Raw genomic sequence first — 57671 nt, forward strand, 5'->3', positions numbered from 1 at the left:
CTGATGGCACGAAGCTGTCCAGTGGCTCATACGTCGGCCACAACGCGGATCTCGCCGAGGGCCTGAGGTTGGTCAAGGTGGATGCCGGGGTGTACGAGATCACCGTGCCCACCGCCATGCTCGAGGGCTTCCGCAGCACCCAGCTGTCGCAGCCGTCCTGGCCCGACTGACGTGACCGCGCCGCAGTCGGCTCTGACGCATCCGCTGGGTCTGGAAGACCTGGAGGCGCACGAGACAGCGCGCGGCCGGGTCGCCGTGACTGGTCATGCAACCTATCGAGGGGTTCGCGTGGGGGTGAAGGGTGTGAGCCCCAGAGGTCCGCACGTCGAGATCTACGGTCCGGTCGATCTGCCCGACATCCTCTGGCGCCAAGACGACGTGCAGGCGGGCTTCACGTCCGGTGACGTTGAATTCTCCGCCTTGGACCGGTTCCGGCTGACCCGAACAACAACCCACGACGCTGTCGACGAGCACACCCCGCGGCCCGGTGTGTTCGTCGACATCGCCGGGGTCGAATTCGGGGTGGCGGATACGTGTGGCACGGTCGGTCCGGACGGGGTCCCGCTGCTTCAGGTGATGTGGGTGGGCGAGGGCTCCCCGGTGGGCGACGGGTGGGTGCTGGACGGCTACGGGCAGTGGACCCAATTCGTGGAGCGTGCCCGTGTCGCGTCTGTGCGCCACGTGGAGTGGACGGCCGTGTGGCGGGACCTGACGGTCTTCGTCGACTCGATATCCGGCGATACGGCGCTGGTCTTCGCGGCCAGGGGCGGAATTCCCGAGTTCGACGTGCCGGAGATCGTGCACGGCCCCAACACTCGAAGCGGCTGGTCCGCGGTTGTCCCTCTGAATCAGCTGAACCTGCGGTCGTGGACATCGGTGGAACGACCTGTTGGCGTCGGCTGTGTTGCCGGGGACGTCGGGTTGGTCGGCGGGCGCACGGTTCGGGTTGCCCGAGCTGAGAACAGCACGACCGACCGTGCCGGTTTCGTGGCGCAGAAGCTTCGGGGGGAGACAGTCACCGAGGAGTATGTCGTGCACCCGCGAACGGGCCGTGTCGACTCGATGTGGGAATGGCGTGCCACCCTGGACGGGACCGACCTTCACGACATTCGCCACATCACCACGACCGCAACCTGGAAGGGTCAGACGCGACCGGTTGTGGGCGTTTTCGAGGCCAAAGACCTGGTGTTCTTCGAGAAGGAGACGGCCGACCTGAGTGAAGTTTCTGAGCTGGACTATACAGCCACCCCGGTGCGACCGAGCGAGCTGCCTCTGGCGGACGTTCTGTGGTGATGGCGCGGGCGGGCCGGTGGTATCGCACACAGCGGCACAGTCGGCCGCACCGACATCCGGCAAAGTTCCCCTTCACGGGCGTTGAAGGGGCGTTTTGCGGCAAGTCGGATGCGGCCGGCTGGCGTCTCGGGAACGTCGGGCGCTGTGGGCCGAAGGCTCAATCGCACACAGCCCGCTCCCGACCGGCTTGGGTAGGGTTGCCCCATGGATGACGACGACTACGACAGCCGCCCGGTCGGTTTCCTGGGCAAGATGCGCGGCGGCATCAAGGGACTCACCTGGGTGCTGATCCTGTGCCTGATCGCCATCACGGTCGGCGCCACGTCGCTGCTTTTCCTCTTTCAATAGGTCGGATGCGCGCTGCCCCCCGGTAGCCTGATCACGGGGGTGCAAGGCCTCCGTCGGCCTGCGCCGACTCACCAGAGCCGACGAAAGAGACCCCCATGTTGACACCCACCCAGGCGATCAAGTCCGTTTTCCGTAAGTATGTCGACTTCACCGGGCGGGCTCCCCGCAGCGAGTACTGGTGGTTCGGCCTGCTGCTCTGGGTTGTCATCGCGCTGATCAGCGCGCTGCCGTTGATCCCCACCGGAACCAACATGTACGGCGACCCCGCCCACAACCTCGAGATCGTCCCGATGGCGCTCGGCCCCATCCTCGTCATCGGTCTGCTGCTGCCCAGCGTCGCCGTGCTCGTACGCCGGCTGCACGACGCGAACTTCTCCGGCTGGTTCGTGCTGTTGGGCTTCATCCCGGTCGTGGGCGGCATCATCATCTTTGTCTTCACGCTGCTGCCGAGCAATGCAGCGGGCGCCCGGTTCGACGTGGCCCGCCTGCCGAAGGCGGACGGGCTCTCCTTCCAGGGGTCTGGCCTGCGCTAACCCCCTGAGGGAGTGCGCCGGAGCGGGCGGATGCGCCATGATCGCGGTATGGCGGTCGACACGGAAAGCGGTGCGGGCATGATCAACGGGGACGTCTCCTTCTGGTGGAACCAGGTGGGCCGGCCGGCCCCGCGCCCGCCGCTGCCCGGCTCCACCCGCGCCGACGTGTGCATCGTGGGCGCCGGCTACACCGGCCTGTGGGCGGCGTACTACCTCAAGAAGGCCGCGCCCGAGCTGCGCGTCGTCATCCTCGAGCAACGCTTCGCCGGCTACGGCGCCTCCGGACGCAACGGCGGCTGGCTCACCAACTCGGTCACCGGCGGGCGCGAGCAGTACGTCCGCAGCCACGGCCGGCAAGCCGCATCCGCGTTTCAGGCCGCCATGAATCACACCGTCGACGAGGTCATCCGGGTCGCCGCGCTCGAGGGCATCGATGCCGACATCGTCAAGGGCGGCGAGTTCACGGTGGCCTACGACCGGCCGCAGCAGCACCGACTCGAGGCCGCGGTGCGCGCCGAGCAGTCCTGGCCGCACACGGATGTCGAGCTCCTCTCCGCCGCACACGCCGCGGCGCAGATCAACGTGGCCGGCTCGACCGGGGCCATGTGGCACCCGCACTGCGCGCGCATCCAGCCCGCCAGACTCGTGGCCGGGCTCACCCGGGCGGTGCTCGCTCTCGGTGTGGAGATCTACGACGACACCCGGGTGACCGAGATCACCCCGCACGCCGCGCTCACCGCTCGCGGCACGGTCGAGGCGGAGTTCATCGTGCGCGCCACCGAGGGTTTCACCGCGGGCCTGGCCGGCCTGCACCGGGCCTGGCTGCCGATGAACTCGTCGCTGATCGTCACCGAGCCGCTGCCCGCGGACGTGTGGGCCGGCATCGGCTGGGCGAATCGGGCCACCCTCGGCGACATGGCGCACGCCTACATGTACGCGCAGCGCACGGCCGATGGCCGCATCGCGATCGGCGGCCGCGGGGTGCCGTACCGGTTCGGCTCGGCCACCGACTCCGACGGCCACACCCCGGCCAGCACCGTCGAGGCGCTCGCCGGCATCCTGCACAGGTTCTTCCCCGGCACGACGGATGCGCAGCTTGCCCACGCCTGGAGCGGTGTGCTGGGCGTGCCCCGCGACTGGGCCGCCACCGTGGGCCTCGACCGGCAGACCGGCCTGGCTTGGGCCGGCGGCTACGTGGGCACCGGGGTGGCCACCACGAACCTGGCAGGCCGCACCCTCACCGACCTGATCCTGGGCCGGCAGAGTGCGCTCACCGAGCTGCCCTGGGTGAACCACCGGGTGCGCAACTGGGAGCCCGAGCCGCTGCGCTGGCTGGCCGTGACCGCCCTGTACCAGGCATACACGCGCGCGGACCGGGCCGAGCTCACCCGCCGCAGCACCACCTCGCCCCTGGCCGCCCTCGCCGACCGCGTCTCCGGCCGCGGCCACTAGCGCCCGATCCCGTCGCTTTTACCTGCTCCGCCCCACCCTGTGGTTCACTCGTCCCATGAACGTTGAACCTGAGGTGGTGGCCGCGGCGTACCGGAGGTACGACCAGGCCGCGGCGGCGGCCGGCGTCAGTGTGCGGATGGCCGAACCGCGCGACCTGGCCAGTATCATCGGCCTGTTCGAACGCACCTGGGGCGTCGGCCGCAGCCCGGACCGGGCGATGCTGCTCGCCCTCGACTACGCGGGCAACACGGTGCTGCTGGCCACCGAGCAGGGCAAGCCCGTCGGCGCCACGCTCGGGTTCCTGGGCTGGACCGATGGGCTGCACCTGCACTCGCACATGGCCGCGGTGGTGCCCTGGCACCGGAGCGGCGGCGTCGGCTTCGCGCTCAAGCTCTTCCAGCGGGCGCTCTGCCTGGAGCAGGGCATCACCGAGATGCGCTGGACCTTCGACCCGCTCATCCGCCGGAACGCGCACTTCAACCTGGTCAAGCTCGGCGCCGAGGTCACGAAGTTCCTGCCCGACTTCTACGGCCGCCTCGATGACGTGGTCTCCGGCAGCGACCGCAGCGACCGGTTCGAGGTGCGCTGGGCGCTGGATTCGGCCCGGGTGCGACGGGCGCTCGCGGGGGAGACCCCGCCGGTGTGGCCGGCCGAGGCCGGCTGGCCGCTCGACGTGGACTTCGAGCAGCTGCGGGCCGACGACCCCACCGCGGCCGCGCTCCGCCGCGAGGAGTCGCGCGTGATCTTCGCCGAGGCGCTCGCCCAGGGCCTCCGCCCCGAGCTGACCGCATCCAACGACTACGTCTTCACCGCCCGCGAGCCGTGAGAAAAACCCCGAAAACCTAGGGTTTTCGGGGCTCAGGTCACGGCTCGGCGTAGCTCAGGCGCCGAGGTCGGTGCCGGGTTCGGGCTCGCGCGGGGGCCGGCCGGTGAGGCGGCGTTCGAACCAGTACAGCAGCTCGGGGCGCAACCGGTTCAGCTCGGTGAGGGTCATCGGGTCGGGCACGCGCACCACGGGCACACCCAGCTCGTCCGCCACGGTCTCCATGGCGCCCCTGGAATAGAACTGGCCGCGCATCCGCACTAGCAGCTGGCCGTCTTCGCCGGTCACGAACAGTTGCGGATGCGTGTCGATAGCGCCGCTCTGGTACAGCTCGAGCACCACCACACTGGCGACCTGCGCGCTGGGGAAGCTGCTCAGCTGGCCGAGGAAGCCGCGTTCGGAGATGCCGGTGTCGTCGACCCAGATGCAGGTGCGCAGGAACCCGACGATGCCGATGCCGGCGGCGAGCATCACGACCACCTGGGCGATGGCCACGGGGACCCACTCCCCGAGCGGGATGGTCAACCAGTAGAGCACCGCGAAAACCGGGGCGAAGAAGGCGAGAATTGACAGAGTCGTCTGGCGCAGCAGATGGCCATGCGGCCTCAGCACCTGCGCACGAAGATTCGCGCTCGTGACTTTCCCCACCCTCGTGTCCCCCTCGCCGGTGTACTACGAGTATGCCCCATGAACAGGCACCCCAGTAGACACCGTTCGGGGGCCAAACTTCGGCAGGGCCGGCCGGGGATTTCCCGGCCGTCACCCGCGAGGATGCGCCGTAGAGTGGCAACGTGAACTCGCGGGCGACATCCGGGCAGGGCCTGCATCGGCCCCGATTCCGCCTGCATCCGGCCCAGGCCGTTGCGCTCGGGTTCGCCGTGGCCGTTCTCGCCGGCACCGGCCTGCTGTCGCTGCCGATCGCCAAGGTCGGCCCCGGCGGCGCGTCCTTCGCCGAGGCCGTCTTCACGGCCACCTCCGCGGTCTGCGTGACGGGGCTCACCGTGGTCGACACGGCCACCTTCTGGACGCCATTCGGGCAGGCCGTGATCCTGCTGCTCATCCAGGTGGGCGGTTTCGGTGTGATGACCTTCGCGTCGGTGATCGGGCTGGCCGTGGTTCGACGGATGTCGCTGCGCTCGCGCGTCACCGCCGCATCCGAGGTGCGCAGCGTGGGCCTGGAAGACGTGAAGGGGCTCGTGGTCGGCGTTGTGACGATCTCGCTGATCGTCGAGGCGGCGGTGGCGCTGCTGCTCAGCGTGCGTTTTCTGGTCGGTTACGGCGAGCCGGTCGGCCGGGCGGTCTGGCTCGGCGTGTTCCACTCGGTGTCCTCCTTCAACAATGCCGGGTTCGCGCTGTTCAGCGACAACCTGATGGGGTACGCCGTCGACCCGTTCATCTGCCTGCCGATCGCGGCCGCCGTCATCCTCGGCGGACTCGGTTTTCCGGTGATCGTGCAGCTGCGCAAGCACCTGCGCTCGCCGCTGCTGTGGACCATGAACACCCGCATCGTGCTGGCCGGCACGATCACCCTGCTGGTGGCCGGCACCGTGTACATCACCGCCGTCGAGTGGTCGAACCCGGCCACGCTCGGCCCGCTGGACTGGCCGGCGAAGATCCTGGTCGGCTTCTTCCAGTCGGTGCAGACCCGCACCGCCGGTTTCAACAGCATCGACGTCGGGTCGATGGACTCGGCGAGCCTGCTCGGCATGGACGTGCTGATGTTCATCGGTGGCGGCCCGGCCGGCACCGCCGGCGGCATCAAGATCACCACCTTCGCCGTGCTGTTCTTCATCCTGGTCGCCGAGATCCGCGGCGACGGTGTGGTGAACGTGTTCGGCAAGCGGCTGTCCAGGGCGGTGCACCGCCAGGCGATCACCCTCGTGCTGCTGGCCGTGTTCGTGGTCACGGCATCCACCGCGGCGCTCATGCTGCTCACCGACATCGGTCTGGACGCCGTCTTGTTCGAGACGATCTCCGCCTTCGGCACCGTGGGCATGTCCACGGGCATCACCGCCAGCCTGCCGCCGGCCGGTCAGCTGATCCTGATCCTGCTGATGTTCATCGGCCGGCTCGGCCCCATCACCTTCGCCTCCGCCCTCGCCCTGCGCGAGCGGCCCGCCACGTACGAACTCCCGAAGGAGAGGCCCATCATTGGCTAAGTTCCGGTCGTCATCGTTCTCCCTATTCAGCCAGCGGCAGCCCGCGCGGCTGGCGGAGGAGGACTCCGTGGTCGTGATCGGTCTCGGCCGGTTCGGCAGCGCCCTCGCGCTCGAGCTGATGGCCAGCGGCACCGAGGTGCTCGGCATCGACGCCGACGAGGAGATCGTGCAGGCGCACAACCGGCTGCTCACCCACGTGGTGCGCGCGGACTCCACCAAGGAGGAGACCCTGCGGCAACTGTCGGTGCCGGAGTTCAGCAGTGTCGTCGTCGCGATCGGCGGCGACATCCAGGCGAACATCCTCACGGCGTCGCTGCTGCTCAAGCTGGGCATCCCCAACATCTGGGGCAAGGCCGTGAGCGAGCCGCACGGCGAGATCCTGCGCCAGCTCGGCGTGAACCACGTGATCTACCCGGAGAAGGACATGGGCAAGCGCGTTGCGCACCTGGTGCGCGGGGTGATGCAGGACTACATCGACATCGGCGAGGACTTCGCCCTGGTCAAGACCGCGCCGCCGCGGGAGATCATCGGGTTGCCGCTGAGCCAGACCAAGGTGCGCACGGTGCACGGGATCACCGTCACCGCCTTCCGCCGTGAGGGTCAGGGCTGGAGCTACGCCACAATGGAGACCGTGATCCTGGAGGGTGACATCATCCTGGTGGCCGGCGCCACCGAGCGCGTCGAGTCGTTCAGCCGGTTGCGCTGATGAACCACGCCGTCGAGTTCCTCATCGCTGCGCCGCTGGGCACCCGCGTGGTCGTGCGCACCCGCATCGAGGGCGGGTACACGGATGCCCTCGGCTACCTGCGTTCCTGCGATGCGAGTTCCTGCACGGTGGAGACCAAGCGCGGCACGGTGACCCTGGCGCTCGCCGAGGTCGTGGCCGCCAAAGAGGTGCCGCCGCCCCCCGCGCCGCGCCCCCGCCGCCCCCTCGCCCCCTAGGCGCCCGCCCGTCCCGTCCCGCAACTGTTCCCCGTGCGGACAATTGCGTCCGGCATGCCGGGACCATTTGTCCGCTTTGGCAACAGTTAGCTCTGCGGATGCGTGGCGCGGCCGCGCGGCTCAGCCGGGCGGCAGGGCCTCGGCCCGGCGCCGCAACGCCGCGCGCAGCCGCTCGTCGCCGCACAGCTCCCCGGCCCGCGCATACGCGCCGCGGGCATCCGCCACCAGCCCGGCCTCGCCCAGCAGATGCGCGCGGGTGGCCCAGAACGGCTGGAAGGCCGCCGCGTCCGTGCGGTCGCGAGCCAGCGCATCCAGTGCCGTGAGTCCTGCCCCGGGCCCGTCGACCTCGCCGACGACAGCGGCCAACGCCACCCGCGCGCCCACGGTGGGGGAGACCCGCACCAGCGCCGTGTGCAGGGTCTTCAGCGCGGCCCAGTCGGTCACGCCCGAGCGGGCGCGATCGCAGTGTGCCGACTGGATGGCCGCCTCGAGCTGGAACCGGCCGATCCGGCCCAGCCGCCGCGCACGCCGCAGATACTGCTCGCCGCGCGCGATGAGCCCGGTGTCCCAGAGCGCCGGATCCTGGTCGTCGAGGGCCACCACCTCGCCGGTGCTGCTCGTGCGGGCCGGCAGCCGGGCGATCGAGAGGGCCAGCAGGGCGGCGAGCCCGAGCACCTCCGGCTGGTCGGGCAGCAGGGCGGCGAGGGTCTCGGCCAGGTAGAGCGCCTCGCCGGCCAACGAATCCGGCGTCGTGCGCGCATCCGGATCAGCCGTCGACCAGTCGATCGCGTACGCGCCGTACACGGCCTCGAGCACGGCGGGCAGCCGCTGGGGCAGGTCGGTGAGCGACGGCAGCACGAACGGGATGCGGGTGCTGCGGATGCGCCGCTTGGCGCGCACCAGCCGCTGTGCCATGGTCTGCTCCGGCACGGCGTACGCGGCCGCGATCTCGGCCGCGGTGAGGCCGAGCACGGTGTGCAGCATCAACGGGGTGCGAATACCGGGGTCGATCGCCGGGTGCGCGCACACGCAGAGCAGCTCGATGCGCTTGTCGGGGATCGCCTGGCCGTCGATCGCCTCGAGTGCCTCGAGCCCGGCCGTCGTCGATTCCATTGTTGACCGGCCTATCCGCTCGGCCGCGGCTGCCGGTCCGTGGGCGATTGCGGTGTCGTCCAGCGGGGCCCGCAGTCGCACCGCCGCCGATTTCCACAGGTCCTTGAGCCGGTTGCGTGCCACGGTGAGCAACCATCCCTCCGGATTGTCGGGCACGCCGTCGCGCGGCCAGGTGGTGAGGGCGCGTTCGAAGGCATCGGCCAGTGCGTCCTCGGCGGCGGCGATGTCGCCGGTGGGCGCGGCCAGCACGGCGAGCAGGCGCCCATAGGAGGCGCGGGCGGCGAGTTCCGCCCGCGTCCGGGCGGTCACGCTACCTGGTGCCATTCGCCGGCGGTGAAGACGATCGCCGACGGGCGCACCTCGACGGCGCCGTACTGCGCGGCCGGGCACTTGCCAGCCCAAGCGAGGGCGGCGTCGAGGTCGGGCACGTCGATCACGAAGGTGCCGTTCAGGCGTTCCTTGGTGTCGGCGAACGGGCCGTCCTGAATCTGCAGCGCGCCATCGCGCATCGAGACCGTCGTCGACGACGCGACGGGCTGCAGGATGTCGGCCGACACGAGCACGCCGGCCGCGTCGAGGGACTTCGCATAGGCGTCGAACGCCGCCCGGCCCCATTCCAGGTCCTCTTCGGTGATCGCGGCGTCCCCGGGCTCCTGGCTGATGACGAGAAGTGAATACTGCATGATCCTGTCCTTTCACGCTTTACGGATACTGACACTCCCTTGACGACTGAACCACCCCCCAATCGACACCTAACGGACATCCGGGCCGCAACTGTTCCCCGTGCGGACATTTGCGTCCGGCGCACCGGGACCATTTGTCCGCTTCGGCAACAGTTGTGCCCGGCGTTTCCGTTGGCCCGGCCGGGGTGCCACGACCGCCGCCCGGATGCCGCCCGGCTGCACCAGGGCCGCCGCAACCGGGCCGCGGCGGGGCCCGAGCAGAGCGGATGCGCGCGCCCGGCAACGCGGGCCAGCAACTGTTCCCCGTGCGGACATTTGCGTCCGGCGCACCGGGACCATTTGTCCGCTTGGGGAACAGTTGGCGGGCGACTCGGGCGACTCGGGCGGGGCGGGCGGTGCGGGCGACTCAGGCAGCGCGGCTCAGGCAGCGGGCGGGGCGTCGTGGCCGACGCGGCCCACAAGGAGCAGCCCGCCGACGGCGAGCAGCGCCGACAGGGTGAACGAGGCCGTGTAGGTGGCGGTGCCGCCCAGCGGGGCGACGGCCACGAACACCACGGCCGTGGCCGCCAGGGCCAGGGCGGCGCCGATGGAGTCGGCGATGAGCAGAGCGGACGAGTTGAAGCCCTGCTGGTCCGGCGCCGACAACCGCAGCACTCGGCCGCTCTGCCGCGGCACCAGGGTTCCCATGCCGGCCCCGGCGACCGCCCAGCCGGCGATAGCCACAGCGGGCGAGAGCGCCAGGGCGCTGGTGGCGGCCGATGCCGCGATCGCGATCAGCAGCAGCACGCTGCCCCAGCGCATGCTGGCCTGGTCGCTCAGCACCGTGGCGTAGCGCCCCTGCAGCCCCGACGCCGTCGCCCAGGTGATGCCGGCGCAGCTGAGCGCCAGCCCGGCCAGCACGGGGGAGAGCCGGTACTCGCCGGTGAACAGCGCGGGCAGGTATACCTCGGTGGAGAGGAACGCGCCGGAGACCAGCCCGCGGATGGACATCACCACGGGCAGTCCAGGCCGCCCGCTCAGCGTGCCGGGCGGCAGCAGCGGGCGCAGCGCCACGGCCGCCAGCACGAACGCGGCGCCGGTGCCGATCCAGAGCAGCGCACCGGGCAGCTGCGCGGCCATCGACGCGCACAGCACCGCCGCGGCCGCGCCGAGCGACCACAGGGTGCGCGACAGCCGCCACGGCTCCCGCACCCCCATCGGGCGCTCGCGCTCCGCCGCCGCGATCGAGGTCAGCCCCGGCCGCAGCATCCCCACCGCCGCCAGCACCAGCACCACGACGCCGAGGAACACCCACCGCCAGCTGGTGAACTCGGCCACCACGCCCGCAATGAACGGCCCGATCAACGACGGCACCACCCACGCGCCGGCGAAGGCGCCGAAGATCGCCGGATGCATCCGCTGCGGATAGACCCGCGCAACGACCACGTACAGCGACACGCTCAGCGCCCCGCCGCCGAGGCCGTGCACCAGCCGGCCCACGATGAGCGCGGGCATGGATGCGGCGGTGCCGGCGATCACCAGGCCCACCACGAAGAGCACTACGGCGGTGAGCACCACGGGCACCGGACCCGAGCGGTCAGCCCAGTTGCCCGCGGCGACCATTCCCACCACGCCCACGGCGAGCGGACCGGAGAACGCGATGGCGTACAGGGCGTCGCCGTCCAGCGCCGAGCTGATGATGGGCATCACGGTGGTCACGGCCAGCGCTTCGAATGCGGCGAGGAATACGAGGGCGAGGATTCCGACGGTGACCCAGATGTGCTCGCGGCCGAAGATGGAGACCGGGCGGGGAGGGGCAGGGCGCGGCGATGTCGGAAGAGGCACGACAGTGATCGTAGAACCTCAACCGCCCTTGAGGTCAACCCGCTCGGCCCGCAACAACTGTTACCCGTGCGGACAATTGCGCCCGGCGTACCGGGACCAGTTGTCCGCTTCGGCACCAGTTGGACGTTAAAAGCGGAAACGCCCACTCGAAAGCGGGCGTTTCACTGGCGGAGAATGGGGGATTCGAACCCCCGAGGGCTTTCACCCAACACGCTTTCCAAGCGTGCGCCATAGGCCACTAGGCGAATTCTCCTGAGCCGATCGATTCGTGAAGACAACGACCAGGGAAAATCTTACCTGCTTCTGAGGCCGCCGCGTGACACGTCGATGGGCTGCCGGGTTTGGGCGCACGGCCGAGACGCCCTAAACTGACACTGGCTCCTCGCGTGGCGCTATCTCAGCCAACTCCCCCAGGACGGAAACGTAGCAAGGGTAACTGGGCTCTGGTGGGTGCGCGAGGAGTTTTACTTTGCCCGGATGCGCCCGCCCGGCGCCTGCCCGTGCTCGCCGCCAGTCCCACAAGAACCATTGCGCAACACATCTTGTGCATCTAGGCTCGGGGCATGTCCCCGACCGAACCGCAGCCAGAGCCCGCCATCGTCTCGCTCACCAGCGCCAAGCAGATGCGCGCCCTCGCGCATCCGCTGCGGCTGCGGATCCTCGGCGAACTCCGCATCGACGGCCCCCGCACGGTGGGTGCCCTGGCCGACCTCGTCGACGAGGCATCGGGCACCCTCAGCTACCACCTGGGTAAGCTCGCCGAATTCGGCTTCGTTGAGGAGGCCCCCGAGCTGGCCAGCGACCGGCGCGAGCACTGGTGGCGGGCCGCGCACGACGCCACCCGCATCACGCCGAGCACCGCGGATGCGCCCGCCGAGGAACGCCAGGCGTCTGCGGCGATGCTGCACCAGGTGGCCGACCTGTATGCGGCCGCCCTGCACGCCGCCGTCGACGCCCAGCAGGTGCAGCCGCGGGAGTGGGTGGACGCGGGCACCGGCGGGGACACCGTGGCGTACCTCACCGTGGCCGAGCTCGCCGAGGCGAGCGCCGAGCTCGACGCCGTGCTGCGCAAGTGGCACGCGGCGGGGGAGCGCGGCCGCCCGGGTGCCGAGGCCGTGCAGTTCATCGTGCACGCCGGCCGCCGGCCGTGAGCGCCGGCGGGCGCGACGGCAGAGAGCGTCACCAGGTCTACTTCGACAGGCTCAGCACGGCGTCGACAAGCTCGACCAGCGGGCTGGGCGCAACCGCCGGGGCCGGCTCGACCAGCCAGGTCTCGACAAGCTCGACCAGCGGGATGGGCGCGACCGCCGGGGCCGGCTCGACCAGCCAGGTCTACTTCCACAAGCTCAGCACGGCGTCGACAAGCTCGACCAGCCAGGCCGGCCCGGCCCGCGGCCTCCTCGCGCTGTTCACCCTGCTCGGCGGACACGGCCTCTCCCTCCTCGGCAACGTCATCACGGTCATCGTCGTTCCCCTCTACGTGCTGCACGACACCGGCTCGGTGCTCGCCACCGGCGTCGCGGGCGTCTTCGCCACCCTGCCCGTGATCGTCGGCGGGGCGCTCGGCGGCGTGCTCGTCGACCGCATCGGCTTCCGCACCGCGGCCATCGTCGCCGACCTCGCCAGCGGCGCCACGATCCTGCTCATCCCGGTACTCGCCGCCACCACCGGCCTGCCGTTCCCGGTGCTGCTCACCCTGGTCTTCCTCAGCGGCCTGCTCGACACCCCCGGCAACACCGCCAAATCGGCGCTCGTGCCCGACCTGGCCGAAGCCGCCGGCCTCAGCGTGACCAGGGCCACCGGCATCCACTCGGCCGTGTCGCGCAGCGCCGCCATGCTCGGTGCCTCGGTGGCCGCGATCTGCGTGGTCTGGCTGGGCCCGCTCAACGCCCTGCTCATCGACGCGGCCACCTTCGCGGCCTCTGCGCTGCTGCTCTGGCTGGGCGTGCCCAGGCACGCGGATGCCGGCCCCGCCGCCGCTGAGGCGGCCGCGAGCACCGAGCTGCCCGCCGGCTGGCGCGGCTACTGGGCCGACTTCGCCGCGGGCCTCCGGTTTCTCTGGCAGCGCCCGCTGCTGCGTTATCTCGTGCTGATGATCGTGGTCACCAACTGCTTCGACGCCGCCGGCATCACCGTGCTGATGCCCGCCTACGCCAGCACCGTCGGCGCCGACGGGGCGATCTTCGGCGTCATGGTGGCCGTGTTCTCCGGCGGCGCGCTCAGCGGAGCGGCCCTGTTCACCTGGCTCGGCCACCGGCTGCCGCGCCGGCCACTGCTGGTGCTGTCGTTCTTCCTGGCCGGCGCCCCGCCCTACCTGGCCATGGCCGCCGGGGTGCCCGTTCCGGTGCTGCTGGCCGTGCTCGCCGTGGCCGGTCTGGCGGCGGGGTCGATCAACCCGCTCATCACCACCGTGCTCTACGAGAGGGTGCCGCGGGAGTTCCGCGCCCGGGTGCTCGGCGCGATGACCACCGGCGTTTCGCTCGGCCTGCCGCTGGGCAGCGGGCTGGCCGGCGTCGTGGTGTCTGCGGCCGGCCTGGTGCCCGTGTTGCTGGTCATCGGCGTGCTCTACGCGCTGGTCACCCTCGCCCCGCTCACGGGCGGCTCCTGGCGCGGCATCGAACGAGCCGACGGCGAATCGGTAAGCGTAGCCCCCTGAACGGCCGTTTATCGGGACCAACGTCCCCCGCACATCCGCTAAGGCACTCCTAAGCTTGAACGGCGCAACTGCCGCCCTCAAACCCTGGAGATGGTCATGGCTGACTTGTCCGACACCACCGCATTCACCTGGCCCAGCCGCCTCCCGCACGCCCTGAGCGCTGAAGCTCTGGCGAGCGTGGACGCCTGGTGGCGGGCCGCGAACTACCTCTCCGTCGGGCAGATCTACCTGCTCGACAACCCGTTGCTGCGCGAGCCGCTCACGAAAGAGCACATCAAGCCGCGCCTGCTCGGCCACTGGGGCACCACCCCGGGCCTCAACTTCCTCTACGCGCACCTCAACCGGGTCATCCGCGAGCGCGAGATCAGCACCCTCTACATCACCGGCCCCGGCCACGGCGGGCCCGGCATGGTCGCCAACGCCTACCTCGACGGCACCTACTCCGAGATCTATTCCGGCATCGACCAGACCGCAGAGGGCGTCAAGGGACTGTTCCGCCAGTTCTCCTTCCCCGGCGGCATCCCCAGCCACGCCTCGCCGGAAACCCCCGGTTCAATCCACGAGGGCGGCGAGCTCGGCTACGCGCTCAGCCACGCCTACGGCGCCGCGTTCGACAACCCCGACCTGCTCGTGGCCGCCGTCGTCGGTGACGGCGAGGCCGAGACCGGCCCGCTGGCCACCAGCTGGCACTCCAACAAATTCGTCGACCCGCTGCAGGATGGCGTCGTGCTGCCGATCCTGCACCTCAACGGGTACAAGATCGCCAACCCCACCATCCTCGCCCGCATCCCAGAGCACGAGCTGCTCGACCTCATGCGCGGCTACGGCCACAACCCGCACATCGTCTCCGGCGGCTTCGACGGTGAGGACCCCCTCGCCGTGCACCAGCGCATGGCACAGACCCTGGACGAGGTGCTCAACGAGATCGCCGCGATCAAGCGCGCCGCCCTGGCCGGCGACACCAACCGGCCGCGCTGGCCGATGATCATCCTGCGCACCCCCAAGGGCTGGACCTGCCCGCCCGTCATCGACGGCGTGCAGGTGGAGAACTCCTGGCGCTCGCACCAGGTGCCGCTCGTCAACGCCCGCGACACCCAGTCGCACACCGACGTGCTCGAATCCTGGCTCAAGTCCTACCGGCCCGAGGAGCTCTTCGACGAGGCCGGCGCCCCCGCCGCCAACATCAGCGCCCTCGCCCCGCACGGCGACCTGCGCATGAGCGCCAACCCGGTCGCCAACGGCGGGCTGCTGCGCCGCGACCTCAAACTGCCCAACTTCCGCGAGTACGCGGTGGATGTGCCGTCCCCCGGCGCCACCGTCGACGAGGCCACCAAGGTGCTCGGCACCTGGCTGGCCGACGTGATCCGCGACAACCCCGACAACTTCCGCATCTTCGGGCCCGACGAGACCGCATCCAACCGGCTCGCGCCGGCCGTCTACGCCGCCACCGACAAGCAGTGGAACGCCGAATACCTGCCCGAGGACACCAACCTGGCCCGCGCCGGGCGAGTGATGGAGATGCTCAGCGAGCACCAGTGCCAGGGCTGGCTCGAGGGCTACCTGCTCACCGGCCGGCACGGCCTGTTCAACTGCTACGAAGCGTTCATCCACATCATCGACTCGATGTTCAACCAGCACGCCAAGTGGCTCAAGGTCACCCGCGAGATCCCGTGGCGCCGCTCCATCTCGAGCCTGAACTACCTGCTCTCCTCCCACGTCTGGCGCCAGGACCACAACGGCTTCAGCCACCAGGACCCGGGCTTCATCGACCACGTCGTGAACAAGAGCGCCGACGTCGTGCGGGTGTACCTGCCGTTCGACGCCAACACGCTGCTGTCCATCTACGACCACTGCCTGCGCAGCGTCGACTACGTGAACGTGGTCGTGGCCGGCAAGCAGCCGGCCCCGAACTGGCTCACCATGGACCAGGCCGTCGCGCACTGCGAGCGGGGCCTGGGCATCTTCGAGTGGGCCGGCACCGAGGTGCCCGGCACCGAACCCGACGTGGTGCTCGCCGCCGCCGGCGAGGTGCCCACCCTCGAGGTGCTCGCCGCCGCCGCGATCCTCCGCGACGCCATGCCCGACCTCAGCGTGCGCGTGGTCAACGTGGTCGACCTGATGCGGTTGCAGTCGGAAGACGACCACCCGCACGGCCTGAGCGACCGCGAGTTCGACGCCTACTTCACCGCGGACAAGCCCATCGTGTTCGCGTACCACGGCTACCCGTGGCTCATCCACCGTCTCACCTACAAGCGCCATGGCCATGGCAACCTGCACGCCCGCGGGTATAAGGAGAACGGAACGACGACGACGCCGTTCGACATGGTCATGCTCAACGACCTCGACCGGTACCACCTGGTGATGGATGTCATCGACCGGGTACCCGGACTCGGAGCCCGTGCCGGACTGCTTCGCCAGCAGATGCAGGATGCCCGCCTGCGTGCCCGGCAGTACACCCGCGATCATGGGGAAGACATTCCCGAGGTGACCGACTGGGTATGGGCTGGGAACGATGCCGCGGCAGCCGCCGCGCGCACACTAGACACCACCGGCGGGGATAACGTATAACCGTGGCTCGAAGCATCTACATCACCTCCGCCGAGGGAAATACCGGCAAATCTACTATCGCACTCGGCGTTCTCGACACCCTGTTGCACTCCATCGAGCGGGTGGGCGTCTTCCGCCCCATCGCCCGCTCGAAGCACAAGCCCGACTACGTGCTTGAACTGCTGCTCAACCACCTGCAGGCCGGCAAGCCCGCAGGCACCAACCCGGCCACCCAGCCGGCGCTGACCTACGACGAGTGCGTGGGCGTCACCTACGACGACGTGCACGCCGACCCGGATGCCGCGCTCGCGCGCATCGTGGCCCGCTACAAGGCCGTCGAGGCCCAGTGCGACGCCGTCGTGGTCATCGGCAGCGACTTCACCGACGTGGGCAGCCCCACTGAACTGGCCTTCAACGCCCGCATCGCCGCGAACCTCGGCGTTCCGGTGCTGCTCGTGCTCGCCGGCCGGGTGGCCTTCGGTCAGGGCGAGGGCCTCAGCCAGAGCGATCAGCTCGGCCAGAGCGAACCGCGCACCAGCGACGACATCCGCCAGCTCACCGATGTGGCGCTGGCCGAACTGCAGTCCGAGCACGTCTCGCTGCTCGGCGTCGTGGTCAACCGCGCCGACCCCGCCAACCTCAACGGCCTCATCGCCTCGGTGCGCGAGGGCGTCGACAACCTGCCCGTCACCACGGATGCCCTGCACGGCGCCGTCGTTCCGGTCTGGGCCATCCCCGAAGACGCGTTCCTCGTGGCGCCGAGCATGAAGACCATCCTCGAAGCCACCCACGGCACCCTGGTGCAGGGCGACCCCGAGCTGCTCTCCCGTGAAGCGCTCAGCGTGGTCGTGGCCGCCATGTCGATGGTCAACGTGCTGCCGTACCTCACCGAGGGCGCCGTCGTCGTCATCCCGAGCGACCGCCCCGAGGTGCTGCTCGCCGCCCTGATGGCCAACTCCTCCGCCACCTTCCCGTCGCTGGCCGGCGTGGTGCTCGTGGGCGGTTTCGACCTGCCCGAGTCCATCGCCCAGCTGATGAAGGGCCTCGCCCCGTCGGTGCCGATCATCCGCACCGACCTGGCCTCCTACGAAGCCGCGCTGCGGATCACCCACACCCGCGGCCGCCTGGCCGCCGACTCGCAGCGCAAGCACGACACTGCCCTGGCGTTGTTCGAGCAGCACGTCGACGGTTCCGCCCTGCTCGACCGGCTCAAGGTGAGCCGCGCCGACGTGGTCACCCCGCTGATGTTCGAGTACACCCTGCTCGAGCGGGCTCGCCAGAACCGCATGCGCATCGTGCTGCCCGAGGGCGACGACGACCGCGTGCTGCGTGCCGCCGCCACCCTGCTGGCCCGCGACGTGGCCGACATCATCATCCTGGGCGAAGAGTTCGAGGTGCGCTCGCGCGCCATCGGCCTGGGCCTCGACCTCACCCGCGCCTCCGTCGTCAGCCCGTTCGACGACGTGCTGCGGATGCGTTTCGCCGAGGAATACGCCCGCCTCCGCGCCCACAAGGGCGTCACCATCGACCAGGCGCGCGACGTCGTCACCGACGTCTCGTACTTCGGCACCATGATGGTGCAGCTGGGACTGGCCGACGGCATGGTCTCCGGCGCCTCGCACACCACGGCGCACACCATCCGGCCCAGCTTCGAGATCATCAAGACCCGCCCCGGCGTGTCCGTCGTCTCGAGCGTGTTCCTGATGGCCCTGGCCGACCGGGTGCTCGTCTACGGCGACTGCGCGGTCAACCCCGACCCCACTGCCGCTCAGCTCGCGGACATCGCCATCTCGGCGTCGGAGACGGCCATCGAGTTCGGCATCGAGCCGCGCATCGCGATGCTGTCGTACTCCACCGGCGTCTCCGGCAACGGTGCGGATGTCGAAAAGGTGCGGGAGGCCACCGCGATCGTTCGCGAACGCCGCCCCGACCTGGCCGTCGAAGGCCCGATCCAGTACGACGCCGCCGCGGATGCCGCAGTGGCCGCCGCGAAGATGCCGGAGTCCGAGGTCGCCGGCAAGGCGACGGTCTTCATCTTCCCCGACCTCAACACCGGCAACAACACCTACAAGGCGGTGCAGCGCAGTGCTGGCGCCGTGGCGATCGGCCCCGTCCTGCAGGGCCTGCGCAAACCCATCAACGACCTTTCCAGAGGAGCCCTCGTGCAGGACATCGTGAACACCGTGGCGATCACCGCCATCCAGGCCGCATCGCTCGCAGCGGTGGTGGCAGCCGTATGACCGCCATCCTCGTCATCAACTCCGGCTCGTCGTCGTTCAAGTACCAGCTGATCGACATCGACACCGAAACCGAACTGGCCGGCGGACTCGTCGAGCGCATCGGTGAGGGCACCGGACACGCCCGCCACACCAACACCGCCTCTGAGGCCGGCCGCCAGGAGCAGAACCTGCCGATCCCCGACCACACCGCCGGCTTCGACGTGATGATCGCCGCGTTCGCCGCGCACGGCCCGCAGCTGTCCGAGGCGAACCTCATCGCCGTGGGCCACCGCGTCGTGCAGGGTGGCAGCATCTTCACCGGCCCCACCGTGATCGACGACGCCGTGCAGCAGCAGATCAGCGACCTCGCCGACCTCGCCCCGCTGCACAACCCCGCACACGTGCAGGGCATCGTCGCGGCGCGCACGAACTTCCCCGACGTGCCCCACGTCGCGGTGTTCGACACCTCGTTCCACCAGACCATGCCGGCCGCCGCGTACACCTACGCGATCAACAGGGCCCTCGCCGCGGAGCACAGCATCCGCCGGTACGGTTTCCACGGCAGCTCGCACAAGTTCGTCTCAGAGGCCGCAGCCGAGTTCCTCGGCCGCCCGCTGAGCGAACTGAAGACCATCGTGCTGCACCTCGGCAACGGTGCGTCGGTCTGCGCCGTCGACGGCGGCAAGTCCATCGACACGTCGATGGGCCTCACCCCGCTGCAGGGCCTCGTCATGGGCACCCGCTCCGGCGACATCGACCCCGCCGTGCTGTTCCACCTGCACCGCAAGGCCGGCCTGTCGATCGAAGAGCTCGACACGATGCTCAACAAGCAGAGCGGCATGCTCGGACTCACCGGCAGCGGCGACATGCGCGACGTCGAAGACGCATCCGTGGCCGGCGACGCCGTGGCCCAGGCTGCGCTCGACGTCTACTACCACCGCATCAAGGGCTACGTGGGCAACTACATCGCCCAGCTCGGCGGCCTCGACGTGATCGTCTTCACGGCCGGTGTCGGCGAGAACTCCGGCATCATCCGCGCCGGCGCCCTGGCCGGCCTCGAGGGCCTCGGCATCGAGATCGACCCGGCCAAGAACGACCCGTTCTCCAGGGTCGCCCGCGTCGTGTCGACGGATGCCTCGCGCGTCACCGTGCTCGTCATCCCCACCAACGAGGAGCTCGAGATCGCCCGCGAAACCCGCGCGGTCATCTAACCCTCGCCACACCAGGAGTCGCCCGATTTCGCTAGTGCGGCGGGCGCTCTGACTAGCAAATCTGGGCCATCCACGGGAATCCTTCCCGAGGGTGGCCCAGATTTGCTAGTTCGGGAGGGGTAGCCACTAGCGAAAATGGGCCAGTCTCGAGAGCTCCAGTCTCGAGAGCTCCAGTCTCGACCGCTCCAGTCTCGACCAACGACCTGGTCGCGCCCACACGTTGGTCGAGCTTGTCGAGACCCCGCGACGTTCCTGTCTCGGCGAGTAGAATTCCCGCGTGCGCACACTCCTCAACCTGATCTGGCTCGTGCTGAGCGGCTTCTGGCTGTTCCTGGGCTACGCGGCCGCCGGCATCGTGCTCTGCATCCTCATCGTCACGATCCCCTGGGGCATCGCGTCGTTCCGCATCGGCGCCTACGCGCTCTGGCCGTTCGGCCGCACCGTCGTGGCCAAGCAAACCAGCGGCGCCTTCTCCTTCCTCGGCAATGTGATCTGGGTGATCCTGGCCGGCTGGTGGCTCGCCCTCGCCCACATCGTCTCCGGGATCGCGCTGTGCATCACCATCATCGGCATCCCGCTGGGCATCGCCGACTTCAAGATGGTGCCCATCTCGCTCGCCCCGCTCGGCAAGGAGATCGTGCCCACCGCGGGTGAGTTCGACCGCGCCCGCGCCCGACAGGCCTAGCCGCGTCACGATCCGCCCACACCGAAAACCGGTGTGGATGTGACGTTTCGCTCTGCCGACCCGTCTGAGGTGTATGGAGCCACCCGCGTTGGTGGTCTTCAACCGATTTCTTAGTGCGGAGAAGCATGTCTATCGAATCTGTTCGAAGAACGGCCAGCCGGCATCACGCGATGCCGTGGGCTACCGTCATCGAGCCGAAGAGCGCCGAGGAACAACAGGCGCAGATTTCGGCGCTGGCCGGACGGATCGGGCTGCTCGCCGAGGCGGACAGATTGACCGTCGTGGTGGCGGAATCGCTGACCGCCGGTCGGATCTCGCAGGCGCTCGGCGCAGCCCCGGCCTCGTCGGAGTGGTTCGGTGGAGGCGTGATCGCCCACCAGGATGCGGCCAGACACCGCCTCCTGGGGGTCCAGCCCGGGCCGGTCGTCTCCGCTGAGTGTGCGGAACAGATGGCCAGAGCCGTGATGGAAAACGTCGGCGCGGATGTCAGCGTGGCGGTGACCGGCGTCAGCGGTCCGGGACCGGAGGAGGGGCAACCGGCCGGGACGGTGTTCATCAGTGTCAGCACTCGGTCCGCGGTGCGAACCTTTCCCCACCGGTTCGAGGGTTCACCTGAGGCCGTGGTCGCCCTCACCACCATCAGTGCGCTGAGGCACCTCAGAGAGGTCCTCCTGGACTAGCTCGCCCGGCGAGCCCCGTCGTTCGCAGAGAGCGACGCGCCGCCGATCAGCCGCCCGGGTCCGGAGGTCACCTGCGTGGGTGGCTTCCCGACCCGGTCGGCCGTGCTCATTCGGTCGGGACCGGCCCGTAGGACACGTCCACCTCAGCCATCTCCATGTCGGCGGTGGCCTGGATCAGCTCCATCAGCGCCGGGTCGAGGCCAGGAGCGAACTCCTCCATCCGCTCGCCGGCGATCACGGATGGCACCCCCTCCGGCGCCTGCTCATCGGCGACCAGCTTCGTGCCGTCCTTCGAGGGGGACATGCCCTGGAAGATCTTGCCGGCTTCCGACTGGCCGGCCAAGTCGAAGGTGTACTGCTTGCTGTGCAGTTTCAGGTCGAGCAGCTTCTTCACCTCGGGAAATTTTTCCGCATTGGTCTTGGGGATCGGCAGCAGCGTGTTCCAATGCACGCCCAGGGTCTCCAGGGCCTTGGCGTAGGCGTTCTCGTGGGCCTGGTCGCGCACGATCAGGTAGGCAATCGTGGACCTCGCGGTCTTGTTCTGGGTCATCTCGTAGATGCGGCACTTCTGCAGCCGGCCGGTGGACTCCAGCATGAGGTTGTAGAGCAGGTCGAGCACAAGGTTGCCGGAGTTGTAGACGTAGCTGCCGCTCCACGGGTTGCCCACCGCGTCCACCGGCAGCGCGCCCTGCGCGCCGACGAGGTAGTGGTGGATGTTGCTGTGGTCGAGGGCGATCTCCAGGGGAATGGCCCCGCCGGAGCCGGCCTTGTCAAGCGGATCGGTGACCTTGCCGTTGTACCGGGGCGAGCCATCCAGCAGTCGGGAGATGGTGGTGCCGATGAGTTCGACGTGGCTGATCTCCTCGGTGCCGATGCCTTGAATCAGGTCCCGGTACGGCTTGGCCGCCGGACCGCGGAAGTTCATCGACTGGAAGAGATACTGCATCATGGTGCGCATCTCACCGAACTGGCCGCCGAGGCCCTCCTGGAGCGCGTTGGCCGCGGCCGGATCCGGTTCGTCCTGAGCAATGTCGTGGATGAGTCGCTGCACGTGGAAGTACATGGGTAATTCCCTTCATTGATGGGGCAAAGCAGCGCAGACCGGTGTGGTTGCGCGGTGACGATAGGGTGGTGCGGCGCTTCAGCGCTTGTTGTCGAGGCGGTCGGCCGCTTCAGTGCGGATCTTCCGCCCGTCGGCGACGTCGGCCCGTTCCTTCTCGGCGGCCTTGTCGCTCTTGCGGGTGTCCCGCGGGGGCAGCTGGATGTCCTCCTCCGCGGCGATACCGGCCTGGAGCTGCCGGCCCCTCTCGAGCTCAGCGTCGAACTCGGCGCCGAAGAGCAGGGCCAGATTGGCGATCCAGAGCCAGAGGAGGAACACGATGACGCCGGCCAGCGACCCGTAGGTTCGGTCGTAGTTGGAGAAGTTGGTGATGTAGAGCCCGAACAGGAACGATGCGATCACCAGGGTGATCAGCGCGAGCAGCGCACCCAGGCTGATCCAGCGAAACTTGGGCTGCTTGGCGTTCGGTGTGGCGTAATAGAGGATCGCGATGATCAGCACCACGGCCAGGGCCAGGATCGGCCACTTCGCGACGGACCAGACGATCTGCACGGTCTCGCCGAGGCCGAGGGCGCTACCCACAGCATCTGTGACGGGGCCGGACACGATCAGGATCACGAGCATGATCAAGATCAGGAGGATGGTGACGATCGTCACGAACAGCTGCATGGGGCGCAGCTTCCAGAACGGCCGGCCCTCTTCGATCTCGTAGATCCGGTTCATGGCCCGGCTGAACGCGCCGACGTAGCCGGATGCCGACCAGATGGCCAGCACGATACCGAAGATCAGGGCGAACCCGGCTGACGGCGACGAGCTGAACTGCTCGAGCGGTTCGCGCAGCACGTCGGCCGTGCCGCCGGGAGCCACCTGGTTGACGAGGTCGAGAATGGTGTCCACGGACCGCTCGCCCTGGCCGAAAACGCCCAGCAGCGAGATCAACGCGATCAGAGCCGGGAACAGCGCCAACACGGCGTAGTAGGTCAGCGCCGCCGCGATATCGGTGCACTGGTCAGCGGTGAATTCGCGCAGAGTCTTTTTCAGCGCGTACTTCCAAGACGGCTTGCTCACCTCGCCCGGCGAATCCGGCTTGCGGGGATCGTCGGGCGAGGGAGCGGGGGCGTCCCTCTCACTGGTGTCGTTGCGGGCCACCGGAACATCTCCTCGTTCTCGTTGTACGGATGGTGCGGGCTCCGCAGTTAGACGGTGGCCTGGCCAGCGTGCTTGGCCGTGTCACGCACCTCGTCGGCGGACGAGGTGGTTTCGGACTTCACGGTGTCGGCGGCATCCGTCGCGGTGCCCTTGACGGCATCGGCGGCGTCGGCGAGGGGCTGCTTGAGGTTCTCGCCCATGTCCTTGGCGGCGTCCTTGACCTCGCTCACCAGCGGCTCCGCGGCCTCCTTCACGTTGGCCGCGACCTTCTTTTCGACGGTGCTGGCCGGGAGCAGCGACGACACCAGCCAGCCGACACCGAACGCGATGAGGCCCACCGCAAGCGGGTTGCCCTTGACCTGGGAGACCGCGTTGTGCGCGCTGCCCGACACGCCGTCGGCCGCTCCGCCGATGGAGTCGCCGACTTCTGAAGCTGTGCCCATGACCTTGTCCTTCGCAGAGTTGAAAACGCCTTTGACCTTGTCTTTCTGGCGGTCCATGATCTTGCCCGGCGTCACCTTGTCGGCCAATGCGTCAACGTCGGCACCCAGGCCACGGCGGGTTTGTTCGATCTGAGCCCGCAGGACCTCTGGGTCGGAGCTGGTCGTGTCGTAATCACTCATCGGTTTTCCTCGTTTCGTTTCAGTGCGTCCGGGATCTGCTTTAGGGAATTGACGGTTTCGGGTGCGCCCTTGATGGACTTCAGCTCGTTCCGACCGACGACGAACAGCACGGCCGCCACGATGGCCCAGACCACGGCGACGATCACGGCCGCCCAGGCGATGTTGATCACCTGGGCGAGCCCCCACCAGGCCGCGAACGACAGGAAGAGCACGGTGAGGTGGCCGGCATAACCGGCCCCGCCGAGCATCCCTGCGCCCTTGCCGGCCCGGGTGGCCGACTGGCGTACCTCGGCCTTGGCCAGGTCGACCTCCTGGCGCATCAGTACGGACACATCGCGGGTGACCTCGCTCAGCAGGTCGCCGAGTGAGGTGTCTGCCGCCTTGCGTTCAGATGGGGTGGGCAGGTCACTCATTGCGGTTCTCCGTGTACTGCGGGTACTCCGCCGCCAGCGGAGTGCCAACGCCGGTGGGCGGGGCGGCCGGTGTGCCGGTACCGTTCGAGTCGGTGTCGGGGGAGTCCTTGGCCTCGGCGATGACCGAGCGGGTCAGCCGGCCGGCGACCACGCCCGCGACGGCGGCGATTGCGATGAACATGCCGGGGCTGCGGCGGGCGTAGCCTTTGACCTCGTTGAGGAGGGCGCCCGGGTCGCGCTGGTCGAGCCAGTCGGCGATCCCAGCGGCGCGCGATGCGGCCTGGTGTGCGAGGTCGCTGGCCACGCCTTGGGTGTCAGATTTCTCGGCCATCGAACCGAGTTCGTCGCCGAGGGTTCGGATGCCGGAAGCGACCCGCTTCTGCTGCGCGGCCGCTTGGTCGGCGAGTTCACCCTGCGTCTGGCGGTAGAGGTCCTTGGCTTGCTGCTTGGTCTCGCTCCCGACCTTGTGTAGCTCGTCCTTGGCGACGCCGGCGACGTGCTGGCCGGCGGCGACTGAGGTGTCCTTCACTTCGGTTGCTCGGTCCGAGGCCGTCTGGTCGGACGCGCCGCCGTAGTCCGGATCCTGCGTATCCGATGTGGATGTGGGGTATGTGTTCGACATGGCTCTCCCTTGAGGAATCGATGTGGCTGAGACGCCGGTCCTCGACGTCGTGTGTCGCGATTGCAATATCCTCTGGCCCCGTCAACTCGATTTCAAGCACTCTGACCAAAGCGCATCAGTTTCTTTTTTTTGTGACGAAACGGCGAATTCCCCGTCCGTTAAGCACGCTCGAATTCGAGGATTTCTGCTCGCCCGGGTAGCGGTTCCCGGGTCGACGAAGGTATCCTGCCGCGTTTCGAGCGCCGAGGGGGCCACGTGAGCAACTTGCGAGTCAACCGTGACGAAGCACCGGTTGGATGCGTCTGAGAAGTAGCCGGGCATTCGGGCGTCGTGCGGCACCAACGCCTCCGACGCATCCACCACCCGGCAGACACCTTTGAGGGAGCAGCTCATGACGACAGCGCACAACGAGCCCGCACAGCCGCCGCGGCAGACGGTTTCAGGCAGTACCGAGCCGATCGTCCCGGCCTCGACCGGCACCGCCATACCCACGAGCGCGGGCGCCGCGACGCCTCCGGCCACGCCCCCAGCCCCCCTGCCCGCCGCCGGGGAGCACGCCGTGCGGGACAACGAGCACACCATGCGCGAGAACGTCGTCGCGCGGGAGAAGGACGAGTTCGGCGGCATGAAGTTCGGCACCGCCTTCTTCGGCTGGCTCACCGCCACGGGTGCCGCTGTGCTCCTCACGGCGCTGGTCGCCGGTGCGGGCGCTGCCGTCGGCCTGGGGTCGCAGGTCGACCCGGCCGGGGCGAACGACGCCGCGGCCGAGAACGCCGCGACGGTCGGCCTGGTCGGAGCCATTGCCCTGGGCGTTGTCGTCTTCGTCTCCTACTTCGCCGGCGGCTACGTTGCAGGTCGGATGGCACGGTTCAGCGGTGCCAAGCAGGGCGTGGCGGTCTGGCTCTGGGCGTTGATCGTGGCCGTGATCCTGGCCATCGTCGGCGCCATCGCCGGCAGCCAGTTCAATGTGCTCGCCGACCTGAACAGCTTCCCCCGCATCCCGATCAACGAAGGCGACCTCGCGCTGGGCAGCATCATCACCGCCGTGGCGATCGCCGTTGTCAGCCTCGGCGGCGCCGTTCTCGGCGGTCTCGCCGGGATGCGCTTCCACCGCCGCGTGGACAAGGTCGGACTCGGCCAGTAGGTCGGGCCAGCCCCACATCTTCCCCCGACACCGTGACGTTTCCCCTCCGGGAACCGTCTCAGTCATAACAGGAGCGCCTCCTGTGGATTAAGGAGTTCACCCGGATGACCACCCCGAACGAAGACCCCACCACCAAGTACTTCTCCGACGGCTTCCCCAAGCAGGAGCAGGAACAGCCGGGCCTGACCGGTGCCACCGATCCCCGGCCGGACCACGGCGAGGACACCTATGCCGGCAGCGGCAAGCTCACCGGCAAGCGGGCGCTGATCACCGGCGGCGATTCCGGCATCGGCCGCGCCGTCGCCATCGCCTATGCCAGGGAGGGCGCCGACGTCGCCATCTCCTACCTGTCAGACGAGCAGCAGGATGCCGAGGAGACCGCCGAGCTCATTCGCGCCGCCGGGCGCACGGCCCTGCTGCTGCCCGGCGACATCCGCGACGAGGAGCACTGCATCTCCATCGTGAACGAGACTGTGACCGGCCTCGGCGGGCTGGACATCCTGGTGCTCAACGCCGCGTACCAGGAGAACCGTGACGGCTTGGAGAACCTGCCCACCGCTGAGTTCGATCGGGTCTTCAAGACCAACCTGTATGCCACCCTGTGGATCGCCCGCACCGCGATCCCGCACCTGGCCCCCGGCTCGTCGATCATCTCGACGTCGTCGATCCAGGCGTCGAGCCCGTCGCCGGAGCTTATCGACTACGCCATGACCAAGGCCGCCCTCGTGGCCTTCACCCAGGCGCTCGCCCAGCAACTGGGTTCCACCGGGGTGCGGGTCAACGCCGTCGCGCCCGGCCCCATCTGGACCCCGCTGATCCCGGCGACGTCATGGCCCGACAAGCTGCCCACCTTCGGCCAGGAGACCCCGTTGGGCCGCGCGGGCCAGCCGGCCGAACTGGCCTCCGCCTATGTGTTCCTGGCCTCGCCGGAGGCCTCGTACATCTCGGGCGCCGTCGTGCCGGTCACCGGCGGTCGCGGCTTTTAACCTCGCGGCGGGGTCTGGCCCGCGGCGACAGTACTGAGGGGAATGCAGGTCATCGGAAAGCTCATTTCCGGCGCCACCGAGGTCGACTTCGACGACCGGGCGCTGGTACATCTACAGATTGTCATCGGCTCCAAGCTCCGCCGCGGGGAGAGTTTCTTCCTGTCGTGGAACGACTCGCCGTCAGTGGGCGGCGGTCGGTCCAGCCTGTGGCTGCACCCGGGCATCCCGCTGTATTTCAAGTACTTCGGCAGTAAGACCCCGCGGATCAACCGGGCCTGGATCGACGAGTTGACCGCGTCGGGCCACAGCTCCCACGGCCTGCTGCTGACCGCCGAGCCGCCCGCGCCCGACGCCCGCTGAGCCGCCCGACTGTGCGCGTGGGCAACTGTGCCCCATACGGACAAAAGGTCCCGGTGTTCCGGGCGCAATTGTCCGGAGGGGGAACAGTTACGGCAGGGCGGGCGTAGGCGGGGGCGCGGTGCTTGCGCGCACCACGAGGTGCGTGGGCACGATGGTGGTGCCGGGGCCCACGGCCGCGGGAGAGTCGATCTGCCGCAGCAGCTTTTCGATGCAGAGCCGCCCCACCTGGCCGAAGTCCTGGTGCACGGTGGTCAGCGGGGGCCAGAAGGCATCCGACTCGCGCATGTCGTCGAAGCCGACCACGCTCACCTCGGCCGGCACCGACCGGCCGGCCTCGTGTAGGGCGCGCATCACGCCGAGCGCCATCTGGTCGTTCGAGGCGAAGATCGCCGTCACCGCCGGGTCTGCGGCGAGCCGCACCCCGTGTTCGTAGCCGCTCTGCGCGTTCCAGTCGCCCTCCAGCACGGGCGGCACCGGCGCGCCGGCCGCTTTGAGGGTTGCGCGCCAGGATGCCGTGCGGCGCCCGGCCGAGAACGACGACTCCGGTCCGGCGATGTGCCAGACCGTCTTGTGCCCGAGGTCGAGCAGGTGCTGGGTGGCCAGCCGGGCGCCCTCGGTCTGGTCGGTGTCGACCACTGTGTAACGGGAGCCGGCATCGGAGTCGACGATCACGACGGGCAGCCCGGTGGGCACGGTCACGTCGATGCGGTCGAGGATGTGCGCTTCCATGATGATCACGATGCCGTCGACGGCCTGTTCGGCGAGCCGGTTCACGGCCCCGGCGACGGCGCCCTGGGTGTGCAGCGCCACCGGGATCAGGGTGATCGAGTAGCCGGCCTCGGCGGATGCGGTCGCGACGGCCTCGAGGGTGCGCATGTTGCCGAAGCTGGACAGGCCGAACATGATCACGCCGATGGTGCTGAACTTGCCCGACTTGAGCGCCCGGGCGGCACTGTTGGGCCGGTAGCCGATCTCGTCCATGGCCGCGAGCACCCGGTCGCGAGTAAGGGTGTCGACGTTGCTGCGGGCGTTCACCACCCGGGAGACGGTCTGTGAGGAGACGCCGGCCAGCGCCGCGACATCCGCCATGGACGGCAGGCGCTGCACGGTGCGGGCCGGGGGAGCGGCGCGCACCTCGGAAGTCGGGCTGTCGGTCGGGCTGATCGTTGCCACGTGCCCTCCCGGGTCCGAGAAAATTTCCGAATGTTTACGTAAACATGCTAGCGTGCTTACACGTCATGTTTACGTAAACATGCCGGTCGAGATTCACCATCCATCGCTTCACACTACAGAGCCAGAGAAACAGGCATGACGACGCTGTCAACACTCCCCCCTAGTGGCCAGACACTTCCGAAGACCCGCAAGCCGCACGTGCAGAAGCGCGACTGGACGGGCTGGAAGTTCATCGGCCCGTTCATGATCGTGTTCGCCCTGGTGCTCATCGCCCCGGTGCTCTACTCGATCTACCTCTCCTTCTTCAAGGACCAGCTCGTCGGCGGCAACTCCTTCGTGGGCTTCGAGAACTACGGCCAGGCGCTCTCCGATCCCAAGTTCTGGGAGTCGATGGGCCGGGTCACCCTGTTCTTCGTCGTGCAGGTGCCGATCATGCTCGGCATCGCCCTCTTCGCCGCCCTCGCGATCGACAGTGCGCGCCTGCACCTGTCCAGCTTCTTCCGCATCGCGATCTTCCTGCCGTACGCGGTTCCCGCGGTGGTCGCCACCCTCATGTGGGGCTTCATGTACGGCACCAAGTTCGGCCTGGTCGGCAACCTCAACGACTTCTTCAACATCGCCATCCCCGACCCGCTGTCCAGCAGCTGGGTGCTCGCGTCGATCGGCAACATCGTCACCTGGGAGTTCATCGGCTACAACATGATCCTGTTCTATGCGGCCCTCCGGGTGATCCCCACCGACCTCTACGAGGCTGCGTCGCTCGACGGCGCCAACGCGTTCCGCATCATCCGCAGCATCAAGATGCCGGCGCTGCGCCCCGCGATCGTGATCGGCGGCATCTTCTCGGTCATCGGCAGCTTCCAACTCTTCAACGAGCCGAGCATCCTGCAATCGCTGGCCCCCAACACCATCTCCACCTACTTCTCGCCGAACATGTACGCCTACAACCTGTCGTTCTCCGGCCAGCAGTACAACTACTCGGCAACCATCGCGATCATCGTCGGCCTCATCACCGCCGTCATCGCCTACATCGTGCAGAACTCCGGTTCCAGGAAGGAGGCCTGACATGTCGACGACTGACCAGACCCACGCACCCGCAGAAAAGGCCAAGGCCCCGCGGATGTCCCGCTACACCAGCGAGAAGAAGGCCGGCAAGTCCAACCAGGGCCTGCACACCAAGAAGTCGATCCTGCTCACGGTGATCATGGGCGCCTTGCTCATCTACAGCCTGCTGCCGCTGTTCTGGCTGTTCGTGAACTCCACCAAGACCCAGGCCGAGCTGCTCAACTCGTTCGGCCTCTGGTTCTCCGGCCCGAACGCGCTCTGGGACAACATCGTCGCCACCCTCACCTACAACGACGGCGTCTTCGTGCGCTGGTTCGGCAACACGCTGCTCTACGTCGTCGTCGGCGCGGGCGGGGCCACGTTCCTCGCGGCCCTCGGCGGCTACGGCCTGGCCAAGTTCAACTTCCCCGGCAAGAAGGCCGTCTTCGCGGTCGTGCTCGGCGCCGTCGCCATCCCCGGTACGGCCCTCGCGGTGCCCACCTTCCTGATGTTCAGCCAGATGGGCCTCACCAACACCCCGTGGGCGGTCATCCTGCCCTCGTTGATCAGCCCGTTCGGTCTCTACCTGATCTGGACCTACGCCCTCGACGCCGTGCCCACCGAGGTTCTCGAGGCGGCACGGATGGATGGCTCGGGCGAGTTCCGCACCTTCTTCACCATCTCGCTCAAGCTGCTGGCCCCCGGCCTGGTCACGGTGCTCCTTTTCACCCTCGTGGCCACCTGGAACAACTACTTCCTGCCCCTGATCATGCTGAGCGAACCCACCTGGTACCCGCTCACCGTTGGCCTCAACCAGTGGAACCAGCAGGCCCAGACCGTGGGTGGCGACGTCATCTACAACCTCGTCATCACCGGCTCGCTGCTCACGATCGTGCCGATCGTCGTGGCGTTCCTCTTCCTGCAGCGCTACTGGCAGTCCGGCCTCGCCGCCGGCTCCGTCAAGGCGTAGCCCCTCACACCTCTCCGACCGCGTCACCGCTTACCCGCACGATCCGCACGCCCAGCACCACCCCACCCGCACCATCCGTACCCCGCATCACCGAACATCCCGTTTACAAGGAAGTGAAAGGCACCCCAATGAAAGCAACACACAGCACCCTGCGCCGCACCGCGGTCGCCGTGGCCACCGGCCTCGCCCTCAGCCTGTCCCTCGCCGCGTGCTCCGCGGCCGGCGGCGGCTCGGCCGAGACCGGCACCGCCGACGACATCGCGGCGGCGCTCAAGGAGAAGTCGACCATCACCGTGTGGGCCTGGGCCCCTGCGGTGGAAGACATCGCCAAGGCGTTCGAGAAGGAACACCCGAACGTGACCGTCAAGGTCGTCAACGCCGGCACCGGCAACGACCAGTACATCAAGCTGCAGAACGCGATCAAGGCCGGTTCGGGCGCCCCCGACATCGCCCAGATCGAGTACTACGCGCTGCCGCAGTTCGCGCTCTCCGACTCGCTCGCCGACCTCTCCGACTTCGGCTTCGACGAGTACGCCTCCGAGTACACCGACAGCACCTGGGGTTCCGTGAACCTCGACGGTGGCATCTACGCCCTCCCGCAGGACTCCGGCCCCATGGCCATGTTCTACAACAAGGCCGTCTTCGACCAGTACGGCCTCACCGTCCCCACCACCTGGGACGAGTACATCGCCACGGCCGAGAAGCTGCACGCGGCCAACCCGAACGCCTACATCACCAACGACACCGGCGACGCGGGCTTCACCACCAGCATGATCTGGCAGGCCGGCGGCCAGCCGTACACCACCACCGACTCCACCGACGTCACGCTCAACCTGCAGGACGAGGGCTCGAAGAAGTTCGCCGACACCTGGAACCAGCTGCTCGACAACGACCTGCTCGCGGCAACGCCGAGCTGGAGCGACGAGTGGTACAAGGGCCTGGGCGACGGCACCATAGCCACCCTCAACATCGGCGCCTGGATGCCCGGCAACCTGGAATCCGGCGTGCCGGAAGCCGCCGGTGACTGGCGCGTAGCCCCGCTGCCCACCTACGAGGCCGGCGACACCGCCAGCGCCGAGAACGGTGGTGGTGGCGACGCCATCCTCAAGCAGAGCAAGAACAAGCTCGTCGCGGCCGGCTTCCTGCAGTACATGAACGAGGGCGAAGGCACCCAGATCTCCATCGACGCCGGCGGCTTCCCGTCCACCGTCGCCGACCTGGAATCCGATGACTTCCTCGGCTACGAGAGCGACTACTTCGGCGGCCAGAAGATCAACGAGGTGCTCGTGCAGTCCGCGAAGGACGTCGTGACCGGCTGGAGCTACCTGCCGTTCCAGGTCTACTCGAACAGCATCTTCTCCGACACCGTCGGCCAGGCCTACGCCGACAAGGGCGACATCAACGAGGGCCTGACCGCGTGGCAGAAGGCCACCGCCGACTACGGCAACGAGCAGGGCTTCACCGTCACCACCAAGTAACACCCGCACCACCACCAGAGGAGGGTGGGTCTGTTTCACCAAGACCCACCCTCCTGCTGTACTACGACTCACAAAGGATCTCCCCGTGTTGCACGCCCGGCTCAGCATCACCCGCGACGACGTCGTCGCGCCCGTCTCGCCCCGCCTGTTCGGCTCGTTCGTGGAGCACATGGGCCGGTCGGTATACACGGGCATCTACGAGCCCGGCCACCCCACCGCCGACCCGGCTGGCTTCCGCGAAGACGTGCTGGAGCTGGTGCGCGAGCTGAACCCGAGCCTCATCCGCTACCCCGGCGGTAACTTCGTCTCCGGCTTCCGCTGGGAAGATAGCGTCGGCCCCATCGCCGACCGTCCGGTGCGCCTGGACGTGGCCTGGCACAGTGTGGAGACCAACGAGGTGGGCCTGCACGAGTTCGCCGACTGGGCCGAGAAGGCCGGCGTTGAGGTCATGCAGGCCGTCAACCTGGGCACGAGGGGCATCGCGGATGCCGCGGCCCTGCTGGAATACAGCAACCATTCTGCCGGCACCGCGCTCAGCGACCAGCGCCGGGCCAACGGCCGGAACGAGCCGTTCGGCATCCGCGTCTGGTGCCTCGGCAACGAGATGGACGGCCCGTGGCAGATCGGCCACAAGACCGCCGAGGAATACGGCCGGCTCGCCGCCGAGACCGCCCGGGTGATGCGCTGGGTCGACCCCGCCGTTGAGCTCGTCGTCGCCGGCAGCTCCAACGACCAGATGCCCACCTTCGGGAACTGGGAACGCACGGTGCTCGAGCACACCATCGACCTCGTCGACCATATCTCCCTGCACGCCTACTACGAGGAGACCCCCGGCGACCTCGGCAGCTTCCTCGCCTCCGCCGTGGGCCTCGACCGCTACATCGGTGCCGTCGCCACCATCATCGACGAGGTGGCCGTCGCCGCCGGCGTCGACAGGTTCATCGGCATCAGCGTGGACGAGTGGAACGTCTGGTACCAGACCCGGTTCAACGAGGTCGACAAGGAACCCCTGTTCAGCGGCGAGTGGAACACCCACCCGCGCCTGATCGAAGACGAGTACAACGTGAGCGACGCCGTCGTCGTCGGCTCGCTGCTGATCTCCCTGCTGCGCAACAGCGACAGGGTCTCGATGGCCAACCTCGCCCAGCTGGTGAACGTGATCGCCCCGATCCGCTCCGAGCCGAACGGGCCGGCCTGGCGGCAGAGCACCTTCTTCCCGTTCGCGCTCACCGCCGCGGCCGCCCGCGGCGACGTGCTGGCCGCCACCATCCACTCCGACTCGTACGACACGGCCGCCTATGGCACCGTCGACCTGGTGGATGCGGCGGTGACCGCCACCGACGACGAGATCGTGCTGTTCCTCGTCAACCGGTCCAGCTCCTCCGCGCTCACCCTCGAGGTGGACCTGGCCGGGGCCCCCGCTCGCTCGGTGCTGTCGGCCGAGAGCCTGTTCGCGCCCGAGGGCGGTGACCGGTTCGCGACGAACGCGGTGGACCACCAGGACACGGTGCATCCGGTGCCGCTGACGGCGGTGACGCTCGCCGACGACGGCGAGCTGGCCACCCTCGTGCTGCCCGCACTGTCCTGGTCGATCGTGCGCCTGGCCGCCCGGAGCGCAGCATGAGCGCCCTGACCGCCACCCGCTGGGTGCGCTGGCCCGAGGCGCACACCCTCGCCGACGGCACCGAGAGCCTGCCCGCCGGCGCCGCCCGCATCGGCTACGGCGCCGACTACAACCCCGAGCAGTGGCCCGAAGAGGTCTGGGCCGACGACATGCGGCTCATGCGCGAAGCCGGCGTGAATATCGTCAGCGTCGGCATCTTCTCCTGGGCGCTGCTGCAGCCCACCATCGACAGCTGGGATTTCGGCTGGCTCGACCGCGCCATTGACCTGCTGCACGCCAACGGCATCGCCGTTGACCTCGCCACCGCCACCGCCAGCCCGCCGCCGTGGCTCACCGAACTGCACCCCGAGGTGCTCCCGGTCAACCGCCTGGGCGAGACCATCTGGCCCGGCGGACGCCAGCAGTGGCGTCCTACCTCACCCGTCTTCCGCCGCTACGCTCTCGCTCTGGTAGAGAAGATGGCCATGCGCTACGCCGACCACCCGGCCCTGTCGATGTGGCACATCAGCAACGAACTCGGCTGCCACAACGTCTACGACTACTCGGATGACGCCGCCGGCGCCTTCCGCGACTGGCTGCAGGCCCGCTACGGCTCGCTCGTGGAACTCAACCGGGCCTGGGGCACCGCGTTCTGGTCGCAGAACTACACCACCTGGCACCAGATCCTGCCGCCGCGCCTGGCCGCGACGCATCCGAACCCCACCCAACAGCTCGACTTCGCCCGCTTCTCCAGCGACGCCCTCAAGGACTACCTCATCGCCGAGCGCGAGATCCTGCGGCAGGTGACCCCGGAGGTGCCGATCACGACCAACTTCATGGTGATGGGCGAGACCCGCGGCATGGACTACGCCGACTGGGCCGCCGAGGTCGACGTGGTCTCCAACGACCACTACCTGCTCGTGGCTGACCCGCAGGCGTTCGAGGAGCTCTCCTTCTCGGCCAACCTCACCGGGCAGATCGCCGGCCGGGCGCCGTGGTTCCTGATGGAGCACTCCACCAGCGCCGTCAACTGGCAGCCGGTGAACCAGGCCAAGACGCCAGGGCAGCTGCGCCGCGATAGCCTCACCCACTTGGCGCACGGCGCCGACGCGATCTGCTTCTTCCAGTGGCGGCAGTCGCTGGCCGGCGCCGAGAAGTTCCACTCTGCGATGCTGCCGCACGCGGGGGAGGACAGCACGGTGTTCCGCAACGTCGCCGGCTTCGGCCGGGAGCTCGCCGCGCTGGCCGAGGTGGCCGGCAGCCGCACCCAGCAGGCCCGCATCGGCATCCTCTTCGACTGGGACTCCTGGTGGGCGTCCGAGCTCGACTCGCACCCCACCGAGCTGCTGCGCTACAAGGCCGAGGCCATGGCCTGGTACACCGCCGCGCTCGCGAACGGCCTGCAGGCCGACATCGTGCCGGCCCGCTCGGTGCTGGCCGGGCACGGCCTGGCCGGTTACGACCTCGTCATCGCCCCGATGCTCTACCTGGTGCCGCAGGCGCTGGCGGATGCGCTCACCGACTACGCCCGCACCGGCGGCCACCTGGTGGTCGGCGTGTTCTCCGGCATTGCCGACGCCGACGACCACATCCACCCCGGCGGCTACCCGGGCGCGTTCCGCGAGTTGCTCGGTGTGCGCGCGGAGGAGTTCGGCGGCCTGCTCGCCGGCCAGACCGTGCGGCTCACCGGCGAGCTGCCGGCCGGGTCCACCGGTTCGCTGCTCACCCACGACGTCACCGTGCAGCCCGACGTCGAGGTGCTCGCGCGCTTCGACGACGGCCCGTTCCCCGGCGTGCCGGCGATCACCAGCCGGATGCTACCGAGCCTCGCCGGCGCCGCCGGCCGGGCCAGCTTCGTCGCCACGGTGCTCGACCCCGCCGCCCTCGCGGCGCTCGTCGGCCGGTTCGCGGCGCAGGCCGGCATCCAGTCATTGCTGCCGGAGGAGGTGCACGGCACCGTGCAGCTCGCCGTGCGGCAGGGCGACACCCAGGACTACCTCTTTTACATCAACCACTCGGCGCGGGCGGTGACCGTGGCGCTCCGCCCGGCCGACGGCCGGCTCAGTGCGCTCGACCTCGGCGGCAGCACTCTGGCCGCCGACACCCTGACCCTCCCGGCCACCGGCGTTGCCGTGCTCGGCCGCGCACGAACGGATCTTTGAGCATGGGCACCTTCGCGATCGGCGACACCGACTTCCTCCTCGACGGGCAGCCGTTCCAGGTGCTGGCCGGCGCCATCCACTACTTCCGGGTGCACCCGGACCACTGGGCCGACCGCATCCACAAGGCGAAGCTGATGGGCCTGAACACCATCGAGACCTATGTCGCCTGGAACGCGCACTCGCCCGCCCGCGGCGACTTCGACACCACCGGCCAGCTCGACCTGGCCCGGTTCCTCGACCTCATCGCCGCCGAGGGCCTGTACGCCATCGTGCGGCCCGGCCCGTTCATCTGCGCCGAGTGGGACAACGGGGGACTGCCCGGCTGGCTGTTCACCGACCCCGCCGTGGGCGTGCGCCGCAACGAACCGCTCTACATGGCGGCCGTGGCCGAGTACTTCGACCAGCTGCTGCCGATCGTGGCGTCCCGGCAGATCGACCGGGGCGGCCCCGTCATCCTCGTGCAGATCGAGAACGAGTACGGCGCCTACGGCAATGACAAGAGCTACCTGCGTGCCCTCGTGGAGCTCAACCGGGCCGGCGGCATCACGGTGCCGCTCACCACCATCGACCAACCCACCGACCAGATGCTCTCCGACGGCAGCCTGCCCGAGCTGCACAAGACCGGCTCGTTCGGCTCTCGCGCCACCGAGCGCCTGGCCACCCTGCGCCGTCACCAGCCGACCGGCCCGCTGATGTGCGCCGAGTTCTGGAACGGCTGGTTCGACCACTGGGGCGCGCACCACCACACCACCTCCGCGGACGAGAGCGCCCGCGAGCTGGACGACCTGCTCGCCACCGGCGCATCCGTGTCGCTGTACATGTTCACCGGCGGCACCAACTTCGGCTTCACCAACGGCGCCAACGACAAGGGCGTCTACCAGCCCACCGTCACCTCCTACGACTACGACGCGCCCCTCTCCGAGAGCGGCGAGATCACGGCCAAGTACCTCGCCTTCCGCCAGGTGCTGGCCCGGTACGCGCCGGTGCCCGCCGAACTGCCCGCGCCCGCCACGGATGCGCCGGCCTTCACGGTGGCACTCGACGAGTCAGTCTCGCTCTGGGACGCGCTGCCCGAGCTGACCGACACCGTCGCGCCGGCGGCGGCGCTCACCAGCAGCCCAGGAGTGCCCGCCGCATCCGGCCTGCCCAGCATCGCCGCCGCATCCGGCCTGCCCAGCATGGATGCCCTCGGCCAGTACACGGGGTTCGCCCTGTATCGCAACCGGCTCACGCCGGGTGCCCGGGTGTTGTCGTTCGGCGAGGTGCGCGACCGCGCCCAGGTCTTCGTCGACGGCACCGCGGTGGGTGTGCTGCACCGCGACCACCACGACCGCTCGATCAGCCTGCCGCCGGGGGAGCGCCTCGACGTGCTCGTCGAAGACCAGGGCCGGGTCAACTACGGCCCGCGCATCGGCGAAGACAAGGGCCTGATCGGCCCGGCCACCCTCGACGGGGTGCAGCTCGGCGGCTGGCAGGTGCTGCCGCTGGATGTCGACGCTTTCGTCGCATCCGACAGCGCACTCTTCGCCGCGCAGCCGACCCACCGGGGCGCGGGGTCGCACGCCGTGGACCTGGACCTCGACGTGGATCTCGACCTCGCCGTGAACCTCACCCCCACCCCCACGCTCACCGCGCGGGCCACGGGTCCGAGCTCCACGGATGCCGCGGCCACCCTCACCCTGGTCCCGCCCGTCGACTCCGGGTCGCTCAGCGGTCCGGCGTTCGCGCGCGGCCGGTTCGACGCCCAGCCCGGCGTCGACCTGTTCCTCAGCACCGCCGGCTGGGGCAAGGGCCAGGCCTGGATCAACGGCTTCAACCTCGGCCGGTTCTGGGACCGCGGCCCGCAGACCACCCTCTACGTGCCCGGCCCGGCCTTGCGTGCGGAGAACGAGCTGGTCATCCTGTGCCTGCACGGCACCGAGAGCACCCTCGCCCGCTTCGTCTCCCGCCCCGACCTCGGCCACACCGACTTCTAACCCCTTCCCGCCCCACTGTTCCCCATGCGGACAATTGCGTCCGGTGCGCCGGGCGCAAAAGTCCGATTCGGGCACAGTTGCAACGCCTGGTGCGCCTGGTGCGCCCGTTCCGCTGGTTGAGCTTGTCGAAGCCAGGTGACCCGGTCTCGCTGGTTGAGCTTGTCGAAACCAGGTGACCCAGTCTCGCTGGTTGAGCTTGTCGAAACCAGGTGACCCAGTCTGCGGTCCGCGCCTCGTGTGTATCCGCGGTGCCCGCATCCGCGCGCCCTGATGCTCGCGACGCATCCCACGCCCCCTCACCCTGCCGAGTTGCCCCACTGCGGACGAGTTGCCCCGGCGCACCGGAGCAACTCGTCCGTAGTGGGGCAACTCGCGCGCCGGATGCCCTCAGCCGCGACCGCCCACAGGCGGGCGCCGGTCGGCCCAGGGCTGCACGCGCTCCAGCTGGGCGCACACCGCGATCACCAGCTCCTCCGAGTTCGCCGGCCCCACCACCTGGCCGCTGAGCGGCAGCCCGTCCACGCTGAACCCGGTCGGGATCGCCGCTGCCGGGTTGCCCAGCACGTTCCAGATCGACGTGAACGATGCCGTGGGCGTCGCCGCGGCCATCGCTGCCCAGAAACCGCGCCCGTCGAGCTGGCCCACAGGCACGGCGGGAGTGGGGGTGGTGGGCATCAGCAGCAGGTCGATGCCGTCGAACAGGCTGGCCAGAAACCGCTCGCCGTCGGCGATGCCGCGCCGCTCGGCGGCCGCACTGAACGCCAGCAACGGCCGGGCGATCCGCACCATCGTGCGGGTGCGCTTCTCCAGCAGCCGCGGATGCTCCACCCGCGCAGCCTCATCGCTCACCCCGCCGAGAACCTGCAGCATGAACGGCAGGGCCAGCTTCGGGTACGCGGGGGTAACTTCCACGACCTCGTGGCCGAGGTCACGCAGCGCCCGAGCCGTCCGGTGCAGGGCCTCCGTGGTCTCGGCATCCGCGGCCGGGCCGCCGCCGGGGTTCTTCACCGCGAGCCCGATGCGCAGCCGGGCCGGCGCGGTCGTGGCGGCGGCCGCCAACGATCCGGTCCACGGCTGCGCGGAGAACCGGTCGGCCGCGGTGCTGCCCGCGACGGCGTCGTAGATCAGGGCGCTGTCGGCCACGCTGCGGGTCAGCGGGCCGAGCACCCCGAGGGAGCGCCAGAGGTCGGCGTTGGGCGCGGCGCTGATCCGGCCCCGCTGCGGCTTGAGGCCGAACAGCCCGCAGTAGCTCGACGGCAGCCGGATCGACCCGCCGCCGTCGCCGCCGATACCGGCCGGCACCATGCCGCTGGCCACCGCGGCCGCGGTGCCGCCGCTCGAGCCGGCGGGGGAGCGCAGCGGATTCCACGGATTCCGGGTGTACCCGTTGGCGCTGGTCTCGGTCCACGGCCAGATCCCGAATTCGGGCATCCGGGTCTTGCCCACGATCACGGCGCCGGCCGCGCGCAGCCGGCGCACCAGCTCGCTGTCCGCCGCGGCGGACGACGTCACGGATGCGCCGCCGTACGCGGTCGGCAGTCCCGCCACGTCGTTCTCGTCCTTGATGGCGATCGGCACCCCGTGCAACGGCCCACGCAGCCGGCCCTCCGCCTGCTCCCGGTCCAGCTCGTCCGCCTCGGCGAGGGCCTCGGCGCCGCGCACCCACGCGAAGGCGTTGAGCACCGGGTCGAGCCGGCCGATGCGCTCCAGACTGTGCTGCACTACCTCCCGCGCCGTCACCTCCCCGGTCGCGATCAGATCCCGCAGTTCACCAACGCCCCGAAATTCCAGATCGACCACGACGTTCCCCCTTCAGGTGCGGATGCCCGCACGTGCGGATGCCCGCAAATCGCGGACACCACCGAACTCTGAGTTCATCCTGCCGTGCTGCCCCGCCGCTGCGGGCCTCCCACGGGTCCGGCATGTAAACGCTGGGCTCACCAGTGTTAAAGCCTTGTTTCGGGAGGGGGCCCGCACGCCGCCCCGGCGGTCGCGCCGGGCCCACTCCCGTGCCAACTGTTCCCCGTACGGACAATTGCGCCCGGTGTGCCGGGACCATTTGTCCGGAGCGGGCACAGTTGCGTGGGGTCCCGCACCGCGCGGCCGTCGGCGCCCGCACCCGGCGGCCGTCGGGCACTGCACCGTCCGGCTCCGGCATCGGGATGCCCGCGCTCGCCGCGCATCCGCCGCCCTGTGCACGACCCACCCGGGGTGTCGGTGGCAACAAGTACCATTGACCTCGTGGTTACCGCCCTGTATCGCCGTTACCGGCCAGAGACTTTTGCCGAAATGATCGGTCAGTCACAGGTGACCGATCCGCTCATGACCGCCCTGCGCACCAACAGGGTCAATCATGCCTACCTCTTCAGCGGACCCCGCGGCTGTGGTAAGACCACCTCCGCGCGCATCCTGGCCCGCTGCCTCAACTGTGCAGAGGGCCCCACCGACACCCCCTGCGGCGTCTGCCCCAGCTGCGTCGAGCTCTCCCGCGACGGCAGCGGCTCCCTCGACGTGGTCGAAATCGACGCGGCCAGCCACAACGGTGTCGACGACGCCCGCGACATCCGCGAACGCGCCATCTTCGCGCCGGCCCGCGACCGCTACAAGATCTTCATCCTCGACGAGGCGCACATGGTCACCCCGCAGGGCTTCAACGCGCTGCTCAAGATCGTGGAAGAGCCGCCGGAACACGTGAAGTTCATCTTCGCCACGACCGAGCCCGAGAAGGTCATCGGCACCATCCGCTCGCGCACCCACCACTACCCGTTCCGGCTGGTGCCGCCCGCACCCATGCTCGACTACGTGCAGCAGCTCTGCGACAGCGAGCACATGAGCGTTGCCCCCGGCGTGCTGCCGCTCGTGGTGCGCGCCGGCGGCGGCTCGCCCCGCGACACCCTCTCGCTGCTCGACCAGCTGATGGCCGGCTCCGAGACGGATGCCATCGAGTACGAACGCGCCGTGGCCCTGCTCGGCTACACCAACGCGGCCCTGCTCGACGACGCCATCGACGCCATCGCCGCCCGCGACTCGTCCTCGGCGTTCGACGCCGTCGACCGGGTGATCCAGACCGGCCAGGACCCGCGCCGCTTCGTCGAAGACCTGCTCGAGCGCATGCGCGACCTCATCATCGTGGCCGCCACCAGCGCCGCCGGTGCCGCCGCGGTGCTGCGCGGCGTGCCGCAGGACGAACTCGACCGGATGGCCGTGCAGGCCGCCAAGTTCGGCCCGGCCGAGCTGAGCCGCACCGCCGACATCCTCAACGCCGCCCTCACCGAGATGACCGGCGCCACCTCGCCGCGCCTGCACCTCGAACTCATGATCGCCCGCGCGCTCATCCCCGCCACCGACGACACCACCCGCGGCGCGCTCGCCCGCGTCGAACGCCTCGAACGCCGCATCGGCGTCGACGGCGGCCCCACGGATGCGCCGGCCCCGGCCGCGCCCGCCGCCTCGGCCCCGCGCACGCCCGCCGCCCCGCCCGCCGGAGCCCCGTCCGCGGCCCCAGCTTCGAGTGCCGCCGCGCCGGCCGCAACCTCCCCGGCCTCGTCGGCGCCCGCCCCGGCCGGCTCGGGCTGGGCCACTCGCGTACCCGGAGCCCCGGCCGCAGTCCCTATCGAAACTGCCGCCGCCGACCGAGAGGCCTCCGGCGCCGTTCCGGCCGGGGCCGCTGCGTCCGCTGGCGCATCCGCCGGCGCAGGTTCCACCCCAGCCGCGGGTTCCACCGCCGGTGCGGCTTCCGCCACCGGAACCCCTGCCGCGTCTGGCGCGTCAGCCACCGGGGCTGCCGGCGCCGGAGCATCCGCCGCCAGCGGCCCGGTCACGCCCGCCGCCAGCCCGGCCGAACCCGCCGCGCCGGCCGCAGCTCCCGCGCGCCCGGTGGGCCCGGTCACCCTGGCGCAGATCAAGGATGCCTGGCCGCAGATCCTCGACGCCGTCAAGGAGGTCAAGCTCAGCGCCTGGCTCGTCGTGTACACCGCGCGCGTGCTCGACCTGCGCGGCGAAGACGTGCTCGTGCTGTCCTTCCCCAGCGAGCAGGACATGCAGGGCTTCAAGGCGCAGCAGGCCCCTGGCCAGGGTGTCAGCGAGTTCCTCCGCGGCGCCATCGTCAAGGTGCTCGGTCTGCGCGTGAAGTTCATCGCCCGCGCCGACTCCGAGGCCTTCCCCTCGAACACCGGGCACGCCCCGGGCTCCGCTCCCGCCGCCGACCTGCCCTCCTCCGGACCAGTTGCCCCGGTGCAGCAGGGCAACTCGTCCGCTCCGGGGCAACTCGCGGATGCGCCGTCCCCGACTCCCTCCCGCGCGGCGCCGACGGATGCCTCCGCGTCAGCGGATGCGCCGTCACTGGGCAGCACCCCGCCGGCGTCAGGCGCCCCCACCGCCGTGCCGTCAGCCGGTTCGTCCGCCTTCGGCGAGTCGTCCAGCAGCGCCACCGCAAGCGCCGGCGCAGCCACCTCAAGCGCCGGCGCAGCCACCTCAAGCACCGCCACCGCCACGCTCGCACCGCCCGCCACCTCCACCGGCTGGGCAACGGTGGTGATTCCCGGATCCGCCGCCGCCCTGGCCGCAGCCGAGACGGCAGCGACCGAGCCGGCCAGCATCGCCTCCTCCGCCAACGCGTCGGTCGCGGGTTCCCCCAGCGCGGCAACGGCAAGCGCGCCTGCGGTCTCCGCACCCGTTACCGGCTCGCCGGTCGCAGACGTCGGCCAGGGCGGACGAGCCGCGGCGTCGCAGTCGGCCCCAGAGCCCGACTACGCCCCCGAGCCCGACTTCGAGCCGCCCTTCGACGAGGAGCCGCCGCCCTACGACGACCTCCCGCCCGACCCGCAGTCCTTCTCCGGTCCGCCGGAGACCGGTCGCGATGCCCGCTCGGCCCCGCAGCAGGCGCCGCGCCAACAGCAGGCCCCCGGCCAGTCGGCACCACCGGCATCCGCCCCGACCGCGCCGAACGCATCCGCCCAGCGCGGCGGCGCCCCGGCCCGCCGCTCGCCCGCGTTCGCGGAAAAGCAGCGTTACGGCGAGGCCGTGGTGCGCGAGATCCTCGGCGCCACCTTCATCGAAGAGCAGCCGCACGACCCGATCTCGCGACAGAGGAACGACAACTAAATGTACGAAGGAATCGTTCAGGAACTCATCGACGAGCTCGGCCGCCTGCCCGGCATCGGCCCGAAGTCGGCGCAGCGCATCGCGTTCCACATCCTGCAGACCAAGAACTTCGACGTGACCCACCTGGCGAACGTGCTGCTCGAGGTGCGCGACAAGGTGAAGTTCTGCGAGATCTGCGGCAACGTCTCCGAGCAGGACACCTGCATGATCTGCCGCGACCCGCGCCGCAACCCCACCTCGATCTGCGTGGTCGAAGAGGCCAAGGACGTCGTCGCGATCGAGCGCACCCGCGAGTTCAAGGGCCTGTACCACGTGCTCGGCGGGGCGATCAGCCCCATCGACGGTATCGGACCCGACGATCTGCGCATCCGCCAGCTGATGACGCGCCTCGCCGACAACACCGTGCAGGAGGTGATCATCGCCACCGACCCCAACCTCGAGGGCGAGGCCACCGCCACCTACCTCTCCCGGCTGCTCACCACCCTCGAGATCAAGGTCACCCGCCTGGCCTCCGGCCTGCCCGTCGGCGGCGACCTCGAGTACGCCGACGAGGTCACCCTCGGCCGCGCCTTCGAGGGCCGCCGCACCGTCACCTCCTAGCCGCGCCCGCCCCGGCCCGGGCGCCCTGCGCCCGTCCCCGTCGCGCCCGCCGCGGCCCGGGTGCCGCGACAACTGTTCCCCATGCGGACATCTGCGCCCGGTGTGCCGGCACCATTTGTCCGCTTCGGCAACACTTGTGCCCGGATGCCCGGATGCCCGGATGCCCGGATGCCCGGATGCCCGGATGCCCGGATGCCCGGATGCCCGGACGGGCACCTCGTGCGCCGCACGTCTGCCCGCATATAGCGCTCCACCGTGACACGAACCGGGCTTCTCCCCTCTATGACTGGCCTATTTTGGCTAGTGCGGAGGCGCTCGCGACTAGCAAGAATGGGCCAGTCATCGAACCCGCGGAGATGACTGGCCCGGAATTGCTAGTGCGGAGGCGCTCACGACTAGCAAGAATGGGCCAGTCAGCGTCGGCGCGCGCACACTCCGTCACATGAACGACCGAGAATACGAACGCATTTAGGATGGGAACGCGGGATGTCTCCGCGTACCCGGAAGCCAGGAGTGCCCACGTGAGCCTGATCGTGCAGAAGTTCGGCGGATCATCCGTTGCCGACGCCGAGAGCATCAAACGCGTCGCCAAGCGGATCGTCGACACCAAGAAGGCCGGCAACGACATCGTCGTGGCCGTCTCCGCGATGGGCGACTCCACCGACGAGCTCCTCGACCTCGCCCACGAGGTCACGCCCATCCCCGCGCCCCGCGAGCTCGACATGCTCCTCACCGCGGGCGAGCGCATCTCCATGGCCCTGCTCGCCATGGCCATCAAGAGCATGGGCTACGACGCCCGCTCGTTCACCGGCAGCCAGGCCGGCATGATCACGGATGCCCAGCACGGCGCCGCGCGCATCGTCGACGTCACCCCCGGCCGGCTCCGCGACGCGCTCGACGAGGGCGCCATCGTCATCGTCGCCGGCTTCCAGGGCTTCAACCGCGACACCAAAGACATCACCACCCTCGGCCGCGGCGGCTCCGACACCACGGCCGTGGCCCTGGCCGCCGCCCTCGGCGCCGACATCTGCGAGATCTACACGGATGTCGACGGCATCTTCACCGCCGACCCCCGCGTCGTGCCCAAGGCACACAAGCTCGAACGCGTCTCCAGCGAGGAGATGCTCGAACTCGCCGCCGCCGGTGCCAAGGTGCTCTATATCCGTGCCGTGGAATACGCCCGCAGGCACGGTGTCACCCTGCACGTGCGATCCTCGTTCAACAACAACACCGGCACCATCGTCTACAACGCGGGCGCCCCCAGCCCGCTTGCCGCCGCAGTATCGAATGGAGAGACAGTGGAAGAGCCCATCATCGCGGGGGTCGCCGCCGACCTCAGCGAGGCCAAGGTCACGGTCGTCGGAGTCCCCGACATCCCCGGCAAGGCCGCGCAGATCTTCAAGATCGTCGCCAAGACCAACGCCAACGTCGACATGATCGTGCAGAACGTGTCGGCTGCCGCCACCGGACTGACCGACATCTCGTTCACGCTGCCCAAGTCCGAGGGCCAGCGGGTGCTCACCGCGCTCACGAACGAGCAGGAGAACGTCGGCTTCGCCGGCCTCCAGTACGACGACCAGATCGGCAAGCTCGCCCTGGTCGGCGCCGGGATGCGCACCAACACCGGCGTCTCCGCCAAGCTGTTCGAGGCGCTGTTCGAGGCCGGCATCAACATCGAGATGATCTCCACCAGCGAGATCCGCATCTCGGTCGTCACCCGCGCCGACACCATCAACCAGGCCCTGCGCGTGGTACACACTGCGTTCGGCCTCGACAGCGACGCGGATGCCGTCGTGCACGGCGGCACCGGCCGCTAAGCCGCGAACCACGCCCGGCCGCGCCCGCCCGGCAGCTGCTCCCCGAGCATCCGCCCCGAGGGTCCCGCGGCGACCAACTGTTCCCGAAGCGGACATTTACGCCCGGTACGCCGGGACCATTTGTCCGCATCGGCAACAGTTGCGCACCGGGCATCCACGCCAGGCCGAACCACCAGCCCCACCCCGTTCCACGGCATAACTCCTGCACTTTCTGCCAAAAACAGCCGTTTGGCCCGGTTTCCGCGCCGAACGGGGAGAATTGCAGGAGTTACGCGCACACCCGGCATGAGACACCCGGCACGAGACACCCCGGCACCACGAGACACCCCGGCATCACAGACACCCCGGCACGAGATTTGACTGAGTAAGGACCACACAGTGACCAGCACCGCAGCCACCAGCACCGCACCCAGCAGCAGCACCCGTGCGGGCATCAACATCGGCGTCGTCGGCGCCACCGGCCAGGTCGGCGCCGTCGTGCGTCGCCTGCTCGAGGAGCGCGACTTCCCGGTCGCCAGCATCCGCTACTTCGCCTCGGCGCGCTCGGCCGGCACGACCCTGCCCTGGCACGACGATAAGATCGTCGTCGAAGACGCCTCGACCGCCGACCCGACCGGCCTGGATGTGGCGATCTTCTCCGCCGGCGCCACCCTCTCCAAGAGCCAGGCGCCGCGCTTCGCCGCTGCCGGCGTCACCGTGGTCGACAACTCGTCGGGCTGGCGGATGGACCCCGACGTGCCTTTGGTCGTCAGCGAGGTCAACCCGGAGGCCATCGACCAGGCCGTCAAGGGCATCATCGCCAACCCCAACTGCACCACCATGGCCGCCATGCCCGTGCTCAAGGTGCTGCACGACGAGGCCGGCCTCGAGCGTCTCATCGTGAGCACCTACCAGGCGGTCTCCGGCAGCGGCCTGGCCGGCGCGCAGGAGCTGGCCACCCAGATCCGTGCCGCCGCCAGCGACGACAACCTCTTCCAGCTCGTGCACGATGGCTCGAGTGTGAGCATGCCCGAGCCCACCGTCTACAAGCGCCCGATCGCGTTCGACGTCATCCCGCTGGCCGGGTCGATCGTCGACGACGGCCAGTTCGAGACGGATGAGGAGAAGAAGCTCCGCAACGAGAGCCGCAAGATCCTCGGCCTGCCCGAGCTACTGGTCTCCGGCACCTGCGTGCGTGTGCCCGTCTTCACCGGCCACTCCCTCTCCATCAACGTCGAATTCGCCCGGCCGATCTCGGTCGCCCGCGCCACCGAACTGCTCAGCACCGCCCCCGGCGTCGAGCTCTCCGACATCCCCACCCCGCTGCAGGCCGCCGGCGCCGACCCGAGCTTCGTCGGTCGCATCCGTCAGGACGAAGGTGTGCCGAACGGCCGCGGACTGGCCCTGTTCATCAGCAACGACAACCTGCGCAAGGGAGCCGCGCTCAACGCCGTGCAGATCGCCGAACTGCTGGCGGCGAAACTCGCCGTCAGGTAGTTTGCGCGCACTGAACCGTCACGCCTCCCGACTCCACTAGTCTCGGAACAATGGAGACCATCAGGGGTGCGACTGCGGCGCGGCGACTGGTTTTCGGCATCTTCGCCGTCATAGCAGCGGTGCTCATCGTGCGCGCCGTGATCGCGTTCGGCGCGGCCTCCCCGCAGCTGTGGCTGATCGCCACGGTCGGGGTGCTCTGCGCCGGCCTGCTCGACATGCCGCGGTTCCGGCTCGGCCGGCTGCCGCACCAAACCCCCGTGATCAGCCTGCCCATCGTGGTGATGCTCGCCCTGGCGCCCGCATTCACCCCGTGGACCGCCCTGGGGCTCACCTGCCTGGGCGTGCTGGCCTTCGTGCTCGTGCGCAGCCGCCGCCCCGAGATCGCCCTCTTCGCCTCCGGCGTCGTCGGCGTCGGCGGCATCGCGGCGATCGGCGTGCAGACCGCGCTGCAGGCGGCCGGGCTGCCCCTCGCAGTGGTGGTGGCCGGCGCCGCGCTCGGCTACCAGGTCACGGTCATCGTCATCGAGGGCCTGCGCCGGCATTTCGACAAGCACGGCGAGATCACGGATGCGCCGTACTCCGTGCCCCGGGTGCTCGTCATCGTGCTCGGCTACGCCCTGCTCTGCGGCTCCATCGCCGTGTGGCCGCATCCGTTCATCGAAATGCGCACCAGCACCATCGAGGTGGCGGCCACGCTCTTGCCGCTCGCCGTCGTCGGCACCGGCGCGATCCTCATCATCCGGGCCATGGCCATGCGCCGTCGCCTTGCCGGCGTCGTGGCCGGCGTGATCGACCTCAACGCCACCAACCACTACACCCACGCCGGGGAGTGGTCACGCCCATCGTCATCGGCCCGGCCAGCACCAGCGCCGACCTCGCCACCGTGCTGCTGCACGCGGTCTCCGACACCATCGGCGTCGAATCGGTCAGTATCCGCCACGACCCGGCCGGCCGCGGCGAGATCGACGCCCCGCTGGCGATCAGCGTGCTCGGCGGCCAGTACCTGGTGGCCCGCCGCGACGTCATGGACGTGCCGTTCACCCGCGACGACCGCCGCGCCCTCGAGGCCCTCGCGCACACCGCCGACGTGGTCTTCACCGCCAGGGAGAGCATCGGCGGGCTCACCATCCGCGCCAACACCGACCCGCTCACCGGCCTGCCCAACTACGGCGCCTTCCAGGATGCCCTGGCCAACATCAACGACCACCGCGACTACTCCGAGGCCCTCGCGGTGCTCTTCATCGACCTCGACGACTTCAAACGGATGAACGACCGTTACGGCCACCAGGCCGGCGACGAGATCCTCAGCGAACTCGGTCGCCGCCTCAGCGCCGTGGTGCGCCCCTACGACGTCGTCGCCCGGGTCGGCGGCGACGAGTTCGTCGTCATCCTCACCCGGCTGTCCTCCCTCGCCGAGGCCAAGCTGCTCGCCGAACGCATCATGGAGGCCTCCGGCGAACCGCTCCCGGTGAGCGGCTCCGTGATCAACCCGATCCTCAGCATCGGCCTGGCCTACTCCGCGCACCGCGAGACGGATGTCAACCAGCTGCTCCGCGACGCCGACCGCAGCATGCTCGCCATCAAGAAGTCCCGCCGCCGGGGCGGCCCGGCCAATGAGAGCAGCATCAACATCTCCGGGCACCGTTCCTCGCAGATGAACGACATCGTGGCCCGCGCCATCGACGAGGACCTGCTCGAACTCGCGTTCCAGCCCATCGTCAGCTTGGTCACCGGTCAGATCTGGGCGTTCGAGGCCCTGGTGCGCTACACCGACCCGGAGCTCGGGCCGCTGTCGCCGCCGTCGCTCGTGGAGAAGGCCAAGAGCCTGGGCCGGCTCGACGCGCTCACCCGCCAGGTGGCGCTCAAGGCCATGGCCGCCGCCGCGGACTTCCGTCTGATCGAACCGCGCATCGTCTGCATGACCATCAACGTCGAAGCCGGCCAGATCCTGCCGCAGCGCGTCGGGTCCTTCGTGGAAGAGCTCGCCGAACGCTACCCCGGCATCTCCCTCTGCCTCGAACTCAACGAGCGGTCCGTCGCCCGGGTGTCCACTGCCGTGCGCGCGCAGGCCGACCACCTCCGCGACATCGGCATCATGATCGCCCTCGACGACTACGGCTCCCAGGACTCCTCCGTCGACGCGTTGGTGCGGATGCCGATGGACATCCTCAAGATCGACAAGAGCCTCGTCGACGACCTCGACGACGTGCGCCAGCGCGAGGTGCTCACGGCGCTGCAGGGTTTCGGTGACAACCTCGAGTACTCGATGATCGTCGAAGGCGTCGAGAACGAGGCGATGGCCGACCACCTCACCTCGCTCGGCATCCGCAGCGCCCAGGGCTTCCACTACGGGGTGCCGCGCAGCTTCGAGAAGACCCTGGCCCGCCTGGAGGAATTCGGCGCAGACGCCGTGCTGCCCGTGCGCGCCGCGTCTGAGCTGCCGCTCTAGAACGCTAGGGTCGCACTATGGTCGAGCACACTTCGAGGATGCCCCGTGCGGGCGTGCGTGAGCGCGTCGAGCGCAGCGTTTTCCTCTCCCAGCTGCTGCTCGCCGCTGCCGTGCTGCTCCTTGTGGGCGTCTCCGTGCTCACCCGGCCGGTCATGTTCGCCGACCCGCTGTACTTCCTCGGCGTGATGATCATCTTCGCCGCCACCGGCATGGCCGCCGCGGTGCCGTGGCGCCGGTTCCCCAAGATCTACATCGTCGTGCTGCCGCTGCTGGACATCCTGGGCCTCACGGTGGCCCGCATCGCCGAACCCAATCTCGGTGTGAGCTTCCTGCTCGTGTTCCCGGTGATCTGGATGTCCACCCACTTCGGCCAGGCCGGCGCCACCGGCAGCGTCGTCTTCTCCGCCCTGCTGCTCTGGGCCGGCCTGCCGATGCGGTTCCTCACCGACCCGCTCAACGCCAGCGGGTACGCCACCACCCAGGCGCCGCTGCTGGCCGTGGTGACGATCATGCTCGCCTTCGTCGCCTCCGTCACCTACACCTCCACCCGCCGCGGCCAGGCCCAGCGGGTGCTGCTCACCCAGCAGGCCGGTCTGTTCGAGACCGCGCTGCAGCGCTCGCGCCGCCAGGAGCAGACCCTCGACGAGATCTTCAATGCCGTGGACTTCGGTGTGGTCGGTTACGACCGCGACGCCAGGGTCAACTTCATGAACCGGGCCCAGCGGATGCTGCTCAGCCGCTACGGCGTGAGCGACGGTATCGGCCTGGCCGAGATCGTCTTCAAGGAAGACGGCGTCACCCCCTACCCGGAGCACGAGCGGCCCACCCATCGCGCCATGCGCGGGGAGACCGTGGACAGGGTCACCGTGTGGCTGGGCTCGCCCGACCAGCAGCAGTCCGCCATCCTCATCTCGGCCCGGCCCATCAACGACCCCAGCGGCCGCTTCGACGGCGGCGTCCTGGTCAGCCGTGACGTCACCGCCGAGGTGCGGGCGGTCAAGGCCAGGGACGACCTCGTCGCCTCCGTCTCGCACGAGCTGCGCACCCCGCTCACCTCGATTCTCGGCTACCTCGAGCTGGCCCTCGACGATGAGCGGGTCGACCCCGACACCCGGCGGATGCTCGAGATCGCGTCGAAGAACGCCGACCGGCTGCTCGAGATCGTGTCGGGCCTGCTCACCGCGGCGAGCGCATCCAACGAAGGCTTGGCGCTCAACCTGGAACCCTGCGACATCGCCGCCATCCTCACCGAGGCGGTGGAGTCCGCGGTGCCGCTGGCCTCGCAGCGCAGCATCCGCTTGGAACTGGGCCACCTGCCCGAGCTCAGCGTCGTCGCCGACGCGTTCCGGCTGCGCCAGGTGATCGACAACGTGCTCTCCAATGCGATCAAGTACAACGTGGACTCCGGCACGGTGAGCGTGAGCATGCGGGAGGTCGCCTTCGGCCTCGAGGTGCGGGTCACCGACACAGGCCGGGGCATGAGCGAAGACGAACAGGGCAACCTCTTCGACAGGTTCTACCGCGCCGACTCGGTGCGCGGCTCCAGCGTGCACGGCACTGGACTGGGCTTGAACATCAGCCGCGAGATCATGCGTGAGCACGGCGGAGACCTGCGGTTGGAATCCGTCAAGGGCAAGGGGACGACGGCGATCGCCACGCTCCCGGTGAACAGAGGTTGAGCGTGGTCTGCCACGCCCGACAGGGGGAAAAATGCTGTTAGACGGACCGACCCTGCAAATGCTGAGCGGCCTGATCGTCATCCTGTGCGGGGTGTCATTCATCTTCAACACGGCGCTCAACCGCAACGACCCGCCCGGCCGGCTGTGGAGCCTGGCGTTCGTGGCGGGCATGATGGTGGCCGTCGGCTACGGCGTCTACATCGTCAGCGCGGATGCGTGGTGGTCGATCACCGTCGCCAACACCAGCTTGGTCATCGCCGTCGGCGCGCTCTGGAGCGGCTCCCGGGTGTACAACCTCCGCAGCTCCGGCTTCCTCGTAGTTGGCAGCCTCTCGGCGGTCGTGGGTGTCATCACCCTCGCGGCCGGCCCGGACGGCGGCGAATGGGCCGGAGCCGGCCCCCTCTGGCTGGTGGTGGCCGCGATGGGCGCCCTCGGCGGCTACGAGGCCCTCCGCGGCCGGTTGCGCCGCAACGTGAACGGACGCATCCTCTCGATCGTGCTCTTCGTCGTGGCCGTGTTCTACGCGGCCCGGGCGGTCGAGTTCTTCGTCGCCGGCGTCGACAGCCCCACCTTCCTCGCCTACTTCGACTCCGGCACTACCTCCATCCTCAACATGGCGCTCATCGTCACGGCGTGCATCGCCGTGTCGATCCTGCGTGCAGAGGGTGTCGGCAGCAGCGCCGTCGGCGACATCACGGTGGGCATCCACTCCGCAGCCGGCGTGCTCTCGGCCACGTCGTTCCGGCAGGCCGCCGCCGACCACCTGGAGCGGGGCAAACGCTCCCAGCTCGGCCTGGCCCTGATCGGCGCCGACATCGACAACCTGCCCGAGATCAACACGGCGTTCGGCCGGTCCGCCGGCGACGAGGCCATCGCCCGCTTCGCCGACACGCTGCGCAGCAGTGCGCCGCTGCTCGCGCAGATCGGGCACCCGGCCGCCGGCCGGTTCTTCGTGCTCGCCGCGGTCGGCTCCGCCTCCGAGGCTCGCACGATCACCGAGCGCATCCAGAACGCCCTCGTGGACGGCCCGCTGGGGGAGTCGTACCAGATCCGCCTCACGGCGAGTTTCGGCATCGCGGACACCTTCGACCACGGCTACGACCTCGCCGAGCTCACCGAGGCGACGACCCTGGCGATCGGCATCGTCAAGCAGCGCGGCGGCAACGACATCGCCGTCGTCACCGAGGCCGCCAACCCGGTCTAGCGATGCGCCCGCCCGCTGGTTGAGCGTGTCGAAACCCGGTGACCCGCCCGCTGGTTGAGCCTGTCGAAACCCGGTGAGCCGTCACGGCCCACGTTCGTCTCCGCGGCCTGTCCTTATCCCGGCGGCACGAGTTACAACGCGTGCCGCGGGGCCCAACGAGTGCCGCGAGGGCCGGCTACTGCGCGATGGCGACCGTAAGCTGGTCGCTCGCGGTCTGCTTGGCGTAGGTGGACGACGTGGGCGTCGTCTGGATGAGCAACTCGAAGGTGAACGACAGCGTGACGCTCGTCGCATCCGCGTCGATGGCCGGCAGCACGAAGGTCTGCCCGTAGCTGTACGGCGCCTTCATGAAGTAGCCGTTGGCCAGATCGGACTCGTCCACCAGCGGGGAAGGTGCGTCCAGAGCGCCTGTGGGCCCCGTGACGCCCGGAATGACGCTCACCTTGGACAGGTAGATGGCTTGGCCCTCGTCGGTGCCCAGCGCGGCGCTGACGGTGAAGCTGATCGGCTTGTTCGCGCCGGCCGTCCAGTCGCCCATGTTCAGCGTCGACGAGTAGTCCACGGTGAGGCCGGCGTCGCCGGCGGTGATGGTGTGCTGCGCGGAGCCGGTGGCCAGGTCGTTCACGATCGCCTTGAGCGTGGCCTTGGCGGTGGGCGTGGCGGTGGCCTCCTCGCTCAGGCCGGCCCAGGGCGCCTGCCCGCAGGCGGAGAGGCTGAGCGTCAAAGCGGCGGCAACGGTGAGCGCCGCGAGGCGGTTTCGGGTCGACGTCGGCATTGAATTCCCCTTCTTCAGCACGGCGGGCGTTACTTCTAACGCCATTTCTTGAGCTTATCTTGTGAAAACCTTGACACTCGCAGGGGTCAAACCGCATAAATCCCTGCCAGAGTGGGGATGTGAACGAGAGAAACCGCTACGTGAAGCCCGCGCCCGCCATTGACCCGGTGCTCGCTGCCTACGCCAATGAGTTCAACGAGATGGTTGAAGGCCTGCCCACCTTCCGCCCCACCATCGGTTGCATCATTCCCGCGTACAACGAGGCAGACTCCATCGCGGGGGTTCTCGACTCGCTCCTGGCGCAGACGCGCCTCCCCGACGTCATCCACGTGGTGGTCAACAACACGACCGACAACACCATCGAAATCGCCAGCAAGTACGCCGGCCCGCACGAGGTCGTCACCGACGGCATCATGCAGTTCACCGAGATCTTCGTGCACGACATCGGCGAGAACCCCGACAAGAAGGTCGGCGCGCTCAACTACGGCTACTCCCTCATCGAGGGATGCGACTACCTCCTCGGCGTGGACGGCGACACCACTGCATCCACTAACGCCGTTGAGCAGCTCGAGGCCGAAATCGCCTCAGACTCCCGCGTCGGCGGCATCTCGGCCATTTACAGCATCGACGACACCGTGATCCACGGCGTGATCGCCAGCTTCCTGATCTCCGGCCAGCGCGCCCAGTTCGCCGCCTTCAACATGCAGAACATGCTCCGCGGCCGCAACATGGCCGTGCTCGGCGGCCAGTTCTCGATCTTCGCCACCAAGGCGCTGCGCGAGGTCATGGTCGACAGCCACCAGGCCACCCCCTGGGTGAAGGACAGCGAGGTGGAGGACTCCCTGCTCTCGCTGCAGATCAAGAGCGCCGGCTACCTCACCAAGATCAGCGCCCAGGCCCGCGCCAACGTGGGCGGCATGACCACCCTCCGCGGCCTCGACGCCCAGCAGGTGAAGTGGAACTTCGGCGCCATCGAGCTGATGTGGCCGGGCCAGCGTGGTGACACGAAGGGCCAGCCGTTCCACCCCAACCTGCGCCTGCGTTGGATCGAGAACTTCTCGATGGTGATCAACGTGGTCACCCGCGTGCTGTTCTTCATCCTGCTCGCCGCGTCGCTGTCCATCGGAGCGTTCGTCTTCAGCCCGGTCTGGCTCATCCCGCCGGCCGTGGCCCTGCTGCTGAACTTCCGTACCGCGATGTCGATGAAGAACCGCAACGGCAAGGACATCTTCTTCGCCCTGGGCTTCTTCCCCGCCGAGATCTACATGTGGGTGCGAATCGGCCACTTCCTCCGGGCCTGGACCAAGTTCGCCAGCAACAAGCAGGTCGACAACTGGGCCGAGCAGGCCAAGGCCGAGCGCGGCTCGGGCAACGCCTACCTCGTTCCGCTGCTGGTGGCCGTCGGCTTCTCCGCCGCCCTGGTCTTCATCTGGCTGCAGCTGCCCGTCGTCATCCAGTCCACCGTCCTCTGGATCGGCTGGCCGATCCTCGGTGTCACCACGGTGCTGCAGACGCTCACCATGTTCTTCACCCTCGTCAAGCGTCACCACGGCTACAAGGTGTGAGTGTCCACATCGAGGCCACCGCGCTGCGGGCCCTCCTCACCCAGATGGGTGGGGACAACGAGATGCAACGACGCTTCGTCCACGACTTCGTGCACCTCTGGCGCAGTCGCACCCAACGGCTGGAGACAGCCCTCGCGTTCCCGGATGCCGAAGAGGCGCACGTTGTGCTCCTGAGCATCCGCTCGAGCAGCACCATGGTCGGCGCCGTCACGGTGGAGGCCACCGCGGCGATGATGCACGACGCGCTGCGCGACGGCGACATCGCCGGGTCGGCCCGGCACATCGGCCGCCTCAACGAGGTCGGCGAGAAGGCCTGCCACGACCTCGCGGTGATGTTCGCCCTCCAGCGCTAGCCGCCCCCGCCTCCCGCTGGGTTTCCGCTGGTCGAGCTTGTCGAGACCCCGTGACGTGCGTATGTGTCGCGAGTTCGGCTCGCCGGGTCTCGACGGGCTCGACCAGCGGAGGGGTCACCTCCCGCGCAGATGGCCGCGACGTGCTTGCGGTTCGCCCCCACGTCGCTGGTCGAGCTTGCCGAGACCCCGTGACGTGCGTGTGTGTCGCGAGTTCGGCTCGCCGGGTCTCGACGGGCTCGACCAGCGGAGGGGTCACCTCCCGCGCAGATCGCCGCGACGTGCCTGCGGTTCGAGCCCATCTCGCTGGTCGAGCTTGTCGAGACCCCGTGACGTGCGCGCGTGTCGCGAGTTCGGCTCACCGGGTCTCGACAGGCTCGACCAGCGGAGGGGTCACCTCCCGCGCAGAAGGCCGCGCTCAACGGCAAACATCCGCCCCTCGTGATCGAAACGAAGGGCGGATGCTTTCAAATGAATCGGGGCGGCAGCGCCTAGTAGACCTCGCGGCCGGCCTCATCGGATGCGGCCAGCCGGTAGCCGACCCCGCGCACGGTCTCGAGCCAGCGCGGTGAGGTGAGGCTGTCACCGAGCTTGCGGCGCAGGTTGCTCAAGTGCGCCTCCACGGCCCGCTTGTCGGCCTCGTTCACGTAATACGAGGTCACATAGCTCTCGCCGCGCAGGAGCAGGGCCAGGTCGGCCTTGGAGCGCACCCGACGCTTGGACTCGAGCAGCGCGGCCAGCAGGTCGAATTCCGTGCGGGTGAGGTCGAGCTCGGTGGACCCGAGCACGGCCAGGCGCATGTCGTTGCTCAACCGCAGACCGTTGTGTTCCATCCAGTCCTCGGCGCGTCCATCGCCGTAGGCCGAGTCGGATGGCTCGGCGGTGGCGACCGGCATGGGTACCGTTACCGAGACCGGCACGGAGGAGAGCGCGGGGATTCCGTCGATGTTGACGGCCGGGGTGGCCGGCACATACGGCGGGATGTAAACGGGCTCCACCGCGGCCGGCGCGACCGGAGCTGCTGCGGGTGCCTCGACCGGCGGGGCTGCCACGGCCTCGGGCGCAACCTGGGCCACGGGAACCGGAGCAACGGGTGCCGGGGCAACGGGCGCAAGGGCGACAGGCGCGGCCGCAACCGGCGCGGGCGCTGGGGGAGCGGCATAAACAGCGGGCGCCGCGGCCGGCTCGGTCGCCGGCTCGAAGTCGGGCTCGCCGGACAGCGGCATCCGCGGGCGACGCAGCATGGCGTCGATGCGGGCGCGCAGTTCGCGCGGCCGGAACGGCTTGGTGAGGTAGTCGTCCGCGCCGGCCTCGAGGCCCTGCAGGGTGTCGATCTCCTCGTCGCGTGCGGTCAGCATCACCAGGTACGTGGAGCTGAAGGCTCGGATGCGCTTGGCGGTTTCGAAACCGTCCATGCCGGGCATGCTCACATCGAGCGTGGTCACAATGGGGTCGTACGCGCGCACAGCGCGCACCCCATCGAGGCCGTTACTCGTGGCAATGGCGTCGAATCCGGCCTGTGTGAGCACCGCTTCGAGCAAATGGCGGATGTCGGCATCGTCTTCGATGATCACCGCGACCCTACGTGTTTCTCCAGACGCTGACATACCTGAGCATCTTACGGGATCTGTGTATCCGCTGCGTAAACGGTGTGTTACCAGCCGGCTGAGGCGGCAAGCTGTAGTGCGCGCTCTTCCCACCACTCGCCGGCCTTGGGGCCGTTGTTGCAGGTGCCGTCGCTCTCGCCCGGCTCCTTGATCCATAGGTTGGCGTCGCGCAGGCCGCCGTCGGTGGTGACCTCGGCGGTCGTGCCCAGCGCGCGGCCGGGCGGGTTGCACCAGTCGCCGTTGCTGCCCACCCCGTTGCGGGAGGTGTCGACGATGAAGTGCGCACCGTTGGTGAGAGCGGAGACGGCCTCGCCGAACGCCTGCTCGGCGGGGGAGTCGTTGTAGTTGGAGACGTTGGTGGCGAAGCCGCGCACGTTCTGCACGCCCACCTGGTTGAGCAGGTCGGCCACGACCGCGGGCTTCAGCCAGTCGGAGTGGCCGGCGTCGAGGTACACGGTGGCGATGGTGTTCGAGAAGGTGGCGATGTCGCCCTGGATCTGCGTCACGCGCTCGGCCACGTTGCCGCACTCCTGGGCCAGCGCCAGGGCATCCGGCTCGAGAATCACGACGGAGGGCCGGCTGGACAAGGCCGAGGCGATCGACGAGACCCAGGCCTCGTACTCCCCGGCGGGCAGCCCGCCGGCGGAGTACTGCTTGCAGTCGCGGTCGGGGATGCCGTAGATCACGAACACGGGCATCTGGCCGGCGTCTTTCGCCGCATCCGCTATCGCGGCCACGTCGGCCTCGACGGTGTCGGCCGGAAACTTCTCCGGCAGCAACCAGATCGCGGATGGCTGCTCGGCGAGCTTGGCCAGCGTGGCGGTGTCCTCGGCGCCGGGGGCGTCCTTCGCTGCGGCGGCCGCGGCCACGTTGGCGGTGGAGGCCGGGTTGTTGTAGAAGGAGACCCCGGCGAGGGGGTTGTCGGTGGTGCTGGCGGGCGCGACGGCCACCATGGCATAAGAACCGACGAAGAGGCCGAGTACAACGATGGGCGCGGCTAGGGCGATCATGCCCAGGGAGAGGCCCAAACGGCGTCCAGTGGAGTCCATTTGGCTACCTTATACTGGCGAGCTGTCGGGTGGCCTCACCGTCCGGCGGAGCAGCCGGTGGCGCGG

The 57671-nt window shown here is 69.2% G+C and carries 49 protein-coding genes, 1 tRNA gene and 1 other RNA gene (1 of these 51 cut by a window edge); 36 read left to right on the forward strand and 15 right to left on the reverse strand.

Features of this window, described 5'->3' with window-relative positions; genetic code table 11:
• The 6 genes from BJQ94_RS02410 to BJQ94_RS02435 form a co-directional block, all read left to right on the forward strand.
• On the forward strand, positions 1-170 hold the final stretch of the coding sequence (locus BJQ94_RS02410; RefSeq protein WP_265398235.1) for a hypothetical protein. 739 nt of this gene lie to the left of the window's left edge; only the last 170 of its 909 coding nucleotides appear in the window; its start codon lies beyond the left edge, outside the window; it ends in the stop codon at positions 168-170.
• 1 nt (position 171) lies between these two features.
• Positions 172-1293 (forward strand): hypothetical protein, encoded by a 1122-nt coding sequence (locus BJQ94_RS02415; RefSeq protein ID WP_265398236.1) that lies wholly within the window; start codon positions 172-174, stop codon positions 1291-1293.
• Between the two features lie 204 nt (positions 1294-1497).
• Entirely contained in the window at positions 1498-1641 is a 144-nt protein-coding gene (locus BJQ94_RS02420; protein WP_265398237.1) for a hypothetical protein, read from the forward strand.
• 95 nt (positions 1642-1736) lie between these two features.
• Positions 1737-2174 carry a DUF805 domain-containing protein gene (locus BJQ94_RS02425; RefSeq protein ID WP_265398238.1) on the forward strand — a complete coding sequence of 146 codons (438 nt, stop codon included), beginning with the start codon at positions 1737-1739 and terminating at the stop codon, positions 2172-2174.
• A gap of 78 nt (positions 2175-2252) precedes the next feature.
• Positions 2253-3626 (forward strand): FAD-dependent oxidoreductase, encoded by a 1374-nt coding sequence (locus BJQ94_RS02430; RefSeq protein WP_265398245.1) that lies wholly within the window; start codon positions 2253-2255, stop codon positions 3624-3626.
• 55 nt (positions 3627-3681) lie between these two features.
• Complete coding sequence (locus BJQ94_RS02435; protein ID WP_265398239.1) at positions 3682-4452, forward strand: hypothetical protein; 771 nt, start codon at positions 3682-3684, stop codon at positions 4450-4452.
• A 54-nt stretch (positions 4453-4506) separates the two neighbouring features.
• Here the strand turns inward: BJQ94_RS02435 and BJQ94_RS02440 are convergent, their stop codons facing one another.
• Entirely contained in the window at positions 4507-5061 is a 555-nt protein-coding gene (locus BJQ94_RS02440; RefSeq protein ID WP_265398240.1) for a hypothetical protein, read from the reverse strand.
• Between the two features lie 179 nt (positions 5062-5240).
• Here BJQ94_RS02440 and BJQ94_RS02445 point away from each other — a divergent pair, with 179 nt between their 5' ends.
• Genes BJQ94_RS02445 through BJQ94_RS02455 form a run of 3 tightly spaced genes read left to right on the forward strand, consistent with a single transcriptional unit; the run spans position 5241 to position 7550 of the window.
• A complete protein-coding gene (locus BJQ94_RS02445) occupies positions 5241-6608 on the forward strand; it encodes a potassium transporter TrkG (protein ID WP_265398241.1) in 1368 nt (455 codons plus the stop codon).
• Positions 6601-7314 (forward strand): TrkA family potassium uptake protein, encoded by a 714-nt coding sequence (locus tag BJQ94_RS02450; protein WP_265398242.1) that lies wholly within the window; start codon positions 6601-6603, stop codon positions 7312-7314. Before BJQ94_RS02445 ends, BJQ94_RS02450 begins: the two co-directional genes overlap by 8 nt.
• Positions 7314-7550, forward strand: coding sequence for a hypothetical protein (locus BJQ94_RS02455; RefSeq protein ID WP_275875539.1), 237 nt, complete (start codon positions 7314-7316; stop codon positions 7548-7550). Before BJQ94_RS02450 ends, BJQ94_RS02455 begins: the two co-directional genes overlap by 1 nt.
• 120 nt (positions 7551-7670) lie before the next feature.
• On the opposite strand, the gene BJQ94_RS02460 is transcribed toward BJQ94_RS02455, so the two are convergent.
• From BJQ94_RS02460 to BJQ94_RS02475, 4 genes are all read right to left on the reverse strand, one after another.
• Entirely contained in the window at positions 7671-8972 is a 1302-nt protein-coding gene (locus BJQ94_RS02460) for a DUF6596 domain-containing protein (RefSeq protein ID WP_265398001.1), read from the reverse strand.
• Positions 8969-9346: a YciI family protein gene (locus BJQ94_RS02465; protein WP_265398002.1), complete on the reverse strand. Its 378-nt coding sequence runs from the start codon at positions 9344-9346 to the stop codon at positions 8969-8971. The genes BJQ94_RS02460 and BJQ94_RS02465 overlap by 4 nt, the downstream gene beginning before the upstream one ends.
• Positions 9347-9766: 420 nt before the next feature.
• Positions 9767-11170, reverse strand: coding sequence for an MFS transporter (locus BJQ94_RS02470; protein WP_265398003.1), 1404 nt, complete (start codon positions 11168-11170; stop codon positions 9767-9769).
• A 165-nt stretch (positions 11171-11335) separates the two neighbouring features.
• Positions 11336-11423 (reverse strand) — tRNA-Ser (locus tag BJQ94_RS02475).
• Between the two features lie 120 nt (positions 11424-11543).
• On the opposite strand from BJQ94_RS02475, the gene ffs reads away from it, so the two are divergent.
• The 8 genes from ffs to BJQ94_RS02515 all read left to right on the forward strand — a co-directional run bounded on the left by ffs (position 11544) and on the right by BJQ94_RS02515 (position 21168).
• Positions 11544-11640, forward strand: an RNA gene (gene ffs / locus BJQ94_RS02480) — signal recognition particle sRNA small type.
• A gap of 93 nt (positions 11641-11733) precedes the next feature.
• On the forward strand, positions 11734-12321 hold the full coding sequence (locus tag BJQ94_RS02485; RefSeq protein WP_265398004.1) for a helix-turn-helix domain-containing protein: 588 nt from the start codon (positions 11734-11736) through the stop codon (positions 12319-12321).
• Positions 12318-13826, forward strand: a complete 1509-nt coding sequence (locus tag BJQ94_RS02490) for an MFS transporter (protein WP_265398005.1) — start codon at positions 12318-12320, stop codon at positions 13824-13826. Before BJQ94_RS02485 ends, BJQ94_RS02490 begins: the two co-directional genes overlap by 4 nt.
• 96 nt (positions 13827-13922) lie before the next feature.
• Positions 13923-16394, forward strand: coding sequence for a phosphoketolase family protein (locus BJQ94_RS02495; RefSeq protein ID WP_265398006.1), 2472 nt, complete (start codon positions 13923-13925; stop codon positions 16392-16394).
• Positions 16395-16396: 2 nt separating this feature from the next.
• Positions 16397-18613, forward strand: a complete 2217-nt coding sequence (pta, locus tag BJQ94_RS02500; RefSeq protein WP_265398007.1) for a phosphate acetyltransferase — start codon at positions 16397-16399, stop codon at positions 18611-18613.
• Positions 18610-19803: an acetate kinase gene (locus BJQ94_RS02505; RefSeq protein WP_265398008.1), complete on the forward strand. Its 1194-nt coding sequence runs from the start codon at positions 18610-18612 to the stop codon at positions 19801-19803. Before pta ends, BJQ94_RS02505 begins: the two co-directional genes overlap by 4 nt.
• Positions 19804-20080: 277 nt before the next feature.
• A complete protein-coding gene (locus BJQ94_RS02510; RefSeq protein WP_265398009.1) occupies positions 20081-20488 on the forward strand; it encodes a YccF domain-containing protein in 408 nt (135 codons plus the stop codon).
• A 125-nt stretch (positions 20489-20613) separates the two neighbouring features.
• On the forward strand, positions 20614-21168 hold the full coding sequence (locus BJQ94_RS02515; RefSeq protein WP_265398010.1) for a CinA family protein: 555 nt from the start codon (positions 20614-20616) through the stop codon (positions 21166-21168).
• A gap of 106 nt (positions 21169-21274) precedes the next feature.
• On the opposite strand, the gene BJQ94_RS02520 is transcribed toward BJQ94_RS02515, so the two are convergent.
• From BJQ94_RS02520 to BJQ94_RS02540, 5 genes are all read right to left on the reverse strand, one after another.
• On the reverse strand, positions 21275-22231 hold the full coding sequence (locus tag BJQ94_RS02520) for a manganese catalase family protein (RefSeq protein WP_265398011.1): 957 nt from the start codon (positions 22229-22231) through the stop codon (positions 21275-21277).
• Positions 22232-22309: 78 nt separating this feature from the next.
• Entirely contained in the window at positions 22310-23377 is a 1068-nt protein-coding gene (locus BJQ94_RS02525) for a YihY/virulence factor BrkB family protein (RefSeq protein ID WP_265398012.1), read from the reverse strand.
• Between the two features lie 47 nt (positions 23378-23424).
• A complete protein-coding gene (locus tag BJQ94_RS02530) occupies positions 23425-24000 on the reverse strand; it encodes a DUF3618 domain-containing protein (protein ID WP_265398013.1) in 576 nt (191 codons plus the stop codon).
• The gene (locus BJQ94_RS02535) at positions 23997-24413 is read right to left on the reverse strand and encodes a phage holin family protein (protein ID WP_265398014.1); all 417 of its coding nucleotides are present in this window, start codon (positions 24411-24413) and stop codon (positions 23997-23999) included. Before BJQ94_RS02535 ends, BJQ94_RS02530 begins: the two co-directional genes overlap by 4 nt.
• On the reverse strand, positions 24406-24942 hold the full coding sequence (locus BJQ94_RS02540) for a hypothetical protein (protein ID WP_275875540.1): 537 nt from the start codon (positions 24940-24942) through the stop codon (positions 24406-24408). Before BJQ94_RS02540 ends, BJQ94_RS02535 begins: the two co-directional genes overlap by 8 nt.
• A 484-nt stretch (positions 24943-25426) precedes the next feature.
• Here BJQ94_RS02540 and BJQ94_RS02545 point away from each other — a divergent pair, with 484 nt between their 5' ends.
• The 3 genes from BJQ94_RS02545 (at position 25427) to BJQ94_RS02555 (ending at position 27525) form a co-directional block, all read left to right on the forward strand.
• The gene (locus tag BJQ94_RS02545) at positions 25427-26179 is read left to right on the forward strand and encodes a hypothetical protein (RefSeq protein WP_265398016.1); all 753 of its coding nucleotides are present in this window, start codon (positions 25427-25429) and stop codon (positions 26177-26179) included.
• Positions 26180-26283: 104 nt separating this feature from the next.
• Entirely contained in the window at positions 26284-27165 is an 882-nt protein-coding gene (locus BJQ94_RS02550) for an SDR family oxidoreductase (RefSeq protein WP_265398017.1), read from the forward strand.
• 42 nt (positions 27166-27207) lie between these two features.
• Complete coding sequence (locus tag BJQ94_RS02555) at positions 27208-27525, forward strand: ATP-dependent DNA ligase (RefSeq protein WP_345893469.1); 318 nt, start codon at positions 27208-27210, stop codon at positions 27523-27525.
• 87 nt (positions 27526-27612) lie between these two features.
• Here BJQ94_RS02555 and BJQ94_RS02560 read toward each other — a convergent pair whose 3' ends face one another.
• Positions 27613-28614 (reverse strand): LacI family DNA-binding transcriptional regulator, encoded by a 1002-nt coding sequence (locus tag BJQ94_RS02560; protein ID WP_265398026.1) that lies wholly within the window; start codon positions 28612-28614, stop codon positions 27613-27615.
• 219 nt (positions 28615-28833) lie between these two features.
• On the opposite strand from BJQ94_RS02560, the gene BJQ94_RS02565 reads away from it, so the two are divergent.
• From BJQ94_RS02565 to BJQ94_RS02590, 6 genes are all read left to right on the forward strand, one after another.
• Positions 28834-29763, forward strand: a complete 930-nt coding sequence (locus tag BJQ94_RS02565; protein WP_265398018.1) for a sugar ABC transporter permease — start codon at positions 28834-28836, stop codon at positions 29761-29763.
• 55 nt (positions 29764-29818) lie between these two features.
• Positions 29819-30712: a carbohydrate ABC transporter permease gene (locus tag BJQ94_RS02570; RefSeq protein ID WP_265398027.1), complete on the forward strand. Its 894-nt coding sequence runs from the start codon at positions 29819-29821 to the stop codon at positions 30710-30712.
• A gap of 128 nt (positions 30713-30840) precedes the next feature.
• Positions 30841-32190 carry an extracellular solute-binding protein gene (locus BJQ94_RS02575; protein ID WP_265398019.1) on the forward strand — a complete coding sequence of 450 codons (1350 nt, stop codon included), beginning with the start codon at positions 30841-30843 and terminating at the stop codon, positions 32188-32190.
• 85 nt (positions 32191-32275) lie between these two features.
• Positions 32276-33814 carry an alpha-N-arabinofuranosidase gene (locus BJQ94_RS02580; RefSeq protein WP_265398020.1) on the forward strand — a complete coding sequence of 513 codons (1539 nt, stop codon included), beginning with the start codon at positions 32276-32278 and terminating at the stop codon, positions 33812-33814.
• Positions 33811-35955, forward strand: coding sequence for a beta-galactosidase (locus tag BJQ94_RS02585; RefSeq protein WP_265398021.1), 2145 nt, complete (start codon positions 33811-33813; stop codon positions 35953-35955). The genes BJQ94_RS02580 and BJQ94_RS02585 overlap by 4 nt, the downstream gene beginning before the upstream one ends.
• Before the next feature lie 2 nt (positions 35956-35957).
• Positions 35958-37931 (forward strand): glycoside hydrolase family 35 protein, encoded by a 1974-nt coding sequence (locus tag BJQ94_RS02590; RefSeq protein WP_265398022.1) that lies wholly within the window; start codon positions 35958-35960, stop codon positions 37929-37931.
• Positions 37932-38318: 387 nt separating this feature from the next.
• Here BJQ94_RS02590 and BJQ94_RS02595 read toward each other — a convergent pair whose 3' ends face one another.
• On the reverse strand, positions 38319-39731 hold the full coding sequence (locus BJQ94_RS02595) for an amidase (protein ID WP_265398023.1): 1413 nt from the start codon (positions 39729-39731) through the stop codon (positions 38319-38321).
• A 441-nt stretch (positions 39732-40172) separates the two neighbouring features.
• Between BJQ94_RS02595 and BJQ94_RS02600 the strand changes: the two genes are divergently transcribed.
• The 8 genes from BJQ94_RS02600 (at position 40173) to BJQ94_RS02635 (ending at position 52259) form a co-directional block, all read left to right on the forward strand.
• Positions 40173-43034, forward strand: a complete 2862-nt coding sequence (locus BJQ94_RS02600; RefSeq protein ID WP_275875541.1) for a DNA polymerase III subunit gamma and tau — start codon at positions 40173-40175, stop codon at positions 43032-43034.
• Positions 43035-43634 carry a recombination mediator RecR gene (gene recR / locus BJQ94_RS02605; RefSeq protein ID WP_265398347.1) on the forward strand — a complete coding sequence of 200 codons (600 nt, stop codon included), beginning with the start codon at positions 43035-43037 and terminating at the stop codon, positions 43632-43634.
• A 521-nt stretch (positions 43635-44155) separates the two neighbouring features.
• A complete protein-coding gene (locus BJQ94_RS02610; protein ID WP_265398361.1) occupies positions 44156-45451 on the forward strand; it encodes an aspartate kinase in 1296 nt (431 codons plus the stop codon).
• 378 nt (positions 45452-45829) lie between these two features.
• A complete protein-coding gene (locus BJQ94_RS02615; protein ID WP_265398348.1) occupies positions 45830-46927 on the forward strand; it encodes an aspartate-semialdehyde dehydrogenase in 1098 nt (365 codons plus the stop codon).
• Positions 46928-46977: 50 nt separating this feature from the next.
• Positions 46978-48195 carry a hypothetical protein gene (locus tag BJQ94_RS02620; RefSeq protein WP_275875542.1) on the forward strand — a complete coding sequence of 406 codons (1218 nt, stop codon included), beginning with the start codon at positions 46978-46980 and terminating at the stop codon, positions 48193-48195.
• Complete coding sequence (locus tag BJQ94_RS02625) at positions 48114-49376, forward strand: EAL domain-containing protein (RefSeq protein ID WP_275875591.1); 1263 nt, start codon at positions 48114-48116, stop codon at positions 49374-49376. Before BJQ94_RS02620 ends, BJQ94_RS02625 begins: the two co-directional genes overlap by 82 nt.
• 17 nt (positions 49377-49393) lie before the next feature.
• Positions 49394-51055 (forward strand): PAS domain-containing sensor histidine kinase, encoded by a 1662-nt coding sequence (locus tag BJQ94_RS02630; RefSeq protein ID WP_265398350.1) that lies wholly within the window; start codon positions 49394-49396, stop codon positions 51053-51055.
• A 31-nt stretch (positions 51056-51086) separates the two neighbouring features.
• Positions 51087-52259, forward strand: coding sequence for a GGDEF domain-containing protein (locus BJQ94_RS02635; RefSeq protein WP_265398351.1), 1173 nt, complete (start codon positions 51087-51089; stop codon positions 52257-52259).
• Positions 52260-52434: 175 nt separating this feature from the next.
• Here BJQ94_RS02635 and BJQ94_RS02640 read toward each other — a convergent pair whose 3' ends face one another.
• Positions 52435-53079: a hypothetical protein gene (locus tag BJQ94_RS02640; protein WP_265398352.1), complete on the reverse strand. Its 645-nt coding sequence runs from the start codon at positions 53077-53079 to the stop codon at positions 52435-52437.
• Positions 53080-53153: 74 nt separating this feature from the next.
• On the opposite strand from BJQ94_RS02640, the gene BJQ94_RS02645 reads away from it, so the two are divergent.
• Both BJQ94_RS02645 and BJQ94_RS02650 read left to right on the forward strand, forming a co-directional pair.
• Positions 53154-54599, forward strand: a complete 1446-nt coding sequence (locus BJQ94_RS02645) for a glycosyltransferase family 2 protein (RefSeq protein ID WP_265398353.1) — start codon at positions 53154-53156, stop codon at positions 54597-54599.
• Positions 54596-54952: a hypothetical protein gene (locus tag BJQ94_RS02650; protein ID WP_265398354.1), complete on the forward strand. Its 357-nt coding sequence runs from the start codon at positions 54596-54598 to the stop codon at positions 54950-54952. The genes BJQ94_RS02645 and BJQ94_RS02650 overlap by 4 nt, the downstream gene beginning before the upstream one ends.
• A 488-nt stretch (positions 54953-55440) precedes the next feature.
• Here BJQ94_RS02650 and BJQ94_RS02655 read toward each other — a convergent pair whose 3' ends face one another.
• Complete coding sequence (locus BJQ94_RS02655) at positions 55441-56523, reverse strand: response regulator transcription factor (protein ID WP_265398355.1); 1083 nt, start codon at positions 56521-56523, stop codon at positions 55441-55443.
• A gap of 80 nt (positions 56524-56603) precedes the next feature.
• Complete coding sequence (locus BJQ94_RS02660) at positions 56604-57605, reverse strand: glycoside hydrolase family 6 protein (protein ID WP_265398356.1); 1002 nt, start codon at positions 57603-57605, stop codon at positions 56604-56606.
• Positions 57606-57671: the final 66 nt, after the last annotated feature.

Origin of the sequence: Cryobacterium sp. SO2 (genome assembly GCF_026151165.2) — a bacterium.
In the GTDB taxonomy this organism is placed as follows: Bacteria; Actinomycetota; Actinomycetes; order Actinomycetales; family Microbacteriaceae; genus Cryobacterium.

Bases quoted from the DNA above. Each gene is read 5' to 3' on its own strand.
- BJQ94_RS02420 (WP_265398237.1), top strand. From the start codon at position 1,498: ATGGATGACGACGACTACGACAGCCGCCCGGTCGGTTTCCTGGGCAAG.
- BJQ94_RS02425 (WP_265398238.1), top strand. From the start codon at position 1,737: ATGTTGACACCCACCCAGGCGATCAAGTCCGTTTTCCGTAAGTATGTC.
- BJQ94_RS02430 (WP_265398245.1), top strand. From the start codon at position 2,253: ATGATCAACGGGGACGTCTCCTTCTGGTGGAACCAGGTGGGCCGGCCG.
- BJQ94_RS02435 (WP_265398239.1), top strand. From the start codon at position 3,682: ATGAACGTTGAACCTGAGGTGGTGGCCGCGGCGTACCGGAGGTACGAC.
- BJQ94_RS02455 (WP_275875539.1), top strand. From the start codon at position 7,314: ATGAACCACGCCGTCGAGTTCCTCATCGCTGCGCCGCTGGGCACCCGC.
- BJQ94_RS02465 (WP_265398002.1), bottom strand. From the start codon at position 9,346: ATGCAGTATTCACTTCTCGTCATCAGCCAGGAGCCCGGGGACGCCGCG.
- BJQ94_RS02485 (WP_265398004.1), top strand. From the start codon at position 11,734: ATGTCCCCGACCGAACCGCAGCCAGAGCCCGCCATCGTCTCGCTCACC.
- BJQ94_RS02495 (WP_265398006.1), top strand. From the start codon at position 13,923: ATGGCTGACTTGTCCGACACCACCGCATTCACCTGGCCCAGCCGCCTC.
- BJQ94_RS02505 (WP_265398008.1), top strand. From the start codon at position 18,610: ATGACCGCCATCCTCGTCATCAACTCCGGCTCGTCGTCGTTCAAGTAC.
- BJQ94_RS02515 (WP_265398010.1), top strand. From the start codon at position 20,614: ATGTCTATCGAATCTGTTCGAAGAACGGCCAGCCGGCATCACGCGATG.
- BJQ94_RS02520 (WP_265398011.1), bottom strand. From the start codon at position 22,231: ATGTACTTCCACGTGCAGCGACTCATCCACGACATTGCTCAGGACGAA.
- BJQ94_RS02530 (WP_265398013.1), bottom strand. From the start codon at position 24,000: ATGAGTGATTACGACACGACCAGCTCCGACCCAGAGGTCCTGCGGGCT.
- BJQ94_RS02535 (WP_265398014.1), bottom strand. From the start codon at position 24,413: ATGAGTGACCTGCCCACCCCATCTGAACGCAAGGCGGCAGACACCTCA.
- BJQ94_RS02545 (WP_265398016.1), top strand. From the start codon at position 25,427: ATGACGACAGCGCACAACGAGCCCGCACAGCCGCCGCGGCAGACGGTT.
- BJQ94_RS02550 (WP_265398017.1), top strand. From the start codon at position 26,284: ATGACCACCCCGAACGAAGACCCCACCACCAAGTACTTCTCCGACGGC.
- BJQ94_RS02555 (WP_345893469.1), top strand. From the start codon at position 27,208: ATGCAGGTCATCGGAAAGCTCATTTCCGGCGCCACCGAGGTCGACTTC.
- BJQ94_RS02560 (WP_265398026.1), bottom strand. From the start codon at position 28,614: ATGGCGGATGTCGCGGCGCTGGCCGGCGTCTCCTCACAGACCGTCTCC.
- BJQ94_RS02565 (WP_265398018.1), top strand. From the start codon at position 28,834: ATGACGACGCTGTCAACACTCCCCCCTAGTGGCCAGACACTTCCGAAG.
- BJQ94_RS02570 (WP_265398027.1), top strand. From the start codon at position 29,819: ATGTCCCGCTACACCAGCGAGAAGAAGGCCGGCAAGTCCAACCAGGGC.
- BJQ94_RS02575 (WP_265398019.1), top strand. From the start codon at position 30,841: ATGAAAGCAACACACAGCACCCTGCGCCGCACCGCGGTCGCCGTGGCC.
- BJQ94_RS02585 (WP_265398021.1), top strand. From the start codon at position 33,811: ATGAGCGCCCTGACCGCCACCCGCTGGGTGCGCTGGCCCGAGGCGCAC.
- BJQ94_RS02590 (WP_265398022.1), top strand. From the start codon at position 35,958: ATGGGCACCTTCGCGATCGGCGACACCGACTTCCTCCTCGACGGGCAG.
- recR (WP_265398347.1), top strand. From the start codon at position 43,035: ATGTACGAAGGAATCGTTCAGGAACTCATCGACGAGCTCGGCCGCCTG.
- BJQ94_RS02620 (WP_275875542.1), top strand. From the start codon at position 46,978: ATGGAGACCATCAGGGGTGCGACTGCGGCGCGGCGACTGGTTTTCGGC.
- BJQ94_RS02630 (WP_265398350.1), top strand. From the start codon at position 49,394: ATGGTCGAGCACACTTCGAGGATGCCCCGTGCGGGCGTGCGTGAGCGC.
- BJQ94_RS02635 (WP_265398351.1), top strand. From the start codon at position 51,087: ATGCTGTTAGACGGACCGACCCTGCAAATGCTGAGCGGCCTGATCGTC.
- BJQ94_RS02640 (WP_265398352.1), bottom strand. From the start codon at position 53,079: ATGGCGTTAGAAGTAACGCCCGCCGTGCTGAAGAAGGGGAATTCAATG.
- BJQ94_RS02660 (WP_265398356.1), bottom strand. From the start codon at position 57,605: ATGGACTCCACTGGACGCCGTTTGGGCCTCTCCCTGGGCATGATCGCC.